We start from the raw sequence: 56,577 nt of genomic DNA, 5'->3' as shown, positions 1-56,577 counted from the left end.
CTATTGTACGAAACATCGCGCGGAATTAGATGACTCGTATTTATACGGCGAAGAATTTGAGAAATTTGAGCCAAATGACGAGAACCCGACTTATATTTTAATCGATGACGCAGAAAAAATCATTGGTGCAGCCTCACTCGTCATAGACGATTATTACCGCAGCGGAAAGAAAGCACGTTTCAGGATTTTTCATACAGAGACAGGAAACGAATCAGATTACAAAGAGCTGCTGCAGGCTGTCAGCAAACACGCAGAAGGAATGGACAGTGTGTTTGTGTTCATTCCCCTAACAAATAAAGCATTGCTGAATATGGTTGAAAGCCTGAATTTCAAACTCTGGCGATATTCCTTTCTACTGGTCAAAGAAAATATTTCAGAGTATCCGATTGAACTTCCGGAAGATTATTCGATCCGACCACTTATTCCAGGAAAGGATGAAGCGGTATGGTGCGACATTAGGAATGAATGCTTCGCCAAGCTTCCGGGCAGCGAGACACCGATGACTGAAGAAATCATCCGCGACAGAATGACTGGTTCTGATTATCTCGAAGACGGTGCACTTATCCTCTATCATCAGGCTCGTGCAATCGGCATTGTACAGGGACTGGATGATGAGTACGATGACGCAGCGATTATGTGTATCGGACCGCTCGCAATCATCCCCGAATATCAAGGACGCGGACTCGGCCGAACGCTGCTGCGCGCTTCAATTAATTACGCGAAACAGCACGGTTACACACGTACCATCCTATGTGTCGATGGAAAAAACGAACGGGCAAAGACGCTCTACCTCCATGAAGGATTTAAGGACGTTCATGCAGATGTCGCCTATACCTTCGATCTGAAATAAAGAAATAAATGATCCACATGAAGCATGGCCAGTCAGTATAGCCGTGCTTTTTTATTTGCTAAAAAACAGCGGGCAATAGAATAAGAAAGATTCAATAATGAGCGCGTGTGTATGAAATAAAGGCAATTTCGCAAGAGCATTATTCTTTTTATGTATCCCAGCAAAGCCGGGTAGGGCCATTCTGTTAATCTTTGGTATTCCCTGGTCGATCATTTAGTGCAAGCTCAAACAATCCGGTACTAGACAATCCGGCAAGTCCACCTGCCCATAACCGGAGCACAGGTGGCAGATCAGTAAATGGATAAGCCGCAAGACCAATAATCAGACCAACGCCAAATGCGATGGCCGGAACAGCATTCTTCGGAATTGATATACTACGTTTGATCAATTGTGTTATCGCAGTAATGATGGGCAACATAATCGTTGCAAGAGCGAGTACTTCTGTCATGATGATTCCTCCCGAATCTCAAAATTGCCGGCTTGTGTCGGCCCGTCTTATTCAAGATATTCACGTTTAAACAGGAGAGACCAGTTTTTTGAACAACTACACCATTAGTTTTTTGTCGAGAAGGTTCTATTACTTTCCCCTATATCAACGTTCATAATCTCCACATCAAAGGCTTTAAAGCAGACAGATGCCCACGACTTTCCCGTGATCGCTTTGTATACCGTATCATCACAAATTGCGATTATTTTTCGATACTTGCGGTTCGTCAGCTTTTCCAATAGTAGCATTTTTAATATATCCGCCAACATCTTCTTCTTTTGCGGCGGTTTCAGTGAACCGATATGTGCATAGATTTCTCCAATAATGCTGTGCTTATCAGAATAAAAATCCGGCCGGATCTTCGCTTCGCCGCATGGAACGATCGGGTTAGCTGCAAGTTTTATTCCCAGCTTATCGCTTATCATCTGAAAAATATCCTTTTCAATCTTCTGTTGTTCAAGTGATGAAGATGCATGCATCCGATTCGATTTCCCTTCAATTTTATAACGTGCACGATCACTCAGATATTCAGAATCTCCTTGATATCGTTCTCAGTTAACCGAGACAGCGACTGATCGCCGGATTGAACAACTGATTCAATTAAATCGCGTTTATTTTGCTGCAGATCGTGAATTTTCTCCTCAATCGTGCCCTGGGTGATCAGCCGTACGACCTGCACGACGTTTCGTTGGCCGATCCGATGCGCTCTGCCAACCGCCTGATCCTCGACCGCCGGATTCCACCACAGATCATACAAGATTACTGTATCGGCACCCGTGAGATTGAGTCCTGTATTTCCTGCCTTTAGCGAAATCAGAAATACATTTTTCTCACCTTGGTTGAACTGATCGACCATCTCTACCCGCTCTTTCGCCCGCGTTTGTCCGTCAAGGTAGAAAAAGCTAACGCCTTGCTGCGCTAATGCATCGCGAATAATCGCCAGCATACTGGTAAATTGAGAAAAAATAAGTAGTCTCCTGCCACTCTCGAGTGCATCGGAAATTAGTTCCAGCAGCTGCTGCAGCTTCCCGGATTCTCCCTTATAGTCTTCAACAAAAAGGGCTGGATGACAACAGATTTGCCGGAGACGGGTCAGGCCGGCAAGAATCTTGATCCGGCTCTTTTGGAAGCCTTCCTTTTCTAGAGAATCCTGCGTTTCCTTCTGGATTTTCTGAAGATAGGCCAGATAAAGTTCCTTCTGTTCCGTGGTCAGTTCAGAGGTATGCACCGTCTCAATCTTGTCCGGGAGTTCTGACAAAACATCTTTTTTGATGCGACGGAGCAGGAACGGACGGATCATTCTCGCAATTTTCTCCGGATCCATTTTCTTGAAATCGGAAAGTTTCGGGAAAAAGCCGGGCAAGATCGTCTGGAAGATGGACCAGAGCTCATCAATCGAATTCTCGATCGGCGTACCACTCAGCGCAAACCGATTCCGGGCCTTGATTTCACGGACAGATTTCGCTGTCTTCGTGTTAAAATTCTTGATCGTCTGCGCCTCATCAAGGATCAGCGTGCTGAATTCCTGACCCTTAAAGCTACTAATATCCTGTCTTAGCGTTTGGTAGGATGTGATCCATATGTCCGTTTTCGCCTCTTGCTTGTACAAGACCTCTCGCTCCTGCACCGTACCGGAAGCAACCACTGCATGCAGGACAGGCGCAAATTTTGCCAACTCATTTTTCCAGTTGTAGATGAGCGAAGCCGGGGACACAATCAGTGCTGGCAGAGTCGCCGAATCCTTCTCTTTTTCCGATAAAAGAAAAGCGATACTTTGAATGGTCTTCCCGAGCCCCATCTCATCAGCAAGAATGCCACCAAGTCCATATTGACCGAGCGTTTTCATCCATTGATAGCCATAAAACTGATAATCTCTTAGTTGTGCGTGTAGCGATTCCGGAACATCAAAGTCAATCAAGTCAGGATTCTTCAGGCGATTGAGGAAGCGCCGGAACACCTTGCCGAATCCGATCGCTGCATGCTGTTCCCCGAGTATGGATTCAAGCTGGCCACCGCGATAAAGTGGCAATTTCATTTGATTAGTCAACTCACTCTTCGAAATGTTCAGCTCGTCCAACAATTGTCCTACAGACGCAAACGCCTCATCTTCTAATGGGACAAAGGCACCGCTTGGCAGACGATAATATTTTTTCTTTTCGACAAGCGACTGAAGAACCTTCTGGATATTATCCTCCGCGATGCCGTCGATCTGAAAGTTAACTTCCAGCCAGTTTCCACCAGAATCCACATCAATGGACGCAAACGGCGTGTTCTGCGCCGGTAGCAAAAATTCTTTGACTGCATTCGTCATCAAAATTTCTGCTAGACCTTCCAGTTTGGGAAGCGTTTCAAATAAAAAGGTACAAATGGCGTCCTCCCCTTCGGCGCAAACCTGATTTCCGTTCACGGTTAATGGAGCCGATTCGAGCAGATCCATGATTCTCTGCTCTTTATCCACATCACGGATAAAGATCTGCTTGTCTGAATCGATGCTGTGCTCGTTCTCAAAGGGTTTCACCATTGCCTCGCCGTAATGATACTCGAGCTGAACAGTCAGTTGTTCTCCTGCACGATCGAGCAACACTTTCGCATGTAACGGGTACGAAGCAATCCGATCCGACACCTGATCAGTAATACTGAACTGACTGATTTTCTTCAGACCAGGCGCAACTTGAGACAGAAACGGCTCGATCTGATCTTTTCCAATCGGCAGTGCGCGCACTCCGTCATATCGGACAATCGAAACCAGATGGCTCGCAAACTCTCTCTGTGCGCTAGACAGCGGATATAGTTCGCCATCCTTGATCAGACAGCCATAATCGTCCAAGTACTGACAGCCCTCCAAATCAGAAAGATCAACCTCATAATCACCATCGGCACGTTCATCAAGCCGAAACGCAAACGGGAGTTCATGCTCATGAACAACTGCCTTTTTATGTCCCCTGTAGCTATCGTCAAGAAAAAGAGAACAGGATTGAAGTTTCGTCAAGAGTTCAGGAAATAGAGACGGGGGAATCGTGAATTGGCGGTCATCCGTGATTGAGTGTCTACCGGTATAGGCATACTGCAGATTCCTGTAATTTCTGTAGTTCATCTGCTTGCCAAGCAGATCAATCACAGCCAAATCTTCCGGTAAAAACCCATGCTCCGCTGGATTGAAGGAAAACTTTTTTGTAAATGTAAAAGGATTCTGATCAATCACGGAAAGGATAAAGTCGCGGATGTTCTTAACAACGTACAAGCGTTCAACGCCGCTTTTCATCTCCAAGACCAACCATGAACCGTCTTTCTTAAGCGTCCATTCCGTCTGCATCTTCCGCTTATGCCCACTGCGCTGCCGATCACTTTCCTTCTTCTGAATCCAAGAAAACCGATCAATCAACCGATTGGTGAGCGCTTCTTCCCGATGCAGGCGTTCACGTTCAGCACTGCGCGCGGCCATTGACGCTACCTTGCGCCCTGTTGATTGATGTTCCGTTTGCAAACTTTGCTGATACTCCATCAATTTAAGGAGAACAGCCGCCACATGCTTGCACGGATCTGAAGAACCTTGAGCCGCCGGACAATTACAGTGACTGTATAACGACAGTCCGTCAAGGCGAATACGGACACTGTATTGTTCCGTCCCCTGAACTGATGCCTGCCAGTAACCACTTTCCGGATCAAAATGAAAATTCCGGACACGTCCATTTGTATAGTACCTGTGCCCACGCTGATAAATCGTCGACGAAAATAAGCCTTTGAACATTTCTTCTGTGAGTTGAATTTCCATAAAAAAAACACACCTATTCAATCAATTTATCGGATCAAGTTCATGCTCATGAACTGCGAATTATAATACATGGACACTTCTATCGACCTTAACCTGTAACATCTATCGCCGTATCAGTATTTACTAAAAGACTTGCAACTAATCTCTCTAAATCATTCTGTAATCACTATAACATAAGATAGATTAAGGCTGTTATGACCAATAATTGATTTTCCAATTGGTGTGAAGTAGCGGTGAAAAAACAACTTGGTAAAACTTATTGATTTACCGTTTCAACCGATTTCAAGGTTTGTCCCTCTTGATTTTTCCATGCAGTTCTGCCATTCGCACTACTCCCCGTGACAACTGCTGCTGCCAATGAAGGGCTGGAAAAAATTCTGTCTTCTGTAAACGTATAATTATCATCGATACTACCTTCAGAAATCAAGTTTTGACGCAATTTTTTTAAAGACACAGGCATTGAGTTGGTTACATAGGTCGCGACCGCCGATCCTTTTGTTACAGCAAATCCATCGACTACTGGTTTGCCAGTTGCATCCGCACCGTGTGCAGTATCAATATAATAATAGTCATTTTTCTCTTGAATATTGTGATGGATAATTGCGGGTTCGAGAACTTTATGCCCTAAAACGCTCATTAGTGATTTAGCATTTTCAATGAACTCCTCCATTTCTGCACAATCCGATTCTAACAATGGAGATTTTGTTGGAGTATTTGCATTGAGTAACTGATAGATCCTATTCTCCAGATACTTTATGTGCGCTTTATTCAAATTGTTATCTTTACTAATAAATACGATACATTCAGTCTAGAATTCTTTTCTTGAAAGATGCTGATTCAATCGATCAAAAACATTCTCAGCCTCGGCAATGTAAACCTGGTTCGTACCGTCTTCATCCTTTTTCCCAAGCAGAAAGTAAATGCCTGTATTTGTATGCTCTTGCCGATCAGAACTGCTCTAACCAATATTCGGGGAACCTTATAAGCCTTGCCTGTCCAATTCGACAGTTCACACACCCATCGGCTATTCGGATCTCCCTCAATTAGAAAAACACGAATTGATTTGCCAAAGTTCACGCTTCAGTTTCCTATATCACTATTGATAAATGTTCAGTTTAGGTACTGGTGGTCACTTTGAGATAACGGTCAGAGTGTTGATATTATAAGGCTTTGCAGATGATTTGTGTATTTACTTAGGCAAAACAAACTTACTATTCTCCAAAGCTCATAAATATATCCAAACTGTTTTGGTAATTTCATTTTAACTATTTAATAATTTGAAGTTTATGTTAATTCGTCAAAATTTATTAGAAACTTTTTTGATTGGATCTTCTCCTTTCATTTTCTATATAAAAGTATTAATCGGTATCTCCCCTTATCCATTCAATAATTGATTCTTTTAGTTCATTGAATCCAACGATATTTTGAATGTTGTTTCCGTTTCCATGTGGATAATATTGTAAAAACACTCCACAATCCTCTTGTACCTGTAACTTTTCATTTTGATCTCCAGGGTATACACAAACTACATTGCGAACCGAACTTCTATTATATTTTTTCTTTCCATGCTCTAGGTTAACATAAGAAATGGACCAATATTCTCTCATTTGTTCCATGACTTTCGTGTTACCTGCGCGATGATGTATATTGTAAAACGGTCTATATTTTACCTCTATTATGAATGACGATAAATAACTTAAAGTTTCAGATCTAATATGATAAAGATCGATACGAATGTCTGGTTTCCTTCTTGAGCTATTACTGAAGAAGTTAGTATTCTTTTCTATCGCCATATTACCATTAGGTTCTACGAGTTCGTCATAAGTCAAGCACACTTTTAGATCATCTTTTAGTAACCAAACATTTGAGCCACCCTGTAAACCTTCTTTATAAAATGACCTTGTAAGCTGATTTCTTATTGATTCCTTATCACTAATATAATCGAGATCTTCAAAAATTCTGATGGCACCAAAAAAAACGTAATATTCGTACAAAACAGATGTTGGTTTGTAAATTGGCATTTCCATTTTTTCTTCTAAATTTAGTTGATCCATCTTGAATATTTTTTTCCAAATATAATAAATATCGTTACATCCCATTGTATTATCTAAACTAAAGCTTTTAGGACGTTGATTTCCAATTTTTCCCCAGAAAGGATCGTTCAGATAAGTGACGAGGTTAAGATGACATTGGTTAAATTGATCTACCGCAAGAGATATTCTTTCCAAATCGTTATTACGATTACGGCATTCCATTTTTTTTATAGAGATAGTATCACTTATTCTTTTTTTATCCTTATCAGTTATAAGTGTAGTTGATATCATCTCATAGTATTGATTGTTTAATCCGTTAATATCATCTTTGATAGCTTCAATAGTTAACAATTGTTCATTACGAATATCTATTAAAAAATCAATAGCCATTTTTAATTTTTGAAGAATCTGAAACAACATAAATTTAATTGTTCTATTTTCAACATTATCCCAATTGAATTGATAATGTCTATTATAATATTTACTTTGCTGATAAACTGAACCCTTAGAATATTGCCAACGAACACTAGTACTATCAATATGTCGTGGAGCATTTTCAATCGCATATTTTTTTATCATGTTTTGTTGCTTATTTTTTTCCATATTTCTTATAGCATTAAATAACCTGTTTTCAATTGAACGATACCAATTAAGAATTCGCCAATAATTATTGTCTTCCAACTCCGTAAGATTACCGTAAGTTTTTTTATAATTTAAATAGTCAGTTGCTAAGCCCTCTAACTCATGATTAATTAATTCAATTATTTGTACCACTTGTTGATCATCAACACTTTTCGGTGTGATTCGAAATCCTCCAAAATAAGACTTATCATTATATAAAAGTTCAAAGTGATAAAATCCACAACGCCATGGGTATGCATTCCCATCTCTTTCATTAGAATATATTACTATTTTATTATTTTCTCTTGATAGATTATAGTGACCTAACTCCTTACCATCATCTACTTTATGAATCTTATCCCAAATGATTTCAATTTTTGCATCGGATTTGGAGTCGAATTGAATACTGATATCTTTGAGTTCAGTAATTTTATATAAACAGGTGGTAATTTGATATGGAATAGTGGTCAATTGAGTAATCGGTATTTCCTCCAAATGAGCCCCTGAACCAATGATAAATTTCAAGGAAAATGGTAATCTCTGACCACCTATGGTATCTATTTCATTTAGCAAAGCCATACAGCATCAACTCTTTTGCTTTTCTTTTTAATGCACGAATGGATCGTTTGAAATAAGACACTTTATTTCCTACTTCGGATTGGAGAAGAGTCATTATTGTGCCATCAACGTACTCTCCATTTGTATAATTTCCAACAAGCGGTTTAGCATATGCTTCAAATCCTTTTATTTTTGTTAAGACTCGTTGCTCAATTTGTCGGTCAAATGCAATTTCTCGACTTATAATCAATTTTCCTTCTTGATCAACGGGTATGTTGTTTAAAAAACGTGATATTCCCAGTGCAGCTCTAAAAGATACTCCTTTTTGCGAATCACCGTCATTTAATAACAAGTGCAGTTTATCCAAAAATTCAACTTCAGTTTCCAACAAACCATTCAACACTTTCTTTTCCGGAACAACCCAATCCCTTCTAAAAAGTGTTTTATTTACGTTATAGGAAATAATGGTGTCGTCTTCTCTCTGATACTTCGATGCAATACTTAAAGATTCTTTAAATGTTAATTTTGTCGGTTGAATAACATTCGTTCGATCGAGTAAGCGATCAGAGAAATCTGTTGTGGTTTCGTCAAAATTAACTGTCCCGACAAATATTATATTATCTCCAATTTTCACTTTAGGCTTATAATTATTCACGCAATAACTATTTTCATTAAATAGAGTTAGATATCGTTTATCCTGATCCACTTCAAGGAGAGAAATAAATGGACTGAACCAATGTTCCACTTGAGACAAATTCATTTCATCAAAAATGACCATATACATTTTTTCAGGAGTATCTTCCGCATCTAATAAAAGGCGAACTAAACCTGTTTCGCTTTCATGGTATACTCCATTTGTTGGATTTAAATATCCTAATACATCACTTGGCTCTCGATATGAAGGAGATACAGGAATTAATAATAATTCCATACCAAAATTTAATCCCATCGTCTGACCGTATATTTGTGCCAACTGTGATTTTCCTGTACCAGACATTCCACCAATTATTGTCAAAAGATTAGTTTTTACGCTAATATGGAATGCATATAAGTCCTCATCATGAAAGAAAAGACCTTTTTTCCTTGTATTTTCTTCTAGATGCTTTAAAAACTCATTTTCTTCTTTATTACTTAAATAGCTCAATGATTCTTTTTGTTCATCGGAATTAAAACTGGTTGCATGATTTTCTTCTAAATTTTCCGCTTTTTTATTTTGTTCTTTTATCTGTTCACTTTCTATTCTTTCACTTAATCGATTTTGGCTATCATTCATTTTGTCGCGAATATCTAATATTTTGTCAGCTTGGACGAAGTACAAATTATCATCAATCATTGTATCAGTAATATCAGCCATATAGTCTTCAAAATTATCTAAGTAAAATACTTCGTTTGATTCTTGTTGAGTATATGTTGTTGGGTTAAGGCTAGGTTTCAACGTTACGTTATAGAGGGTCCCTTGTTGATATAAATATTCCGGCAAGAAAAAAAAGTTGGGATAATATTTTAAGATAATAGGCCGTCGAATACCTGTTAATTTTTCTTCAAAGTCACGCTTTGATTCCTGCAATCGAAGTTGGGGTCCTGGAATAATCATATATCCACTTTCTGAAGGTGTTATATTCTCAATTTTTACAAGCTCCACATTTACATATTCATTTGAGCATATCATTTGAAATATTATAAGCTTGTCCTTAAGAAAATTATAAACCTTGTCCTTGATCTCGAAATGGTGCAAGCGATCAAATTGCATCCACTCTACTAATTTATTGTAGTTAGTTGAAATAATAGTACTTCCCGTAAAAATTTTATTTGGGTAATAAAAGAGTTTAGATAATTCTTCTGGAATTGGTGATAAACATTTAATATGAAAATGAATATAATCTTGTGATTCCCCTTGGTAGCTTACTGGCTCATCCAGCATTGTAGGTGATAAATCATCTTCACTCGCTAATTTTCCAACAAAAAAGGCTTCTCCCAATTTTCTTTGTACCTCAGGATTAATACGTTTTGTCAATTTCATTTATTTTATCTCCTTCAAAAAAGTAAATTAATTTACGAATAACTCTATTAGGTCCTCCGCTAATAAATCTGTAATTTAAACTATTACCTATTAAATACTTCTCAATTTTAAATTGAAATTTACTATTTATTCCATCTGTGTTAATAAAAAGAATTTTTTCATCAACATTTTTCATCTCTTCTACCTTAGCAATAATATCTTCAGGGTTATTAAGTAAGACATACTGTGAGTCATTTAAACATTGATTGAATAATTTTTTATCGATAATACTTATCAATAAAAAATCTTCAGTAAACAGTTTCAAAGAACCCTTCACTCTATCTCTCTCGTTTTCAATATTTTCCATTTTTGCCATTGATATTTCCAAATCTTGTTCTAACATTTTTGTCTTTTTTGCAGACTCATTTAGCTCAGACAAGTATTTATTAACCGTTTTCTCCAGATCTTTATTCTCATTTTCTCTTTCTTCTATTTCACTACTTAATTCATTAATTTTCTTTTGTTTTTCCTCCAAATCGACTTGTGTGTCAGATAGTACTTTATTTTGTTTTTTTATTTTTCTCGTTAAACGCTCTATGTCCTTTTTTTGCACTTCCTTTTGTGTTATCAACTCATTACACGAGACTCTATAATAATCACTTAAAAATGTTGCATCTTGAAGTGCTAATTGAAACAAGGCTTCCCTTTCACTCACACTCCATTTGGAATATTCGTTTACACAATCACAAACTATTTTTAAGTAATAGCCTTCGTTTACTTTAGGAAATTCAGAATCCAATCGTTCTTTTAGCGAATTGGCTTGTTCAAAAAAACTTGTCCATTCATTTTTCATAGGATGATCATTCAATAAACTATTAAGTTGAGTTTGAAATTTTTTATTTGAAATTTGAGCCATCGATTGAATTATATCTACGAAAGATTCGTTAATAACTGATTTATAAAATGTATTGTGATTTGCGATATTCTGTTCGATCAGTTCTCTATTTTCAAAAAAGTCATGATTGTAATTTAAAACAAAAAAAGCAAATGCCTGACTATCCGAAATTTCTTGATCAAGTTGTATTTTATGTAAGAATACTTCTACATCTAGATCTTTATATTGTTTCAAAAGAACATTGATATGATCTTTTAATAGATTTATCTGACTTTTTTTCTTCTTTATCTGTTTAATGACATTATTTTTTAATAGTGGTAATGGAACTTTATAATAATTTTTAGCCATAAACCCAGGAATCTTTATATTATTTCTCATAGCTAAATTAATAAAATCTTGATGACTACAAAGTTCAAAAAAATCTGTGACTGTTTGATCATCAACAATGATATCTATAATATCCTCGCTTTTCATTTTTCTTTTTCATCTCCTCAAAAATTTATTACTTAGGTAATATTCTTTTTTCTTAGTTCTTTATACACCTCATCAAACATTTCATCTTTGACATAGTTGTAGACTGCTCGATTTTGTAGCATCTTATTGAAGAAGCTTTTGTCATTCATTCGATGTATGACAAAATCCATGAATGAATGATCGTAGGCAAATTTAAAGTTTTCTTTGGTGTTATTCCTTGCTTTCTGAGCTAATGCTTCATCATGAATCATGTCTTCTTTAATTTGATCTCTGGAAAGTTTATCTGCCTCTGTAAAATCTGTTCCAAAGCGTTCGTTCATTCTCTCGATTATTGACGAGAGTCTTTCTTTTTCTTCTTCAGGTTGTGTACCTTTTCCATATGCGGTGGGCTTTAATTTTGTCTCATCCTCAACTGACAAAGAGATACTGCCTTCAAACACTTTATTGTTCCGATAATATTCAAGAGCAATGTCATCAGCTAATGTCACGCCTTCAGATGCATTTTTCGGTAGCTTTCTCAGGAGATAGTTGAGATAGATATAAAGTTTGTGGAGACTAATATCTGTGAATGGACCGATCTGTAGCACAAAAGAATAGGTTCTTATATATTTACTGGTTGACCCTTTGAAATCATCTTGCTGTTCTTTTGAGAGTTCTGTATTATAGCGATTAACCCCTTTATCCAATAAGGCGTTTAATTTTTCTTGTGTTTTTGAAGTTATTTTTTTGCCGCTGAATTCCAGTTTACATACATCATTGATTTCTTCTTCTGTATACACTTGAAGGGCATCTAATTCTTGCTGCAGATCATAGAGGATATTGGGATCGGTTGTGCTCTCAAGTTCAGTCACCTCATAATACGGCTCAAACGCTTTCTGAATGTCTTCCGCATCGTTGACAAAGTCCAAAACGAACGTATCGTTTTTCCCCTTGCATGTTCGATTAAGCCTAGACAAAGTCTGCACCGCTTTTATTCCATCAAGGGGCTTGTCTACATACATCGTATGGAGCAAAGGTTCATCAAAGCCCGTCTGATATTTTTCAGCTACAAGCAGGACCTGATACTCATCCGTATGGAATTTATCGGGCAACTCTTTTTCACCGAATCCATTCATCAGCGGTTCAGTGTATGAAACACCTTTTTCTTCAACTGTTCCGGAAAAAGCGACAATGGCCTTCATTTCGTCATAGTGATTTGCCTTAATATATTTATCAAAGGCCTGTTTATAATTGACGGCATGGAGACGACTAGACGTAACCACCATCGCTTTTGCTCTGCCACCAATTTTATGACGTGTGACGCGACGGAAATGTTCGATCATGATCTCCGTTTTCTGAGCAATATTGTGTGCATGAAGGGAAACATACTTAGCAATTTGCTTGGTAGCTTTACTTCCTGCAACTTCCGGATCATCGTCAATCTGCTTTGCGACATTATAATACGTTTTATATGTGGTATAGTTTTTCAAAACATCGAGAATAAAGCCTTCCTCAATTGCTTGTCGCATGCTGTAGATATGAAAGGGATGGGGCAGACCATCCTCTCCTATTGTGCCAAAACGCTCGATCGTTTTCGCTTTAGGCGTGGCTGTAAAAGCGAAGAAAGAGAGATTATCTTGTTTCCCGCTCTTAACGATGGTCTCAAGCATTTTTTCTTCATAATCTTCCATATTGTCTTCCGCCAACTGATCGGCCTTATAAGCTTCTTCTAACGTTTTACTCGATAGGATTCCAGTCATCGCAGTAGCCGCTTTGCCGCCTTGACTGCTGTGAGCTTCGTCAATAACAATTGCATATTTCCCTCTCGTGAACTGTCCGACCTTCTCCATGATAAACGGAAACTTTTGCAGGGTTGTGATAATAATCCTTGTTTCATTGACAATCGCTTCTGCCAATTGATTTGAATCTTTCTCAATTTTGGCTACCATGCCTGCTTTGTGTTCGAGTTGATAAACCGCATCTTGAAGCTGCTTATCCAGCACACGGCGATCAGTAATCACAATCACACTATTGAAAACTGCCTCGTTACTCGAATCGTGCAGTTTTGCCAGCCGATAGGTTAGCCAGGATATACTGTTGGTTTTCCCACTTCCCGCACTGTGCTGAATCAAGTAATTATGACCAATCCCTCTTTTACGGACATCTGCCTCAACTTTCCGGACTGCATCGAGTTGATGGTATCTTGGAAAAATAACCGACTCTTTTTTATCAATTATTTCCCCCGTCGAGTCTTTGATTTCATCCTCTTTGATATAAATAAACTGGAAAAGGATATCAAGCAGGCTGTCCTTCTGCAAGATGTCATCCCAAAGATAAGCGGTTCGATAATTATTGTAGATGATGGGATTACCCTTTCCTCCACTGTTTCCTCTGTTAAAAGGAAGAAAGTATGTTTTGTCCTTGTCCAGTCGGGTCGTCATATAGACCTCATCCGTATCAACAGCAAAATAAACAACGGCTCTTTTCTTGAATTGAAAGAGCATTTCATGCGGATCGCGATCACGCCTAAACTGCCGCATTGAATTTTCCACATTCTGATGCGTTAATTGATTTTTTAACTCCATCACAACAAGAGGAAGCCCATTCAGAGAGAGCATCATGTCAATGCTGTTATTGTTTTTCAGACTGTAATGCACCTGACGCGTCACCGTGAAAATGTTCTCTTCATAAGCATCAATTAAGGTCTGATTCATCGTGCTAACCGGTTTGTTGTACGCCAGTCGGAGCGATACACCATAATCTTTAACGCCATGACGCAAGCAATCAATCATCCCCCGCTTGTTTAATTCTTTGCAAAGACGATCAACGATTTTTTGCTTGTAATTATCTTTATACACTTTATGCAGCTGTTCAAGTGCCTTGTGCTGCGTTTTCTCTAGAAACTGAATGAATATCTCTGTATCTAACGCATACTTTTTAAAAATATCAAGACTCTCACCGACTAACGGACGCTGCACATAACCAGATTCGATTAGCCTGTTTTCAATATTCGATTCAAACCCCTTCTCAGATGCATCAAGTGCCATGACACTCCCCCCTTTTTAAGATAGTGCTTCCTCTTTTTTATAATCTCTCACATCAATTTTTCCGGTTACCGCTTCATAAATTAGAGATTGACGGTATTCTTTTAGATTATCAATTGCGTTTTTTTCATTTTTTATTATCGAATCAAACTCCAGGGCTTTTTTTTGTAGAAAATTTGTTATCTTCTTTCTCTCAAGGTCATTAGGAATAGCAACTGGAAAGTTACGCAATTTACTAATTGTTAACTGATTAATCGTAGAAGTTAGATATGAACCAATTTGAGACTTAAATAATTGAGATTGAAAAATATAAAAAAGAAATTCGTTTATTTCACTTCTAAATACAGTCGTAAATGCACCAAAAGTTTGGTCCTGGCTATTTCTATCTATCAAAGCACATTTGCCAATCAACTCTCTACTTCCGTTTCTAGAGCATATTAAAATATCATGTTCTTTTGTAATTAATTTTGGTGGAACTGCACAATTCACATAAACAGTGTCATTATAATCTATTTTCCCATTTCTAATATTTGAAGACCTTAACACCAATTTCCCTTCATTTTTTGAAACCACATCAGAGGGAGAATATGTTAAACCTAAAATTGCGTCACCTAAATATTTTATCCTTAATAAATTCCAATGCTCCGGTATCTCCCCAATCCATTCCACACCGGAATCTTTCATTTTCACATTGGGATCAAGTCCTTTTGTGACGGCTTCAGTAATGATCGCCTGCCGCTGCTCTTCCAGCAAATCAATTAATTTTTTCTTGGCAGCAATTAACGAATCAATTTCGGAGGTTTTGTCATCTAAAAATCTAATGATACTCTCTTGTTCGTTAAAACTAGGTAATGACACAAGAAAGTTTGCTAACATTGGTCTTCTCAGTGAATCAACAGTTGATTTTGCATTTCCTTTCAACACTTCAAATGCAAGGTTTGATTTCAAATAGTAATAAATAAACTTTGCCTTACAATTATTAAATTTAGTGAATACGTAAACTCTCTGATGAGCTGCAAATTTACCTTTGTAGTAGTGAAATACTCTCCCAACACCAACGCCGTCACCTGCTGTCATTACAGCCTCTTCATCATGAGTAAATTCATCTATTTTTTCAACATTATCAGATCTAACAAAAAAAGGATATTTACCATTTATTACATTATCTACAGTATCTTTACTCCCTGTTCCAATACAACATAAAAATCTCAGTCTAATTAATTCCCAGGATGATGGAATATCGCCTAGCCAGTCAACAACTGAATTAGTTTTTCCTTGAGACATTTTATTGAATCTATTCACTCCATCACCTTCTTCAGTTGCTCAGCGATACTTACCTCAAGTTTCTTAATATCTTCCATGATATCCTGTGAACTTCTCAATTTCTTGTATTTATAAAAATGCCTTGTAAATGGTATTTCATATCCGATTTTTGTTTTTGATTCGTCGATCCAAGCGTCAGGCACATGGGGCAATACCTCCCGCTCAAAATATTCATGAATATCCTCTTTTAAAGGTACATTTTCGGTGTCTCTTAGATCGGGATCTGCTTCTGGATGTCCTTTTCTATCTTTGCATATTTCTGCAGTTTCATCCTTTTCCGATAGTGCGTTGATTATTGTCTTAAGCAGTGTTGAGGGAATAGATACATCACATTTTTTAAATTCATTTTTCAGCTTCTTTTCAAATTCTGTTCTATTTTTATATACGTTATCAGATTTCATATCCTGCAAAACATTGATAATTTGTGTTTGTTGCTTTTTACCTTCTTCTATTTCCTGTATACCCGCTGATCCCTTTTTTCGGGATTTTGCTAATCCATCAAAAACTTTCTCAGCCTTTAACCGTTCAATTCGTTCCGCATCAACTTTGAAATTAAGACGCAACGGTCGTTCCACCGTGATCTTCTGAAAACCGAAGTCTTCGTTATCAAAAATTTTAATATTTTCTCCCTCTTTAAAATCCCCGTATAATCTTACAATCTCATTGATATTTGTTTCTGATAACTCATTTCGTTTATTTCCCATACTCTTCTTCATTTTTTGATAAAAGTCAATAGCATTAACCAACTCTACTTTTCCTTTTCGAAACACGTTTTTATGATTGGTTAAGATCCAAATATAAGTTGAAATTCCTGTATTGTAGAACATGTCATTAGGCAAAGCCACAATTCCTTCTACTAAATCATGTTCAAATAAATAGCGGCGAATCTCACTCTCTCCACTCCCTGCATCACCAGTAAAGAGCGGTGAACCATTCATAATAATCGCCACACGAGATCCCTTTTTATTTTCATCAGTTACGGGCTTCATCTTAGCGACTAAATTCTGCAGGAATAGAAGCTGACCATCACTAATACGTGGCAGGCCTGAACCAAACCGACCATTGAATCCCTTTTCGTCAAATTCTGCTTGTACCGCATCTTTTTCTTTTTTCCAATCCACACCATATGGGGGATTGGTGATTAGATAGTCAAATTGCATCGCCGGAAATGCATCTTGCGAAAGTGTGTCACCGAATTGGATATTTTTAATATTCTCACCCTTAATGAGCATATCCGCCTGACAAATTGCATAAGACTCTTCATTGAATTCCTGAGCAAAAAACTCCAGATCAGCTTTTGGATTTAATTCTTTAAGGTAGTCCTGAGCAACAGAGCCCATGCCGCCAGTTCCTGCACAACTGTCGTAAAGTGTTTGGGTAATTCCTGGTTTGGTTAAAATGTCCTCGTCGTCCATAAAGAGTAAGGCAACCATCAACCGAATAACTTCTCTAGGCGTGTAGTGATCACCAGCTTCAGCATGTTCAGAGAACCGACGAATCAATTCTTCAAAGATGTAACCCATTTCACGATTTGAAACTTGATCCGGGTGTAAATCAATTTGGCTGAATCGCTGCACAACCAAATAGAGCATATTGTTCCGTTCCATCTTGTCAATCTGCTTTTCAAAATCAAAGTACTCAATAATATCTCGAGCTGACTTGGAAAAACCATTGATGTAATCACGAAGATTGTCGGCAATATTATCCGCGTCGCTTTGAAGTCTCTGGAAATCATATTGACTGATATTGTTAAACTGTTGCCCAGCAACACGATTTAATATTTCATCACGAATTTCTTCTGGGAGCTCTTTAACTTGTTCATATTGATTCAGAACATTTACCTTTGTGTTTTCAAGAACACAGTCAAATCGACGTAATACAGCCATAGGTAAAACGACATGACCGTAATCTTCAGGCTTGTAAGGCCCCCTCAGTAATTCAGCAATACTCCAAATAAAGCTTACTTTATCATTAAAATTTTCCATTGTGATTCCCCTTTAATTATTCAAAGATGTCCTTGTTTTAAATAACTCTTCGAAACTGTTAAATTTCATTTTTAATGTAGATGAACATTTCCCATCACTGTCAATGTATAGTTATGATAGTCAAAATTCATTGGCATATTGAAAATTGGGATGTTAGTAATTGAAACCTATGATTCACTGCTAAAGTCACATCTGAATATCCCTATTTTATCAGATTTCACAGTGTAGATTGCTTAATCGTGCAACAAAACTACTTTTTTCATTAACTTTCATATATAGCTCTACTAATCCCCATCTTATCAAAGCAATCCTCATATATTTTCTTTCGCTTTTCCGTTGCTTGTTTTAATGTTTTTCTGTATTCTTTCTCAGCTTTCTCAGCTGTATCACCTATTACTTCTTGTTGCTCCGCTGGCAAAACGGGTACTATTAAATAATTAAATTCTTTAAGAGTCAATACTTTGATTGCGGTTCCCTTTTGCATTGATTCAATATATGACTGTCCAACAGGACTCTCTAAATACGCTTTGATGAATTGAGCATTCATTCCTTCTCTTGGGCGAATCGCGTGGAAATTATGGCTGAGAATGATTTTCTTGTCAATTCTGGGTACGATGGCAATCTTGATTGCATTTCCGCGATTTGAGACAATGATATCTCCTTCTTGAACGAGGAAATTTTGAATTTTAGATGGCTCGTCAATTGGCATCATACTTAATTGGTCAAACTTAATTTCTCCATCTTGTACATCAACGAGTTGGATGACCGGATATCCGTCTTTTGTGTTTGTTATTTTTGTAAGTGAAGGAGTATTCATACCTCTGAATGTTTCTGCAATTTCAAATAGATATTTTTTAGGAGTAGCAGATTTTTCGAATTTCTCAAGATCTACTTTAACCTGACCAAATTTCCCTTGCACTTCATTCATAGTAAAATATCTAGATATGTTTAGATTTGCATCATTTTCTAAAATTTCTTTTGTCGAGGCAAAGCAACAGGCTTCTTCATTTTCTTCACCAGAGCGAAACATCTTAACAATTTTGTCAACGTGTTTTTTCTCGAGAGTGTTTCTTCCTTTACCTGGTGTATATTCATTGTTTGCATTAATGAATAGAATCTTATTTTTTCTTTCTTTAGATTTGTTTTTATTTAGAATAAGGACTACTACTGGTATCGAAGTACGGTATGTCAAGTTTGCCGGCAAACCGATAACGCCCTCAATTAAATCATCACGGATAATCTCTTCGCGAATTTTCCCATCTGCTCCCCCTCTAAAAAGCACACCATGTGGCAAAATTATAGCAGCCTTTCCTTTTTCCTTAAGGGAAGCTACAACATGAGAAATAAAAGCCATATCAGATTTTGATTTACTTGGCAAACCATAAGTAAATCGTCCCAAATTCTCTTCTTTAATTTGTTCAGGATCCCAGCGCATGGAATATGGCGGATCCATTAGTACAAAATCAAATTTTTGAAGAACGCCGTCATTTGTCAAAGGTGGATTTAATAATGTATCGCTAAGTGTCACAGTAGCATTCGTCAATCGACTCATGAATAAATAGATTTTTCCAAGTGCCCATGTTCTTGCATTGATTTCTTGTCCATAGAGATTTACATGTCCGCCATTCTCTTCAGCATTACGATTTGCTTCAACCAGAAATTGATTAATTCCTGCTACTCCATCGTTGACATCGCCACTTCTAATATCTAATAGTTGTGACAACAGTTTTGCAAGTGGTGCCGGTGTAAGATACTCACCCCCAGCCTTTCCTTCAGCTTCTCCAAACTTATACAGCAGTGTCTCAAATAGTTCAGCAAATTCATTTACGTTTAATGTGTTAAATGGTTGAAAAGTATTGATTAATTGGTAAAGGCCATTGTCATCAACTTGGTTGGGTATTTCGATGTTATTAAATACATCCTTTAAGAAGGAAAATTTTTTTTCCGCAGTAACTGATGCATTTTTAATTTTTTCTTTGAAACTTCCACCTCCACGTGTGATGTTTGACCACAATAATTTCTTTGGCATTTGATCAGCTAATTCACTATTTGCTTCAATGTACATATGCGTCAGAATAATCGATTCAGTATCTACGATTTGAGCAATCTCCATTGTTCCCCTCATGGCATCCGCACTTTTCCATAGTAAGTTCTGTTTTTCTTCAATTTTCATTTTAATTCCTCCAGTACTTTATAAAGTAATTTAATTACTTTCGTTGAATGATCTTTAAAAATTACCCAACTAATAGACGCTGGGGATTCTTATTGCTTAAAAAAATTATTGACTTAAATTATTTTTTCTTCTCCTCCTTTCCTCTACGTATTTATTATATGCCCTAACAAAAGTAATTTAAATACTTTTTTATTCTTTTTATATACTTTTTTATAACCCTAATTAATTACTCCTTTCTTTATTCAATTCTGTTACCAAATCACTGGACGAACAAATTGGGATAACTGACGCTCAGATATGGTTACAAACTTAAGTATTGTCCTGTTTTAAACATTATATTTGCTGTGATCAATCGAAATAACGCAATTGCTGATAATCAATAGGTACGTGTTTAAACAATTGGATCTCCGTTAAAGTTTCCCACCAATTGATTGAAGCGTTCAATCAATCCACTCTTTTTTGCTTTCGTAAATATTGATGCTAGTATGGTTTTACGAACACATTTTAGTTAAACTATTGACTAACGAAGGATGTGTCCGGCATGCCAACCCAAGCAACGGAAATCGATTTAATGATGATTTCAAGAAAATGATCGTTGATTTGTATCAATCAGGGACATTGGTGAAGGATTTCAGCAGAGAATATGGCGTATCAGAAACAACCATCTATAAGTGCGTGAAAGTTGCTTTTTTTTGCCATGTATTCTTCTCTCCTTGATTAATTTCTGCTATCAATAGCTACTTAAGATTTTTATCCTTGAATCTAATGTTATCGTTCAATGCCTGTTCCAATAACCACGCGTCAAATCTTTTAGACTCTTCTTTGGTTTTACCAAAAAATTTTCGAGCGTTAGAAAAACTACGATTTTGTAAAAATTTTGAAATTGTGTTATCCGAATAATCATTAAAAAGTGTCCAATCAACTTCAGGAAAAACACCTTTTATAGAATCTAGGTTTAACTTTTCTTTCACTTCTTCAAGTTTGAAGTAACCTTGCTGAATAAAAGAATACAAATCTGAAATTGCTGCCTTTTTAGGATCAGGATATCTTCTCATCCCTGGATTTTCATCTGCGTTTACTATGGCAATCTCAGAATTTAAGATGTATTCTTTTTTAGAAACAAACCCATAAACTTCATTTAGTGCCAACCCTTTAATGAAATATAAGTTGGGTTCTAAATCATCTAAAGTTTCATATTTGGCCAATATATCATCCACTAACTGTTTCAATTCATGATTAAAGTAACGATAAAAATTAATTAAGAAATCCCTATATTTTGTAATATCACTTAATATTTCAGGCTTATTGTATATTAGACATATCTTCTCTTCTAAAACTTCAATACTGATTTTTAATTCATTATGTTTTTCGTAAACTTTTTCCATCAAGAGTGAATACAAATGGAAATTACTACTATGTGTATCCATGATATTGCCAGCGACTATTTTACTTAGATGTTGATTGATAATTGTTACTAATTTTCCATAATTTTTCTCAAGAATAGAATTCATTCCATTAATTAGAATAATAAGTAATTTCTGTATATCTGCTGAGTTATTTGGAACCATTGGGTAGTTATCCAGTAGTGGAATAATTTCATTAATATCCTTATCCTTTATTTTTACAAATGAAAGAAAGTCAATGTATTTTGAAATTTGCTGTGCGCCATCAAGCGAATAGATTGATTGTAATTCGCTAGAAAGTGTAGAAGTTTTATCAAAAAGGAACTTAACAGCATCATCGGTGACTTTGATTTTAGATAGTCCATAACTTTCTAATAAAGCCGGCACATTCTTCTTTTCCAAGTAAGGGATAATAATTTGAATATCATCAAGCGTCAACTCATCAATAATTGATGATGTGCCTCCAAACATACCATCTTCATTTGCTTGATAGTTTGAATTATCGAAGGCAATCAATAAACATTCAAAATATCGATTAACCACAGATTTAAATTCCTTATACTGAAACACCGTAATACAGTTTGCTTCAACAAAAGTCAGCAACGAGCGGAATTCATATTGAGCAGTCCCTAAATTATTGTTGTATGATGAACCGCCATTTTTATAATTGTTTCGTTCATTTCTCAAGTTGTCTAGCAAATCATCAATTTTGAATAATTTTTTATAAACAAAACGAAAACTTTGGATTTCATCCCTAAAATAGTTACAAATATGTTTTGTTTGTTCATCTCCGTTAGAAATAAGCGACTCAATCACTTTATCTAAATCGTTGACCCCAGTTGATGGTTCAGGTAAATCTATATCATTTCCAAAATGTACTCCAATATGGCTCACATCGAACTCGGCCACCAGATAGTTCCAATAATCTTTTTTTACAAATGCAGCATTCGCGATTTCTCTAAATTTTAATTTAGCTTCTTCATATTTGTGCTCACTGTATAGCTTATACCCTTCAAGTAAAATCGGATTCTGTAAAAACTGATATTTTTCATCACTTTTATAATCCAAAAATGTGTTTAACCAAGTTTTATTATCTAAGAAGTCAACGATGTCGTTATTGTTGGCAATATTCAATGAATCGTTGTCTTTCTCTCTCCATTTAAATTCAATTTGAGGGAATAGCATCGCTTTCGACTTAAGATTTGAAAACACTGCAACATCTTGATTCTCGACAAAGTACAAATGATCAAGGAATTTAATGTTTTCCCATAACTGTTCAGATGTGGCAGGAATAGAAGGACTTTCTGAATCTATTTGTTTCAAGAATTCGATCGTACACTTGCCAATATCTCCATCTGACTTTTCTTTTTCACCAGTAATAACTCGGATACCTTTATTTTTATAATATTCTACTGCAGCAGCGTTTTGAGCTTCCGCTGTAAAGAAATATGCTTTCCTAGCATTGCCTCCGAATCCTTTTTGAATCAACCTAAAAATCGAATTAAAGGTTGAATCATTCAAGGAGTACCCAACGAACAACACCGTATTATTCATAATCAGAGCCTTGATTAAGGTTGATACCATATAGAAATTGTTTCCATAATCTAGGTAATCATCTTCTTTAAGAACAATGTTTTTCTGCACTAAGTCGCCATGCATCTTAATTAAATAGTGATCAGATTTTGAATATGGAATGTCGGAGTCTCGATTAATCACTTCATATTTCGCAATACTTGAATTCATCTTATCTTCAAGCAAAGAGTCGTAGTTTGTTGTAATAATATGCCTAGGCTTAATTCTAAATATTTGGTTATGAATTTCATTAGGTTGAGAGTTAATATGCGGTTGAAATACATCCATTACCTTCTGGAAATATTTATATTGACCTACAGTATCAAAGTAATACTGAGCAATTTTTAGATAATCATTTTCTTTGTCATCAACATTTATTTCGTCTTTGAACACATCGATAAGTTCACTCCACTTTGGAAGACCTGAATTTGCAGACACGCCAGCGCCAACAAAAACTATCAAAGAATCCTCCTTGATGGCATCGTTTATATGTTTAATTGCTAATTTTGTTATTTCGTCCATTAGTACCTCCAATTAGAATGTACCGTTTCTGATCAAGTTAATTTTGTTAATGTATCAGCATTCCAGGGTCTGATGTTTCCTAAACGGAACAAGGTCTCCGTCATCTTTTCAGTAAATTGATGAATTTTGATAAACGTAAAGTTTGGATCACAGTAAATATTATCTTTCGCTTTCTTTTATGATAAAAGTGGGTTTCATAAATATCAGACGCATCTGATTGATATGTTCGAGTTTACGTTTAAGATTACTAAAAGCATAAATTGTAAAATAGGCGGAGATAACTGACAGCCTTGAATCCCGATCCAGCACAGATTCCAATTAATGAGCAATTGTATCTTCGCCTTTATCAGAACAATCAATAGTATTCATATTCATTGTTCTCAATGAATAGATTTAAATCTTTTAGCTACTTTTGGAGTTGTATAAAAGCAACTTTTGTGCAACTTTATTTGATAAAAATGCATACAATTGAGTTTAAAAAATATTTTTTCAAAAATGCTGTACTTCACTTTTAATGCCGAATCTCTTGACCCTTCTATTCTGATTCGATAGTATTCTTCGTTTCTTTTCCGACTTACTATGAATGACATTTTTACCATGATAATAATCCAAAGAATTTACTATTTATTCAATATTGCAAGTTCACTATTTGCCAATTCTTTAGATCCACTACTAAGGCAAAAACCACATTCTTACCTTTTATCTATTCAAATTCTCACTATGACAAACAACTTTAAACAACATTAATTGGATTTCAGCTTAACTAACTTCACACCAATAGATTGAAGCGTTCGATCAATCCACTCTTTTTTACTGTCATAATTATGTGGATTGGGATGATAATAAAATGGATGAGTATTATGTTTCCAACCCTTGATATTGTTGATAAGCCTATGCTGAAATACTTTTTCTGCGATATTTTTGATACACGGTTCAGTGCCCCACCCAGCAATTAGTTCTACATCCAGGTTAGAATGTAACAATTTTTCCAACTCATCTTCACGTTCATTAGAAAAAATAGAATGATAGGTAAAAGAATAATTATTTGTATCCTTCAATTTGGTTTTATAATCTGCTAAATTGCCAGAACAGAGATCTGACAGATTAATAATAGATATCTGATTCCATTGCATGATTTTCATCAATCTCATTATTTGTTCCTGTGTTGGATCTGAATTGGCTTGAATAAATGGAACTTCTTCGCTTCTTGGATCCAGGGCAGGAACCATTTCCTTCATTCGAGGATCACATGAGCCTGGATTACAAAGGATAAATATGGCATCAAGTTTGTCTGAATAAAAGCCGATTCGATTTATCTTAGCTTGATTTCTGCACTCAAATACTCTGTCACCAATTTTCACATTATAAAAGCTCGCCTTCACTTCAAATTCCATTAATAAATCTTTTTTGCTAACTAGCTCCACGCTCACCCCTCCAAGACTGGTTAACTTTGAAGAAAAGGACATAATATATGTTATTCCAGTATGACAAATTCACTAGATTTGATTCTCTTCAATAAGTCTTTCACTCGAAAAGAAGCATCAGGAAAATTATTTCTTAATCTTTCAAAATCAGAGGCTACTTCCAGTGCCTCTATTACCTTGCCTGCTTTTCTAAATATTATTTGCTATCCCAAATAAACATGTTCATTATGCCATTCTAGATAGTGCTGATCTGGTAGCTGATCACCGCGTTCGGGTAATGCTGCCAATTTACTGCCGTGAAAGGCATAGTACTCTTTGCCATTGCCAAAGTCTTCTTTAATATGATGACTCACCTCTACGGTCAGTGTGTTATCAATGGTGATATAGCCTCGATCAAATAAAGTATGAAAGTCACTTCTAAGGAGTAACCCATTTTTTATCTCATGAGGTCCATTCATGCTGTACGGTTTGATATGTGCTGCTTCGAGTACGGGCAGCGTTTTTTCACCGGTTATTGCGCACCTTCTGTGATAAGCATCGGCAATTATCACTTTGAAGGCACCTTGACCGACTCGTGGTTTGATTAATCGTTCTTTGCCATAACGGTTAGCCCATGTATCTTCGTTAACTTGACCGGACCGCATGGCTTCGCTGTTTCTCAATCGATCCTGAACTTGTTGGTATAAGGATAAGCCAACCGGTTCAGAAGTCTTATAAGTTTTACCTTGCACAATATTACTGTTCCAATCTTTTGGTTGGGGAATCCAATCCTTTTCATCAAAATAAAAAGTCATGGACAAAATAATACAGCCAATCTGCGGATCAGGATCAGAAAAACGATCTGTCTTTTTGTATTTATAAACGCGATCATTAAGCTCCATCAAACTACTTGCACCATTTGCAATGCCAAACGCATCCCAAGCAAGTGAAGATGGAAGAATAGAAAACTTTAAAAAGAAGCCGCCACCAACGATGTAATTTCTCGGGCTGTGCGTCTTGAACAAAAACAGGTCTCCCTCATTCAAAGCTTTAAAGTTTGTACGCCCGCCAGGTTTCCAAAAGTTCACTTCATCGCAGTTTGCCTGTTTTAAAGTCTTAAACCACTCAAAGTCCGTAATCCCAACGTATAGTTTCATTGGAATCATCATCGCCTTTATAAGGAATTGAGATAAGCTGAATGATTCTGTAACTGTATCATCGTTGTTAACATGTAGTAAATGAATTTATCTGTTCTTCAAAATTACTAACTGACTGACAAATTTCATTCGTCCGAGATTATGGAGGCATATTCACTAATTTTTATTAATGATTTTCCAAATAGTGTTTGTACTCAATGTAATAGTTAATTGTTCTTTCATATTCACTGGTTTTATTAGCATAAATATCATTAATCTGCAGTATCATATCTTCAGTTAAGTGATCTTCTCCGTTGTAAATGCCCCTCTTTTTTAAATTATCGAGACGATTATTGTATTGATTTGCCGAGACTTCGCCTATCTTCCTACCTTCTTTTCGCATTGATTGTCTATTAATCAGGTATTGAATAAAATCCATGTAATAACCCCCTTATCTGATCTGTAACACTCTATTGGTGAAACAAATTTTATTGACTTAAAACTCAATTAAATCAGCAAAACAGTCAACTTTTTATTCATCGATACTTATCACTCTTTTTAAAAACAAAGTCGTTGATATCACCGCTAATCATTTGTATTAACCCCTTCTCCTTTAGGGCCAACAAGAGCGCTAGTAATTCTGTGTATAATTTTGGCCGTCCCGATGAAAAGTAACCATAACTTTTAATACACTTTCTCTCAATTTCAAATGATATGTCGACAGCACTTAGAGCACTGCCAAAAGATAGCTCATCGTATGTTGTCCGCATTTTCATTTGAAAATCCGTATCCTTGTCGATGAACTCTTTTGAGATGTTATAAGAAATAAGTTCCTTTTCTTCAGTCGTATGAGCCAGTTCAGTTCCTCTTGCAAAATTTTGAAAAGCTGTCCAAGAATCGTCGCCTTGTTGATCAAGAGCAGTTGCGACCGATTGCTCCTTTGCCTTTTGTTTTTTTAAGTATTCCTGACGTATCTCCTTTAATTCGTCTAACTGATCTTTCATTAAGGGTATGTCTTGCTTATCCATTAATTCAGTTTCTACCGGTATCTTTGCATGCACTGCACGGAGTGCTTCAATTAAACTTCTTTGAGCATTTAGTGCTCTCTTAACCGCTTCATCATCGTTGTATTTCGAAGTTAAGTTACGAATATGTCGAACAGATTTCTCCAGTTTATCTGACTTATCCTGGGACAGCCCCAAAATTTTGTGTCCAAAGCAGGTTTCACCGAAATAGATAAGATTGCCATTGTTCTCGATTTCTTTCTTCTGATCATTTGTGAGCATACTTGACAATTCCTCAAGTGAACCCTCATATTTTAATGTATAGCGATATTTCAATGTCCTTCCGCACTGGCATCGGAATTTGCGACTCTCCTGCCAATCTTCACCTGCATCTTCAAAAGAAATAAACGACCATTTGTTAGAGAAGGCATCCTTGAACGTTTCAGTACGATTAATATAGCTTTGAACAATGGAACTTGTTTGCAATGGAATCACCTCTTTTTATTTTGTGAATTGACCAGACTATCAATCATTTATTTTCCTCATGTGGATAAATCCACCCAAGACCGTACACTGCCCTTTGTTGATCAAGATTCGACAATAAATGGTAATCTCCTCCATCAAATATAAGTATTCATGGAAAGTTAACTATTCAATTTCATTTGCTTAAATAACGCGTAATCTACTAATAAATTTTGTATTTACGCAATAAACGACAGAAAACAACTCTATTTTTATTTTTGATAGATTATAATAATCACGAAATAATCATTTTTCTAATTGGTTAATATTTTTTTCTGGGGGGGATCATTTTGGTGTTTATTATTCTGTTGTCCGTATTAATCAATATCGCAATCGGGCTTGTGATTTTAATTAAAGTAAAGAAGTCACCGGATGGATCTTCATCAAAAGATATTGATTTATTCAAGGAAACTATTATCAAACAAATTACAGACACGAGTAATTGTACGCAAAAGATAATTAATGATGAATTTAAAAGCAGCCGAACGGAAAATTATGAAATTGCTGGGAAAAATCGAGAAGAATTAAGCAAAAACCTCAACAGCTTCGCTGAATCCGTTCTATCCAGGATTGCAGAGAATGCACAACTTCAGCAAACCATAAATAAAGATACCAATGAAACTGTTAGAAAAATGATTAGTAGCAATGAAAGCCAGATGGAAGGTATTCGTAATACTTTGGAAGAAAAAATTTCAAATTTACAGGAAAGTAATATAAAAAAATTGGTAGAAACAAAAGAAAAGACAAGCACAACACTTACAGAAGGGCTTCGTGATATTCGGAATACATTTGATAAAAAAATACAATTGTTTGAAGATAAGCTTGAAAAATTAACTACAATAAATGCAGAAAAAATGAAATCAATGACAGAGACTCTAGAGAGAAATCTAAGCTCGTTGCAGAAAGAAAATGGAATAAAGTTGGAAGAAAATAAAGAAAAAACCAGCAAAACGATAAGAGATGGGCTTCAAGACGTCCGAAATATATTTGATCAAAAAATACAATCTTTTGAAGGAAAACTAGAAAAATTAACATTATCGAATGAAGAAAAAATGAAGAAAATGACCGAAACTATTGAAACAAAATTGAATACACTCCGTCAGGAAAATTCAAAGAAATTGGAAGAAATGCGCCAGACAGTCGATGAAAAATTGAATAGCACTTTGGAACAAAGACTAGGAGAGAAATTTAAATTAGTCAGTGATCGTCTTGAACAGGTTCATAATGGATTAGGTGAAATGAAAGCTCTTGCAACTGGTGTTGGCGACTTAAAAAAAGTGCTCACCAATGTAAAAACAAAAGGGATATGGGGAGAAATTCAACTTGGAAATATATTGGCAGAAGTCTTAACAACAGACCAATATGTTGAAAACGTTGCAACCAAAAAAAATAGTAACGACAGGGTTGAATTTGCCATCAAGATCCCATCGAAACAAGACTCGGAGAAGTTCATTTATCTGCCAGTTGACTCTAAATTTCCAAATGAAATTTATGAGCATTTAATGACTGCACAAGAAAGTGAAAATGTGGAAGCTGTGAAAGAAAGTATTAAGCAGCTGGAAACCCGAATTAAGTTAGAAGCGAAAACTATTCATGATAAGTATATTAGTCCGCCTGATACGACTGACTTTGCGGTATTGTTTGTCCCAACGGAAAGTCTATATGCAGAGGTTTTAAAAATTCAAGGTCTGGTAGAATTTATACAAAATACTTACAGAGTAACAGTTACCGGACCAACGACAATGGCTGCCTTTTTAAACAGCCTTCAAATGGGATTCCGTACACTAGCTATTCAAAAACGTTCAAGTGAGGTTTGGGAAACATTAGGTAAAGTTAAGACTGAATTTGGCAAATTTGGTGATATTATTGAAAAAACACAAAAGAAACTGCAAGAAGCTAGTAATAACATGGATAAAGTGGCAGTTCGAACAAGAGCCATTCAGCGTAACTTAAACAAAGTTGAAGAATTGCCAAGTGAGGAAAAAGAATTTTCGGGGCTCTTAGATTAAATCTATACAGATAATCTTTTTAATTCACTATTATGACCTGATGATAATAAAAAGATGATAAAATGCCTGTCAATATTAATTGCTAGCTAATGGGCTATTGGACATTAGCTAGCAATTATTTTTTCAGAAATAAAGGAAGGCATATTTCAACTTCTACAATTTTATGTTGAATTTCTGCAACCATGAACAAGCCCTTTTGCATGCTCATTTTTTGAATATCCCTCTCAATATCTTGATTTCAATTAAAACTGATTTACATTCCAATCAGTTTGGCAGCACTTTTGATCATACATTAGTACTAAAATTCTCGCTTCGTATTTAATAATTCGTTCAATTTTTCTTTACTTAACCAAGGTCTTCTTCTATGTAACATCCTGTGACAGTTAGAACATACGAGGGCAATATCTTCTATCTTTGTTACTTGTCCTTGTTTTAATTGTGATACCGGTAGTGTATGGTGGCCTTCGATAAAATCCTCACCTAGTTCACCATAGGTTTTATAAAAATCAAAGCCACAAATTTCACAATAGAGACGACCGTTATGTTCTTGTTTGAATTTTTCCTTTGCTCGTTGAATGACCTTTGGATTTCGTTCCCTACAAATATGCTGTCTTAACTTTATTTTTCCTTCAACAAATCCTAAATCATCCTCAGTGAGTTCTACATTATTGTCGCTAGGTTCAAATCCTCGCAAACCCCAATAGCCCTTTCTTTTCCCCTTAGTAGCATAAAATAAATCCGAGCGGTCTCCTGGATCTCCTTTGAAAACTTCAGTATCGCTTGAATACAAATAGATATGTTTTCTTATCTGTGCTTTCCAATCCGTATATCTGTTAATATCAATCCGTCCACTTTCCTCAATCTTTATATAAATATCTGATAATGAGGCTCGCCCTCCAAAAAATTTCATCGCTTCTACAATCTCATTCAACCAAGGAATTTGTTCGATCATTCCATACGCACCTCGTATTATAAGTTTTGAACTTGATAGATTATTCCTTCAGCAAAAGACCAATGAACGCATAAAAATACCCATCTACTATAATAGATGGATGTTTTCTATATGTCGGTCTCCAAATGAATAGCTCTGCAATTGGATCCGTCAAATTCAAAGATATGATTATAATAGCGCATCTAATTTTGAGACATCAACATCCTCGCCAAACCATTTTTTCAGCGCTTCTTTTGCTTTGTTTTTTGAGTAATCATCTATTGAATACGCAACTTTACCAATGATGAAAATCAAAACGGCCAAATCGTCCGAATATCCTGCAACCGGAATAAAGTCAGGAACTACATCAATTGGAAAAATAAAATAGGCAAGACCGGCGATAATCATCGCCTTGTCTTTAGCAGGGACATTGGGACTTTTGGCCATGAAAAATAAGACCAGTGCAAGGTATACAACATGAAGTCCTGCTTTTTTAGCATGTCTACCTAGCTTTTGCCAAAATTTTTCGTCTGAATAATTTTTTTCCGTTTTTTCTTCATCCATAATTGCTAAATAATTTCTTGCACCGTTGTCATCCATATTCTTTTCCTCCAATTAAATCACTCATTAAATTATTTTCAAGCCGCACAAACTTCTTGCGCTTTTGTGTTGAAATTCCATTAAGACAGCACCCAACACTTTATATGTCTTCATTATTTATTTTCGACAAATTAGCCTAATATCCTGCATTTTGCGAGTAATTGATAATCAAGACTAAAAAAATAGTTTTAAGCAGTTGGGGAAGGCATCGTTCATGAATTTTTAACGGATCCGAAGCTTTTTCAAAGTGTGAAAATCGACAACAAAGCGCATACGATTTCCTTCGAGAACTAGGCCGACTTTGATCCGGACGTTCTATATAAGGAAAGTGTTGCGCTTTAAGTTGATTCGTTCCTCCAACAAAGTCCGTTTACTTGTCTCGTAGAACGCTTCCGCATATGATGATAGGGACAAGAGCCTTGGAGGAGATCGAATGAAGATTGTGATCGCCGGTGGAACCGGATTTATCGGAAAAAAATTGGCACAGTTCCTACTGCAGGAAGGACATCAGATTGTTCTGCTCACTAGGGGCGTCTATTCGAACCACGAAAACATCACCTATGTTCGCTGGATGACGCATGACGCTGCGCCGGAAAAAGCGATCACGTCGGCGGACTATGTCATTAACCTTTCCGGCACTTCGCTAAGTAAGGGCCGTTGGACCAAAAAGCAGCGCGATCGGATTTACAGCAGCCGTATGAACGCGACACGCGAATTGCTTCGTTTGATCCGTACATTGGCGCAAAAGCCGGCCGCACTGATCAATGCCAGCGCGATTGGCATCTATCCGCCTTCGGCAACAGCCACATACTCAGAAGAATCAACCGAACATGCCGATAACTTTCTCGGAAGGGTCGCTTCCGACTGGGAGCATGCGGCAAAAGAAGCGGAACGACTCGGGATACGCACAATTTGTCTGCGATTCGGCGTCGTTCTCGGTCAAAATGGAGGCGCGTTGCCACTGATGGCATTGCCGGTCAAACTGTTTGGCGGCGGACGGTTAGGATCCGGGACGCAGTGGGTATCCTGGATCCACATGAACGATGTTGTTCGGGCGATCCGATTCGTCATGGATCATGATCAAATCCGCGGCGCAGTCAATGTGACCGCCCCGCAACCTGTACATATGGATGAACTGGGCCGAATGATCGCCACTGTGCTTCACCGCCCTTATTGGCTCCCTGTTCCTTCCGCTCTACTAAAGCTCGTGCTTGGCCGAAAAAGCGCGATGATTCTTAACGGACAGCTTGTCCTCCCCCAGGTGCTTACCAAAGAAGGATTCACCTTCGACTTTCCAACCTTAAAGCCTGCACTAGAAAATCTATTAATCAATAAGTGATCAACAAGCCTAAGACTGCCTATTAAATGATCCATTAAATCGCGCCAACTCTGTATTATTATTAGATTAAGGCAAAATAAATCCGCCAGTGTTGCGAGCACTGACGGCATGGCAATATCCGCGTAGAGCGGAGCGATGCCATTAATAAACTTCACATTTAACAAATGATCCGTCCATCAAGCTATCGTGAGTAGCATATGAGGCGGATTATTTCTTTCTATCTGACAGCATCAAGAGCAGCACGCCAAAACTAATCATTAGTGTCATCGCTTGAAATACTGTGATTGGCCGCACCCCCTTTCACAAGGGTGTCACCGCATCCGCTCATATGCGTCATCTATTGCCTGTCTGTAATTTTTTCATTGAATGTACCTTTGGCACTTCAAGGGATTAATGATTGTGCCCATCTTTGATGCTAGTGATATACATCGTTGAACTTTTTATCAGTCATTTCTCAGATTTTATCGATCACTTCTGGAATTTTATCGATCATTTTCAAAAATATATCGATCACTTTCGCAGATTTATCGATCGTTTTCAAAATTATATCGATCATTTAACCTCCAAATGCGTTGAAAATAATCATTCCAAACTCTGCATATTCAATTTTTCTCAGAATATAATCGTATCCGATGAGGTTAATGAAAAGAGGTGTAGTTATGGGGTACATGGATAATTACGAAAGGGATGCATACGGGATCGTCGCTTTTTGGTTGCGCAATAATTTAGAGCATGGTCAATTCTTTGACAGGGAAATCAGTCACCATGAATTGGAATTGGCCCGTGTCAATCATAGTATGGTGCAGAATTTGGCGGGGATATGGCAGCAGGCGGAACAGAAACAGGGCGATCTTACGCTTCTGGTTAATGAATCGGAACAGGCGATCAGTGAATTTCAAAATTTCCTTACACTGGGCATGGGTAAGGCTTTGCGCTGTGAAGTGATCGTGTCGACACCGGTAGCGCTTATGGATCATATGATCCGAGAAGCCGAAGAGTCCCAGAACGTCTTTAATTTAATGAAAAGTGGCGGTCAAGTATTTGTCGCGGATTCGGTTCTACATGAAAGTGTGTTTTGGTTGCGGCAAATGGCGGATCATCTTGCCTTTGTACAGCACTATTTAGATCCAACAAATTATGAACTCCAAAATAAGGTACGGAACATGACCCATAAGTTCGAACGCCTGTTTCTCCAGGCAAACGCACTTAATACAATCATAAGAAAACCACGCAATGAGATGTTACCCGTTCTCAACGCTTTTCGGCAAATGGTAATCTCTGAAACTAAGGATCTTGAAAAATTCAAATTAGAATTAGATGCACTGATCAAGCAGTGTGCCGCGATTACAACTGCACCACCCGACTTATTAGAACATCTTGCCAGAGAAGCCCACCACCTCTGGCGAAACTTAGAGGAAGGAATTGTAACCTGACTCCCGTCACAGATGATCCGTCACCTAAGCCTACCAAAGAGCATATCCCCCATTGCTTCCAATGGATTAAGTACCGTTTGAACAAATCCTCCTTCTGAAGTTAGACTTGCATAAGTTAACTATAGAGATAGCATGGTGAACGACTCGGTACTCTCGTATCGAGTCGTTCACCTATTTTTTACATACAGTTTGCTGAGTTTCTATGATTACTCAACGTTCGGAGAGTAAAAATTGAGATGAATCTCTGTGCTTCTAAGCTGTCCGCAACAAATAGCCCACACCTTGTTAAAGATGTGGGCTACGTTTTCGATTATTTGACGATTTTTTTAGCTGTCTGAACTACTGGCCAACCATGAAAGCCATTCTTCGATCTTTTCATTTGTTGCCCAAGATCCCGCCTTATCTTTCACATTCCTAGAAGTTGTTCGCAAACGTCCGCAACGCGAATACTACTTCTTCTGGTGGTAATAATCATTGATTCCCAGGATATAGGAACCGGATCCGAAGCCGCCCATTGGAACGGAGCCTGCATAATCCTGCGTGTTGTAGTCCAGCAACTCTGGGATCAGATTATAATTATGTGATGCCTGGCTCGTCATCCAGTCAAGGAGTGTCTTTGCTTCGTTCGTTCTGCCCATTTTCGATAGGGCGCCTGCAATTCTCAAATCAATAAATCCCCACTCTCTGGAATCATAGAGGTCGCCATCTTGATCGCGCATATACCCAGGGGTGCTTCCTGTCAGAATACGCAAGTTTTGGTTGTAGGCTTTAATCATGCCTGATGCCAGATTAGATTTCGGGTTGACCATGTCAAAGTTAATTGCTTCAACTGTTGATCCGTCATTTTGATAGGTCGGATCGCCCTTTCTCTCAAGTGACGATGCAATGGTTCGGTACCCGTTCTGACGGACCACAAGCTTGTTCATGATTGCATCTTTGATCGAAGAAGCGGCATCACTGTATTTCTTTTCAAGCTGATCCTTGCCCATGACTTTTGCCAGGTTGGCGGCGGACTTCAACCCTTGGTACGCTGTAATATTCGTATAGGCGAATTGTTGGCGTGACGGTGCTGTTTTTAATACGTTGAATGGGGTCCAGTGTTCTTCCCAGATTGAGGAATCCGGCTGAATCAGACCATTTTCCGGTTGAATTAATTCAATCAGCAAGTCCGCGTCCTGCTTCGTCAGTTTGTTCCAATACGAGAGATTATTATTTTTCAGGAATTGTGTATCCCCCGTTGCCCGGACATATTGATCGACACTCCATAAGAACAATCCCCAGCCGTCAAATTCAATATTTGGCCCGTTATTGTTCCAGTCTGATTCTTCCGTGCCGTTACCAAAATAGCGGCATACAGAAATCAGATAATTATCACTCAGTTTGACACCAAGTCCATAATTAGGAGCGCCCTTATCTGTATTTTCTATGAAATTCTTTTGATAATAATTATCTCCCGAGGCATCCTTTTGCATCTGCGCATCAAAGAAGAACTGAAGTGCTGCACGGGCCTCCTGATAATGTCCGGATGCGATAAGAGCCTGTATCGAGTAATTCCCGTCGCGTGCCCAAGCAATACTCCATTCACCAGGGATCAGGCTGGCTAATACTTGTCCATAAGCTGCTCCTGACTCGCGGCTTTGCGACATCTTCAATACGGCCGTGGACTGCCGGTATATCTGTTGTTCCTGTGCTGAAAGACCCGCCGGCATCTTCTCGGTGCTGTGCCACTTGGTCCACCAGTCTTCTTCCTGCTTCAGCAAAGCTTCAGGAGTACTGCTTAGCGCTGTCTGTGCATTGGCAAGAACATCGCTGCTTAACCGGCTTTCATTACCATCTTCATTCAACCCGATAATCACACCGTACCATTTCGACTTTCCGGCGTTCAGCTGATTCGCCCGGTTTTCGAATCCTGCCGTGATATCATTTCCCTGACCGACAATCTGATCAGTTAATTTACCATTATTTGTGGCATCGGCCCAGGGATTGCTCTCCGTTCCGCTTCCGGACAAACCGGTTTCGTAATGTTCCCCCGCCGGATTCAGATTTTTATAGATCGCAAGACTACCATTCTTGCTGTTATATTCTTTAATGTAATCGCCATTTGGATTGTATGTCGTTTGTTCGTTTGCCGTTCCATAGTCGGTCCCGAGATGCATATTTTGGTTAGAGAAGACTGAGACATTTTTATCCGTGTTCGAGTTATTGGTCACGCGTACCAACATGACGAGTAGAGAAGACTCATATTGATTTTCTCCGGAAAAAGGAGTGAAGTAATAACTGTCAAATTGCAAGCCGTCATTATGCTGCGTTGATTTGATGATATTGGTACCGTTTACATATTCAGCCGCATCAACAGGTACACTGTTCAACCAAGTAGCCTTTCCTCCATTAACCCCGTAACCGAAATAAGAATCGTACATGAAATTCGGTGTCGTACTGTTGCCATCTACATGGCTGTAGATATGCCGCTGAAAACGCGTCATTTTTCCCTGACTAACCGAGTAAATCGCAGCTGCCAGACCATTGGATGTGGTTAACTGGTTCCAAGAATTATGCCCTTTGTAGTTAGGCACGCTCTGCACATCATTTGCATGCGCTATTGGTACTTGAACGGCCCCAAGAGACACCGAAAGAATCACGGTCAAAAAAAGAGCAACAATACGTTTTACCAATCGTTTTTTAGACTGCAATCGAATTCCCCTTTTCTCATCAATTATAAAAAAAAGCAGAAGATCATTATCGTCTTGTATTGGTATCGTTTTCATAAAAAGTCTGCACTTGCAAGATTATCTTTGATAGTTCTCTTCGGGGTTGTTGCATCGCTCCCACCCGATCAACGAAATACACGCGATTAATTGCTTCCTTTTCGACTCAACTTGGCGATTAGGCCTTTTAGTCCGCGCTTGACCACTTGAAAGAATGTCAGCGATCGAACCATGCGTTCCGGTTTCACATATTTTCGTACGGCACGCAAAACTTCCTTTGGATGCTTCGAAGAAAAAGTGTACGTTCCATTGTTTTTCGTACGTAGGGCATAGCGAGGAATCCACTTCCCCTTGAACATCACTGAAGCAATGACATAATCGACATCATCCCAAGGGATTTGAATGTTTTTGCGAGCATCTCGGTCATTATAAAACTCAAAACCTTTATCGCCAATCATGATTTTGCCATAATCAGCCAGCCCCATAAAAGAAGTGGCATTCCCTACATAATCGACTTTTGTATTCATTGATTGAACCATTTTCTTTGCCCCATTCCGTTTCTCTCTACACTTTTATTATACTTTTTTTCCATAGTATAGATAAAGCCTGAAATCCTTGACTTAAGAGGAATCAGGCTCATTTGGTATACAACTCCTGAAAGGCAGGATTTATACTCAATTTAATAAAAATCAATGGATAAATCGTAGACCTAGGCAAAACTACTAGCGGTTACATTACATTTAGTAAGTGCAAGACGATACCAACAACGAATAGTCCAAGAATCATAATGATTGGAGAAACTTTCTTCTTAAGCAACCACATGCACAGGAGTGTTAATGCTAATGCAGCAAGACCGGGAATTAAGCTATCCAAGTTATTTTGTAACGTCGTTACTTTATGTGCCTCAAGCGAAAGTCCTGCGGCCTGCTGTTCCAACGCAGCTTTAATCCCTTGCGCTCCGGAAGGTAAGTGACTCCAGTCAATGAAAGCACCCTTGTCAAGTTTAACCGAGGAGACAATCGGCGTGAATTTTATCGATACCCAACGGTTAACTAATGCACCCAGGATGAACATACCAAGGATTGATGCACCTTTCGTAATATCCTGAAGCAATCCACCCGATAGGTCGTCGGTAATTTTAGAACCCGCTTTGTAGCCAAATTCCTGTGTCGACCACATGAATGCCATACGAATAATATTCCATCCGAAGAAATAAAGAAGTGGTCCGAGAATGTTACCGGTCATCGCAAGCGAAGCGGCTAACGCACCAAGGATTGGTTTTACCGTGAACCAGAACGCCGGATCACCGATACCTGCTAACGGTCCCATCATCCCGATTTTAACACCTTGGATAGCTACATCGTCAACCGGTGCACCATTGGCACGTTCTTCTTCAAGTGCTAGAGTAACACCAATGATTGGTGAAGCCACATAGGGGTGCGTATTAAAGAACTCGAGGTGACGTTTTAGTGCAGCCGAACGGTCTTCTTTCGTTTTGTAGAGTTTTTTGATTGCCGGAATCATGGTATAGGCCCAACCACCATTTTGCATACGTTCATAGTTCCATGAACCTTGAAGGAAAGTTGAGCGCCACCAAACAGAAATACGATCCTTTTTTGATAATCTCACTTCTTGTGCCATTTTTATTTCTCCCTCCTTCTTAGTAATTATCAATAATGTCGCCTAGTGGATCACCGGTGTTTGAATTTCCGCCATTACCTGATCCGCCTTGTTTGGAAAGCGCCAGATAGATAAGGGCAAGAGCGACACCGATCGCACCAAGACCGATCAATGTGATTTGTGAAACTGTCGCGAGTACGAAACCAATGGCAAAGAATGGCCATACTTCTTTTGTCGCCATCATGTTAATAACCATTGCATAACCAACGGCAACGACCATGCCACCACCAATTGCTAGACCACTGGTCAACCAAGTTGGCATTGCTGCAAGTAACCCTCTCACCGGACCCGCACCAACTGCCAAGATCAATGCTGCTGGGATTGCGATACGCACACCTTGCATGCAGATTGCGCTGATGTGCCAGAGTTCAACTTTTTTGAAGTTTCCTTCATTCGCTGCAGCATCCATAAAGTGTACAAAAGCGGTTGCAATCGTACGGCAGATGATCGTTAATAACAAACCTGCAACGGCGAGTGGGATGGCGATGGCGATGGCTGAAGCTACACCAGCATTCCCTTGCCCACTAAGAACCAAAATAATTGCAGAGGCTACAGATGCCAACGCAGCATCAGGTGCTACAGCGGCACCGATATTTGCCCAACCTAGCGCAATCATTTGAAGCGTACCGCCTAGAATCAGACATGGGATGAGTTGCCCTGTCACTAAGCCGATTAACGTACACGCAATGACTGGTTGGTGAAAGTGAAATTCATCCAGGATTCCTTCCATACCCGCTAAAAATGCAACGATAACAACTAATATAATTTGAATAATGTTCAAATCCATGATTGTTAATCCTCCCTTTCTCCTGATAATGATGATTATCTTAATTTATTTAATTCTTCTTGAGCTTTCTTGAGAATTTCGTTCATGTCACCTTTTGAATCATTCGGCACTTTACGTACATCGAAGGTCAGTCCGGCTTCTTTTAACTGAGCGAAAGCATCAAGATCATCTTGGTTAAAGGCGAGTACTTTGTTCGGTTGCACTTTACCCGGTGAGTGTGCCATAGACCCAACATTGATGGTCTTCAATGCCACTCCGCCCTTAACCGCCCTCACTACATCCTGTGGATTTTCGAAAAGAAGCAACGCGCGTTCACCGCCGAAATGCTGATCATCCTTCGCCAGTTTGATCATTTGAGCGACAGGAACAACGTGTGCTTTGACTCCTGGCGGCGCCGCTTGTTGGATCAATTTTTTACGAAGATCATCCTTAGCGACTGCGTCGGAAACGACGATGATCCGCGTCGGTTGGGTCGTTTTGGCCCATGCCGTTGCGACCTGACCGTGAAGCAATCGGGAGTCGACACGTGCCAACACGTATTTAAATGTACCAGGAATGCCTTTCTTTACCTGCTGAGCGGGTGCTGAAGAGGTTGCCTTGGCCGGTTCTAATGCTTCAGGTCTTATTTTGACCCCTTCTCTCGCTGTGCCCAAAATATGTGCTGCAATTTCACGCGCCGTGTTCATGGATAAGCGCGAAGCATATGCTTCGATCAGCATCGGTAAGTTCATACCTGCAACGATTGCCCATTTGTCTTTGTGCTCTTCAAACAAGCCGTTGATTTGATTGAACGGTGTACCGCCCCAAAGATCGACTAAGAACAGCACTTCTTCTTGATCGTCGAAAGATGCAATTGCGTCTTTCATTTTTGCCTTAAAGTCGTTAGGACCTTCGTTCGGCATTAAGGTCACCGTTTTGACATTCTCCTGCTCGCCAAAAATCATTGAGCTGGATTGGAAAATGCCTTCGGCAAAATTGCCGTGGCTTGCTAGGATAATACCTACCATTGTTTCATACCTCCTATTTACAATATTTTTATTACTTTAGGACATGACTCATGCATCCAGCTCTGTTATCGCTTTCATTAGTTTGAAACAGGTACCCGATCGATGCGCAGTGCTGAGATGCTTCTCACCCCCCTTCATGGTTAGGGAAGTCCACAATAAAGTAAAAGAGCGATTGTAAAAATTATTTGATCTACACCAAACCTTTTTCGGAAAGCGACTTCCAAAGATTTTTTGAACTATCACTGGAAACCTTGCGGACATCAAGCTTAATCCCATGCGCGTGAAACCACTTGAACGCCTCCACATCAGCCGCATTAACCGCGATCGCATCAGTAACCATGACACGTGTGGTGTCAAAACTAATCGCACCAATATTGATCGAGTCCACCTTTATACCGCCTTGGACAATACATCTTGCGTCAACTGCGTTCTCAACCAGAATCATCGGTTTTAAAACATTAAAACGCGGATCATGATAGATTCTGATCATTTTCTCCAACGTGACGACATGCGTCCTTATCCCAGGAGGCGCAGCTTGCACGATCAATGTCTTGCGTGTCCGATCATGCGCCACACGATCGGATACAACTAAGATGCGATTCACATGGATGGCTTTCGCCCAATTCGTCGTCACTTGACCATGTAGTAAACGACTATCAATACGTAATAAGCGAACATCCATCGTCATGACCTTCCACCTTCTTTTCCAGTGAGACCAAACAACCCATATACCCTCCATTTTTTGTTGAGTGAGCGTCACCCCTGAGCAGCAAGCATTCGGAATTTCCAAGTTCGCGGTAACGTTTTCATAATATAGATTTCAAACCACGAATAGAAACACCTCAAAGAATACCTACACCACACTACAAGCAACTTTCATGCCAACTTTTGTGTATCACAAAAAAGATCTGAAATAACAAGATTTTTTCACAATTAAAAAAAAGAAATGACACACTTAGCTGTGTATCATTTCTTTTGTGTATCACTTTTTTCTATTTCTGTATTAAATAGTTCGACGATGTAATACACTTCGGCATCTGAAAGCTCGATATTAATCCGGTCATGCAAAACTTTATTTGCCTGTTTCACAATCGGATACAGTTTTTCCGATTTTACTTTAGCTAGTCGATCATCCGCTACAGTCATTTCTGAGCGTGTCAGATAACGCTCAACAGCTCCTGCCATATGCATAATCAAACTCACTTTGAAGGCATTAGACATAGTGAAATGACTGTGCTGCTGGATGTAATCGCAATAATTCCACAATATTCTTGTGATTTTTGCGGGATTAATGAAGGTAAAGTACTGCCCCAAATAGTTCTGACTCATTTCTTCCGTTAATAACTCCGAATGTTCCAGAGCCTCTGCTTCACGTACTGTATGATTGTTTAATTCTTCGATCAGACTGACAAAGCTCTCGCCTCCACCTTGCAATAAGTTTTCCAATGAAACGAAGGGAACAGCAAGTTGGGGGTTCACAACACCGGTCGTGGCTACGATTTGATAGTTTTGTTGGATCTGAGTAATTTGTTCTTTCATTCTTACAACAGAAACGGTGATCACTGTAATATCATCTATTAGATTGTCTATCAATATTTTATCTAAAAGCTCTTTAATTCTCTGAGCGGTTCCTTCACCCGTCGAACAAATCGCTATAATGGCCTTTTCTCTTTGATCTGATCTTTTCTGCACATTATTCTTTTTCATCTGGGCCTTATTAATCGTTCGTGAATAGCCATTAAATTCTCGCAATTCTCGATACACGGTTTCCAGATCACTATCAATCAGTGCTGTTTTACGTGCTGCTTCAAGCACCATTGCGGTCGTCACCATATCGATCGTTTTGACATGAATATTCGTTTTCTCGGTCAATTTGCTACTGAATGTGCTCAGTGACCCCATATCAACCAAGAGTAAAACCCCGTTGCCCTGATCGATCGTTTTTGCTTGTAATGCAATGCCGTCCAACGCAACTTTAGGACTCATTTCAAGCGGCATATCATAGGCGGCGATATTATCCACAGACAGTAGTTGCGAAACCACTTGTACCATCGAGGATGCGGTACTGTTTCCATGGGCCGCCACAACGATGCCTACTTTGCCGGTTTTAGGTTCTGATTTTAACGAGACTAAAAGAATCGCCATATAATACACTTCAGATTCAGGAACTGGAAAATGATAATGCTCCTCGATCAATACTTTAACGTGCTCCGCAATCTTGAGCTCCTCCGGATAATCATGGACCATTGAAATCAAATCAGAGGAAATCGTGCGCAGCGGTTTTCCGGACTGGACCCGCTTAATAAAAGAACTGATGTGTAAACTCATTGCGTAAATGAAGCTATCTCTAACCGGATAATTCTCTCTTTCCAGAAGCATGAGCTGAATCTGCTTGGTTAGGTCAATAATCTCTTGATCCACAATTTCATTCAAACTGTTGAACGTCTTTTCCAGATTCCCTTGCCGATAAAAAGATTTTAAATGCAGATTAATATCCGTCATTATGAAGTTATTGATCGCTGTTTGATCCAATCCTTCGTCTTTCAGTAGCGTCGCCTTATCGCCAATAATTTCATACAAATTATAAGGCAGTTCATAACTATCCATGTCGGGGAGGCCGCGCTTCGCATTGGGCTTGATCACCATCGTCGGTTCCAACAAACGACTCAAGTTCCCCAGTTCTTTCCGATCACCAGCCAAATTGGAAAGTCCATCTTTGATATTTGGCGGCAACTGGCCAAACAGTAGGGTGATTTCATTTTTATCTTGCATGCTATTCAAAAAACCTTGGGCACACACTAATTGAATATTTGATTTCAACTGGCCAACATTACCGTATGTGACACTGCCCAGCAAAGCTTGAACGACATCTTCATTCAAACGAATATTTTTATGTATCCGATTCGCTTCAAGCGTTAATAATTGTTCGAGTAATTGCAATTTTTCACGTGCGCTTCTTTGCTTAAAGTCCGGCAGCTGAATGATGACAGGGATACGGCGGACAAAAGTCTGAAGCAATGCACTTTCCGGATCTTCAGTGGTTGCGTACACAAGTCTGACATCCGCATGATGCACTTTAGTCGTTTCGCCTAATCGGCTGTATGTACCATGGTCCATAAAATAGAAAATCATTTCTTGCCCCTCAGGCGGTAGGCGATGGACTTCATCCAGAAAAAGCATACCGCCGTCAGCTTCCTGAATCAGACCATCTTTATCACTATTGGCACCAGTAAAAGCGCCCTTAACGTAGCCAAACAAATGCGACATTAATAACTGCGGATTGTGCGCATAATCCGCACAATTGAATGTGGTAAATCCCTTTTTGGAGATGATCTCTTTATCCAATGCGAAATGATACATTTTATTCGCAAAGTACGTCTTACCGGATCCTGTTGGCCCAATGATCAGTGTATTCAAACCATGTGGCGGATAAAGCAACGCTGCTTTGGCCTGCTCGACTTGACTCTTTAGGCTATCACGACTGCCGATCATATTCTCAAAAGCATCCACTTCGTTCTTCTGTGTTGTATCTTTCTCACTGATCCTTTGATCACGGATACGCGCAGATCCTGCAAAGCCGATGTTAGGCTTCTGCTGCATCTTCACTTCACGTTTTCCGACTGTATGATTTACGAAATAAAGAATGGGGCGACCTTTTGTCTTCTTAATTCTTCCCTCTCTGACAAGCTGATTTAACTCCTTGCTCACATTCGGGCGAAGCACACCAATCGCATCGGAGATTTCGCTCGTTGTCACACCTTGAGCCATACTAAGTGCGTGTTTTTCCAGATATTCAATTACTTTTTCACGCCGTGTCATAATATGCTCTCCTTTTACTCTATTACGTATCGCTAGTGTATCACAAGTCTGAAATGTAAGCGAGTTCATTATCTTAATAAAAGAGATATTTAGCGCACCGTTCCGCCTGTGTCACCGATTAGTCATAAAGTTCTGTCTTTTAACTTACAAGTTTCCCGTAATGAGTACGGGAAACTTTTCTAGAACATGTAAAACTATTAAGCAGCTATTCGCAATGTGAACATATGTGTGCGCGCACTGGTAGGAAGCGTCATGATCCAATAGCGTATCGAAAATCCTTACGTATCAAGAAGATTATTTTTTTTCGGAGACACTCGGGTCCGATTACTGTAAATGGTAAGTAGAGATCCTGCCAATAGAATTAGGATACCAGCGATTAGATTAACGGTTATTTTTTCCGACAGAATCAAGAATGCTAATAACGGAGCCAGACCCGGTTTTATAAAAAAAGGAATAGATGCCATGGACACGTTCGACGACTCTATAATCATGAAATAAAGTGCAAACGCAGCGGCACTGTTTCCAACACCAGCAAGAAGCAGGAGTGGTACGTTTCCCCAAGAAATTCCTGCTAATATTGGAATATCACTAAATTCTCTTAATGCGGGAACGCCCGAGAAGGCGTTAACGATTGGCTGAAGATACGTGAGTAACATCAGTGCAAGTAACTCTAGACTGCCGATCAGGAGCGAAAAGCCGGTGATCGCCAATCCATCCAGACCGGTACGAATGCTCACCCAGCGAGAAATCATGCTGTAGATGGAGAAGGCAACTGCACTCAGTAAAGAAAATGTAATACCAAGCGGTTCTGTCAAATTGGCAGGATTTACGATCACAAGTAATCCAATAATAGAGAGAATGATTGAAATCAAGGTCAGCTTGGACAATTTTTCTTTTAACAGCAAAAATGAAAACACTAAGGTAAACACAGGATTGCAGCTGAACAATACGGCAACGGTAGAGGCCTTCGCATGATCAACCGCCAGTTGGAACAAAATCATTCCAATGACAACCACTACAAATCCATTAACCGACAGGAGAACCCAGTCTTTTGATCGTAGGATAATGTTTTTCTTGTGCATGGAAATCAGAGCAGCGGGCAGTAACACCAATCCGCCGATGATGAAACGGAGAAACGTGATCTGCACTGGATCGAACGTATCTCCTGCTATTTTCAAGATGTTCCAGCGAGCTGATCAAAAAACTGGCTAAGAACATATAAATAATAATTTCGGAGTAATTCATTATATCTTAATATTCAGTTACTTCATTTTAAAAAGTTTCCCGCATCAAGTGCGGGAAGCTTTTCTCTAAGCATGTAAACGTAGTGATTAGCCATTTGCGAACTGTTTGGGAATATGATGCAACGTAAACAAATGCTTGAATCGTTCCCAAAGGACAATGGCAAGAATGGGGAGTACTAAACCTACAAGAACTTTGATCACCCAATGATCAGGTAAGTTCATCAACCCAGGAAGATCAAACAGCGCACGATGACAGAACATGATGATCATCGTGTGGCGTCCCAAGAGAAGAAGCCAATGAAGATATTTGACCCCACTTAGCCATTGTGAAAATAATATGATGCCTAAACATAGCAATAAAGGCGCAATTAAAGCCAACCCTGTATGATTTAAATTATCGGATTTCAAGTAGAGTGTGAAATTAATTTCTCCATTAAATTGATCACGGAAAAGAATGAGATAAAAGATACCAATCGCCAGAAGTGTCATATAGTTATGCTGACTGGCTTTGAGCAAACGGAATCCATAATACCCCGCGAGCATATACGTTGTCGTAATCAATACAACCTGGGCATCCCAAGGAAAATAGGGATGGCCTAAGAACGATGGCTGCTGGTGAACGGTGCCAATTGCAAACATCGATAGACTGATCACCCATTGTACGAATACTGAAGGTACCCAAGTAATCAAAATCATGACGACAATCAACGTCAGAAGATACACATTAATAAACCAAAAAATACTTAAATAATTATTCAGAGCGCGCCCACCATAGAGTAGCCGAACAAAATAAAAACCCGTATAGGACCACGACTGATGGCGAACAAAATGACTGGCAAGGATTAGAATGCTGCCGATCAAAAAGTATGAAACAAGCAATGGTCTACACCGACGTACCAAGAAATGACGTACTGCTTCCCAATTATGGGCAAGTGGCTTTAAGAAAAACCCGCCGATGATAAAGAAAAGCGGCATGTGCCACCAATAAATCGCATCGTAGGTAACATCAAATAAATGCACATTTCTTTCTGAATCAATCGCATGTCCAAAGACAACAGCAATGATTCCGAGCGCCTTCACCATGTCAACCCAAGTAATCCGTTGTTTGGTAGAAGTTCCCAATGAAAACTCACCTTCCTAAATCAATCCACCAGTAATTTTCTCTAGATGCGCCTCATTCATTAAAATCAAGAGGCAAGAAAAAAGAGTTGAAGCCAAAAAAAGCCAGCACGTGATCAGTCCGTGCTTCGCTCCGCGCGTATTTTTCTGATTTCACTTTTTGCCGTTATACCTCGTTTAAAATCGCCTCCAAAAAGGCATGCCGTTATGAAAAGCCCAAACTACTGCCCCATAGTTCACACATAAATTATAAGTCCAAAGCTCATTTTACTGCTGCTGGAAATGTTATACTATTACATTTTCATTACTTATTTGTTAATGCTATGTATCAATAATGAACCATTTGATCTGAGCCTATTTTGCATCGATTATGCTTCGATCGCTCGCGATGATCAGTCTCTAATATTATCGACTCCGGTCGTTGTTACAGACGAATTGGTCGTGCTCTTTTCCCTACTAAAAGTAGCTCCCCCCTTTTTATTCAGACGCGCAAAAAAAGGACGCGCTCATCTAATTATCGATGAGCGTGTCCTTTTATAAGACCATTGCTGAGCCACTCGCTTTTCGAATCATTCGAGGGTGAACCCGAATTCGGGCAGCCCCTTCATTGACTTTTTATTTGTAAAGCAGGACCTTGCCGACCGTGCCGTCAGCACTCTGCCCAACAACACGCGCCTTCAGACCAAGCTTTGGAATGTTTCGTCCGGCATCAGGAAGCGATGCGCCACTGTAATCCGCGCGGTCATCAAAGAGCGGATTGCGCTGAGTAAAGTTATCTTTTAAGGATGATCTGTCAATCGCTGAATAGTCAAGGAACATTTTATTCGACTTATCCAAACTAAATGCCGCATCATTCAACTGATAGCGTGATGACCCAAGAGCGCCAGTGCTCCATTTGTTGACATGCTGATCGGCATCAACCACGCCGAGATAGCCGTCGCCAGGGTGGACGCCGGTCCAGTTTTCACTGTACGCATCATCCACATACCAAACCACGAGGCCCGGATCGTAGCTCATGAGACTCGCGCCACGACGAATGTGTGCCAATCCTTCATCAACACCGTTATGTGAGCGCCATTCAAGCAGATAATAGTTTTTCGATTTGAACTTTCCTTGATCCTTTTTAAAACCATTCAGTGTAAAGGAAGGTGTGCCTTCCGCATCATCGGTCACGATCGCATTGCCATCCGCAGTCACTTTGATGTCATCGACATAGAACCCTGGTTGTGCGACCGCAACGTCTGTCCAATAGTTGAAGGACAAGTCGATTTTCTGACCCGTATAAGCGGACAGATCAAAGGTTGCATCAACCCAACCGTTGGAATCTCCGGTTATCCCATTCCCCGGATTCTGCTCGTTCGGATCGTTTGTGGTCGTGATGCTTCCCGGAATTGATTTCCCGTTCACTTGTACCGATGCGTAATCCCAGTCTTGCTCAATGCTGTACCAGGTTTTAAAAGTCAGTTTTGCATCCGTTACATTGGTCAGATCAATTGTTTTCGTCATTGATTGATCGAGGTCATCACCGCTGCCGCTGAAGTATTCATAGCTTCCGCTTGTCGGTGTGTTCACAACCGTTTCTTTGTCCGGGAGATCAATACGTACCGCATCATTGTTCGTTCCCTTGGTTGCTGCTTCATCGAGAAGAACTTCCGTACCCTTTGAGGTAATATCCGAAGCGTTAATCGTTGTTCCGCTCAACCAATTCCCGCCATGGGCATTCTGCAAATATTGCTTCGCATAAGGGCTGAATCCGGAAGGTTCCGTCCCCGGAATTTTTCCTGCCCAGCTACCGGCGGACATAATCGACCAGTATTCAATCGGCTCACCGGCACCGGAATAGATCGTATCGTATTCATCAGGAAGTCCAAGATCGTGACCAAACTCATGAGAGAATACACCGGCTGCGCCATCTTCTGGTTCAATAGTGTAGTCGTAAGCGCCAAGCAGACCGCCGAAACGGTCGCTGTTTGATGTTCCACCCGGTACCGCTACTAAGCCACCAAGGTTCCAGCGATGCGACCAGATCGCATCAGCACCTAATTTACCACCGCCGGCTTCTTCACCCACACCTGAGTGGATCACCATGAGATGATCAATGATGCCATCGGGTTCGTTATACACACCGTCGCCATCATAATCATCACGATCCCAAACATCATAATCACTGAGGTTGATGTTCGGATCTTGTCCGGCCTTTTTCAGCGCTTCATAAATTAATTGACGCGGGCGCTGGTCACTGTCGGTTGCCGGATCATTGCCGCCATAATAGGCAGCCGGATGATCCGCTGTGTACCAGCCAGCGACCGTCCCATCAACCGTATAACTTCCGCCCGACTGCTGTTCATAGAACTGCTTCATCGAGACAAGATTCTCACCATTCGGTCCCTTATAACCGTTTTTACCGAAAATCATATCTTGAAAATGCTGGTGGCTGTAGTCCGGATAATACATATCGGTTTCAGACGGATCAATCGTACTCTTCGGATCGTCCGGGAAGTCAATGGCGAGCACAAGAACCTTATCCTTTCGAACAGCACCATCATAGCTTTCTTTATTAATCGGATCCACTTGATTCTTCTTCGCTTGCCCAAGCTTGTTTCCCTTACCACTTTTCAGACTATCATTCACCGCATTCTCCGATGACTTAAAACCGGCAATGCTTTTCGGAAGCTTATCCTTCGTTCCCTTTTTCGCTCCCTCAGCTTTTGCTTTTAAATACGTTTGCAAAGCTTTTTCAGCATCGGATTGGCTCGCATTTTTCGCAATTTTTCCTTCATGCTTCAACATCGCAATCAGTTTTTCATCATTGGCAATCCCAGGATCGAACAACGCTCCGGCTTTCCTTGTTTCTTTAACCGGGTCCGATGCATAGTCAGACTCTTCAGGTGTGGTGAATCCTGACAAACCTAAAGAGCTTAGGCCGATAATTGCTGCGACTGCTGCAGCGGTAAACTTTCTTCGTTTCAAAAACAATTCCCCCTAGATCTATTATTTTCTTACTTGTTCAATAATTTAGTTTAATTTCTCATTTATGCATGAAAATTCCTCTATTTTATCAATAAATTGGTATAATGTCCCAGATGATTTTTTTACAATATGTCTGAAGTATGATTCATCCGACAAAATCAGCGCCACAGCGACAAACAACTCTATGTCAAAATGACTAGATGAGCATCACGCGCTTGAGTTCGATTAAAGTCAAAAAAACTGCCATGCGATCTTACTTCGCAGAGCAGCTTATCGAGCAATCTTATTCTATTAATGAAAAAGGCTGTTCCCGATAACCTATTGAACGGCAAAGATGAATGTTCATGGACAATGAGCGAAGGGTATTACATACCTTGACGAACTCTGAAAGATACCTAAGCGTGACACATCAACGACGTCCACTCTATGGGTGTCTTTGCTAAAATGAGATGATGGGTTTCGGTGAAATCCCCAACTAGGCGAAGCAAAAAAACATACGAGGCGATCCCTATGTCTAATTTCGGTTTGTTAGGCTTTATCTTTGGCTGCTTTGCATTTGCATACGCCGTAAGCAATAGTACACATATTGAAAAAAAGTATAGGGATCTTGAGCAACGTGTTAAAGAACTGGAAGAGAAAGAAAATAGCTTTAGTTAGCTAAGTCATCATCAAGAGATGATGACTCTGGCTTGAAAAAATATATCAGTCATTTCTCCGATTTTATCGATCACTTCTGAATTTTTATCGATCATTTTAAAAAATATATCGGTCGTTTTCAAAAAAATATCGATCACTTTCGAAAATATATCAGTCATTTCACCTTTGTCAGTCACGCGTGTAGAAATACGCTTGAACGGGGCACCAATTTTTTGATCACTTGATTACTTTTCTCACCTATCCATTTCCTTCACGATCAAACTTTGCAATCGCATGATTATATAGAAAACTGTTCTTGGGTGCGAATCACCAAGAACAGTCATTTTTTAGTCGATCAATTTTTAATTTTACCACCCGGACTTATTCCCTGATCACGAATAGAACACCACAAAGAACTAAAGCGGTCCCGATCCAGAATGTTCCTCCAATACGTTCACCTAATAGTAGCCACCCAAGGAATGTGCCCATTATGGGTTGGAAAAAGAAAAACAGCCCGCCACTTGAAGCGTTTAACAACTGCAATCCACGATTCCACAGTAAGAATCCGCAAGCTGTTGAAACAATTCCTAAGTATAAAACACCACCCCATATTGTCGGATGCATCAATTGAGAGAGTCTCAATTCATCTAAATGCCCCAATACAAAAGGAGTGAGTATAATTACGGCAACTAGAATGGAATAGTTCGTTACTTCAATTGAAGAATAGTCTTTCGGAACGCGCTTTATCAGAACAGACATAAGTGCCCATGTCAAAGCTGCAATCAGGAGAAAAACTCCGCCGATCTGATTGGACAAGTTTACATGACCGTTGCCAACAATAAGCAGTACGCCTATGGTGGCCAAGCAAACAGATACCACTTTTTTCACATTGAGACGTTCTTTAAGGAGCAGACGGGAAAAAACAACCATAAATGCCGGTGTTGCGGACGTGATAATTGCCCCCATTTGTGCCGAAGAATACATGGTGCCAAATTCTTGAGTAACAATTGAAAGGGTATTACCAATGATCCCAATGAGAGTGACTAAGAAAAAATCCCGTTTCCGCATCCTCCATGATTGTTTCGTGATTAAACTAATGATCAGTAACGAAATAAAAGCCACACAATATCTCATCCAAACGAGTTCAATGGGTGGGATTACCGCGACAACAACTTTAACAACGACATACATGCCGCCCCAGATACTAGCGGCCAGAGCTAAATAGAGTGAACCGAGCCATGTATTTTTCAACTTTAATACCCTCCGTTTTTAAAATCAGGTCTAAACGCCTTAACGGAGAAAAGCAGCTACCCACTCCATTAAGGGCGGAGCAGTGCTACTGGTACATCCTTTTCAAAAAGCGGAGTGCGTACCATGTGTTTCACCTCGATCTCAGGTCATTTTCTCCAAGTATAACAGATAAGTATTCTATGATTTTATTCGTTTGGCAGATTTGTTTCCTGCACATTAGGGGCACCTGCGCAACAAGAACTAGAAAATGAACTGGCTTCTTTACGGCTTAATGTATGCGTAACCGCTGCTTTGCTTTTTCACTAATTCCGCAATTCCTGCTGGAACAACAGATACAAATTCAGGAAGATCCTCTTTCAGGATATGCTGCGCGTTTAAGGCATTCTGGCAGGCAACGAACTGAACGCCTTGATTATTTAGATTTCGCATCTGATCGTTGAATGCTCCATGCTGATAGTTTTTGACAGCGGCTGCATTCGCCAGCACTTCAATTTCAGTGTCCATACGTTCTGCTCGGAGATTTTTTACATTGCCAAGCAGGAGCGGCCACTTTTCTTCTTCGTCGATATGGAAAATGACAGGATACATCGTTCCGATCTCCTTCTCGCTTATCTTTTTCATACGATTCTTTATCTATCGTTGGCGAAATGTCAGACCTAACGGATCACTCGTACATTTGCTTTTGTATCTTTTCTATGATCACTCTCTGATAAACCGGGTCCGTTAGAAAATGTTTGACATCCCGTCTTTTACTTAATTCCTTATCGATACATGTAAATTTGTTGTTCGTTAAGTTCCATCGTATGGTAAAGTCTTCTGAATGATCTTCTGTAAACTCGGTTCTAAATTTTAATTTCACGTATTCCTTTTTTGAATCTACCCACTCCCAGGCTTGGAACTGGGTGTAGTAAAAATACTCATCCATAAAATTCACCCCGATTTAATCTGATTAAATTGCTGCAAACTACGCATGAGTCCAAATTTTATAAAACTGACTTCATCAAATTCGATTCATATTCTGGATGAAAAACCATGGAACATGTTATAACACAAATGAGGTCTACTTTATTATTTTACCGAACTGGGTTAATTTCTACTATATATAGAGCAGGGTGCATCTTATGAATTTCAAAACTTTACCGAGAAACTCTCCGAAACAATTATGGTCAAAGAATCTTGTTGTCCTTTGGTTTGGTGTTTTTATGACAGGAATGGGTTTGAGTGAGATCATGCCGTTTCTCTCACTATTTATTGGTGAGTTAGGTTCCTATAACAAGCAGCAAACGACTTTCTATACAGGAATCGTATTTGCTGTATCCTTTTTGATGATGGCTTTAGTTTCACCGCTTTGGGGAAGATTGGCCGACAAAAAAGGTAGAAAATTAATGTTGCTTCGCGCATCATTCGGGATGGCCGTGGCATTTTTTCTCATGGGGTTTGTGACAAACGTGTGGGAGCTCATGCTCCTTAGAGCTGTTCAAGGCGCCTTTGGCGGCTATGTTTCGAATTCAAATGCATTAATCGCTTCTCAAACGCCAAAAAGGCATGCCGGGCGTGCACTGAGTATCTTAGTTACCGGTATTACTGCCGGAACATTATTAGGTCCTCTATTAGGAGGCATTCTCGCCGGGCTATTTTCCTATCGGCTGGCATTCCATATTACTGGAATCATCATGTTTTCAGTCTTTATCTTTACCTATTTTTTCGTTAAAGAAGGTTCAGGGGAACATAAATCAACCTTAACCGCTCATGCATCAGCAACGCCCATTGGCATACGTGCTATTCTCAAGAATCATTTTCTTTTCATTTTAATTTCAACAACCCTGTTTGTCCAAGTAGTGACTATGTCAATCAATCCCATTCTAAGTTTATTTGTAAAAGAACTCGTGAATCCGAACAGTACGAGCTCAATCACCTTTATCGCAGGCGTTGTTGCAGCGATGCCTGGGATTTCAACAGTCATCGCAGCACCAATGTTTGGCAGATTAGGCGATCGAATAGGGACTCAAAAATTACTTATCTTTGGATTTATCTTTGCTTCAATCATTTTTTTCCTAACATCATTTGTTACAAGTATTCTTCCACTCATTCTATTAAGATTTCTTACCGGAATATCAGATGCGGCGATGTTACCCTCTGTTCAGACTCTGTTGTCCAAAAATACATCAGCAGAACATACAAGCATTGTATTTTCCTACAATCAAAGTTTTCAATCGATTGGTAGTGTCTTAGGGCCAATTACCGGATCAGTGATCGCATCCATTTTTGCCTATCAAGGGATTTTTATCTTTAGTGGTGCATTGATGTTAGTGAACCTTATCTTCTTTTGGGCAGTAACGACAAAAAATAGGCGTTATCGTTGAGAGAACGATGAGTCTAGACGTGAGAAAGCAAGCTGGGATTTTACTTTATATATGTCAAGTTTTTCTCGGTTGGGGCTTTCGGTGCCCGATTGCCGGGGCGATCCGTAGGCCTCTTCATACATGCAAGTTATCTGCGGGGTTTCATTTTGCTCGCAATCATCAGGACCGATCCCGCAGGCGTCTCGCACCACGCCATTCTCAACCGATACTATTTTTCAGCACATGATCCCTTCGAGAAACTTTTTACACATACAACAGAAAGATCTTCTGGAAGTTTTTGCAGGAAAAAAGAAGGTTAACGAGAAAATAGCTGAATATATGCAAGGTCGCCTAAGTTCTCGTGCTTGGGATTATTTTAAGGATTGTAACACGTACATGGAGCTGATCACTACGGCTGATAAAAAGCACAAGAAACAGGTCTATGGGAATACATGCAAGAATCGGTTCTGCCCGGTCTGTATGTATCGGAAGGCACTCAAAGACGCTATGAAACTCAGTGTGATGATGGTTGCGATCGTGCAGGAAGAAAGCAAGGAATTTATTTTTCTGACGTTAACGATACCGAACGTAGCGGGGGCAGAGTTGCCTCATGCGCTTGATTTAATAAATGCTTCGTTTAAGCGAATGAAGGAGAAAAAACGGGTTAGTGCCGTAGTTAAAGGGTTTGTGAAGAAGATCGAGGTCACCCACAACGCAAAGACAGGCATGTTTCATCCTCATTTGCATGTATTGATTGCGGTGAATCGGAGCTATTTTACTAATCGGACTTACATAAGCCATGAAGAATGGCTTGATCTATGGCGGAAAGCCACACGAATGACAGGCGTGACGGAAGAAGGAACGGATGAGATCACGCAGGTCAATGTCCAAAAGGTGAAGAACAGCCGTGCACCACTAGAAATGTCAAAGTATGTCAGCAAGGATTTGGTTGACATTGATGTGGACGAGCATGTCTTTGACTATTATTATGGGGCGCTGAAGGGGCGACGTTTGATTGGCTATAATGGGGTGTTCCTCGAGTATTCCAAGAAGTTTGATGCGGATGAATTGGACAAGTACAAGGCTCAGGACACTAATGTCTATGTTCTGTTCTGTACGTCGAGTTGGATAAAGGGCAGCTACACAGAGAATTATTCCGAGATGTCGGTGGAGCAAATGAAGCAGTGGAATAGCGGTCATAAGATCGTCAGAGATTGAGGGCGCAAACGCTGCGCCTGCACTTGCGCAAACAGGGTGCAAACATGCGCATGCACAAGCGCAAACACCGCATAAATACTGAATTTTGACCATGAGAGGGGTTGGCAGCGTGGCAATGACGGAAGAAGAAGAAAAGAAGGAATTGCGGCGCGCACAAAGCGCCTTTCGAACAGCAAAAACTTACGTTAATCGGTACGGAGATCCTGAAGGATTGAGAGAGCTGAAATCGCTCATTGAAGAAAAACTTGGGGAAGCGCCGGCAGAAGAAAAAGAAGTTCCAAGAGAAGAACAGCTTGTGGAAAAGGAATTACATAGTGTGCGTCAAGAATTGGCGGCGTTGCGTGATGCGCAGCAAACTGCATCGGATCAGGTTTCAAATACTGCGGCGGAACTGGCGGCGATGCGTAAGACGCAGCTTAGCCAAGGTAAGAAGATTGAAGAAGCGGCAGACGCTCCGGCTATTGCTGGCGGTGCGATTGCAACGACGATAGTTATAGCGGTGATCTTTTTCATCAAGTCATTTTTTTGATGGAAAAGAAAAAGAGCCACCCTTTGAAAAGCATTGGGCAGGCTCTTTTTCTCCTATATCTAAAATATTTTAATAGAGCTTAACTAAGCATTTTTATTTGATTCGTTTATCCATACCAAAATAGGATTCTGTTTTAATAAGATGGGTTCTTGCTGAATTACTATACGTTTTGAGTACCATCTTGACATATACATTACTATAATCGTAATCGTAATAATGGTATGTCGTATAATACACTGTTTTAGGTGGTTTATGGAAAGTATTAAATGCAGCGGGTACCATAACTGATATAATTCCTTTGTAAAGAGCCGATACCGGCAGACGAAGAACGGGAACAGACGCAGCTAATATTTGTTTAGTGAACTCACCGATGGTATCAGTTGTTTTGGAATTACCGTTGTATTTATCAATCAATTTCCAATTATGACCGTAATCATTTCCTACAGGAACAGCAATTAATGTGTGAAATTTCCCCAAACTACTTGAATCAGAATCACTCGTGTCACCATCAACAACTATATATTTGTCCTTTGCTATTTCCTCTCTTGTGGGTTCCGAATTATAATGTTTAAAAACAACGTTACTATTTTCGGTTGAACTGTCAGCTGATGGACTTTTCGCATGTGCACTTGAAAGATTGTAAAAAGAAAATATAGGTACTATTAACAAAAACGCAAAGGTAATACTCACAAATCGTTTCAAACCAATCAACTCCCTATATTAATTTATAAATAAATGGAATAACCATATAAGATAAGCTATCCTGCTTAAATCCAAAGGAGAAATTATGAAAAAAAATCTAGAAAAAATCAATATTTTACTTATTTCATTAGTAGTTATACTAGCAATCGCAAATAGATCAGTCGGTAAAAATCAGATATTGACTATTGTAATAGGAGTACTATTATTCTTATCTATACTTACAGGAATAATAGTTTACAGGAGTAAAAAATCAGTTGTATTAGTATTTGTGGCCATATTTTTATTGATAATATTGGCTATATTGGGATTCTAATTTGAAATTACGCTCTTCAATTATAAGACAATCAACCACGCATGAATCCGTATTTTTCGTGCGGTATCGCGTATTGGAACGCGATATGTTTATGAATGTCACCAAAGAGCGGGTCATTGCACTTGATTGCTTGATTTCCTCGCATACTCGGGCAATGCCTGTGTGATAAAAAAAAAGAACCTTCCCTT

The 56,577-nt window shown here is 39.1% G+C and carries 39 protein-coding genes and 1 pseudogene; 9 read left to right on the top strand and 31 right to left on the bottom strand.

The annotated features are described in order from the left end of the window. A partial coding sequence (locus NIE32_RS12810; RefSeq protein WP_253077292.1) for a GNAT family N-acetyltransferase occupies positions 1-850 on the top strand: 850 nt, incomplete at its 5' end. 184 nt (positions 851-1,034) lie between these two features. Here the strand turns inward: NIE32_RS12810 and NIE32_RS12805 are convergent. The 11 genes from NIE32_RS12805 to NIE32_RS12755 all read right to left on the bottom strand — a co-directional run bounded on the left by NIE32_RS12805 (position 1,035) and on the right by NIE32_RS12755 (position 20,193). Continuing rightward, a complete protein-coding gene (locus NIE32_RS12805; RefSeq protein WP_253077291.1) occupies positions 1,035-1,298 on the bottom strand; it encodes a holin in 264 nt (87 codons plus the stop codon). A 104-nt stretch (positions 1,299-1,402) separates the two neighbouring features. Beyond that, positions 1,403-1,816, bottom strand: coding sequence for a hypothetical protein (locus tag NIE32_RS12800; RefSeq protein WP_253077290.1), 414 nt, complete (start codon positions 1,814-1,816; stop codon positions 1,403-1,405). Between the two features lie 41 nt (positions 1,817-1,857). Next, positions 1,858-5,109 (bottom strand): DEAD/DEAH box helicase, encoded by a 3,252-nt coding sequence (locus NIE32_RS12795; RefSeq protein WP_253077289.1) that lies wholly within the window; start codon positions 5,107-5,109, stop codon positions 1,858-1,860. 256 nt (positions 5,110-5,365) lie between these two features. Further along, positions 5,366-5,779 (bottom strand): DUF4357 domain-containing protein, encoded by a 414-nt coding sequence (locus NIE32_RS12790; RefSeq protein ID WP_253077288.1) that lies wholly within the window; start codon positions 5,777-5,779, stop codon positions 5,366-5,368. 688 nt (positions 5,780-6,467) lie between these two features. Further along, on the bottom strand, positions 6,468-8,342 hold the full coding sequence (locus NIE32_RS12785) for a hypothetical protein (RefSeq protein WP_253077287.1): 1,875 nt from the start codon (positions 8,340-8,342) through the stop codon (positions 6,468-6,470). Then, positions 8,326-10,341 carry a DUF8727 domain-containing protein gene (locus tag NIE32_RS12780; RefSeq protein WP_253077286.1) on the bottom strand — a complete coding sequence of 672 codons (2,016 nt, stop codon included), beginning with the start codon at positions 10,339-10,341 and terminating at the stop codon, positions 8,326-8,328. Before NIE32_RS12780 ends, NIE32_RS12785 begins: the two co-directional genes overlap by 17 nt. Next, the gene (locus tag NIE32_RS12775) at positions 10,319-11,689 is read right to left on the bottom strand and encodes a hypothetical protein (protein ID WP_253077285.1); all 1,371 of its coding nucleotides are present in this window, start codon (positions 11,687-11,689) and stop codon (positions 10,319-10,321) included. The genes NIE32_RS12780 and NIE32_RS12775 overlap by 23 nt, the downstream gene beginning before the upstream one ends. A gap of 32 nt (positions 11,690-11,721) precedes the next feature. Beyond that, the gene (locus NIE32_RS12770) at positions 11,722-14,715 is read right to left on the bottom strand and encodes a type I restriction endonuclease subunit R (RefSeq protein ID WP_253077284.1); all 2,994 of its coding nucleotides are present in this window, start codon (positions 14,713-14,715) and stop codon (positions 11,722-11,724) included. 15 nt (positions 14,716-14,730) lie between these two features. Next, positions 14,731-16,014 carry a restriction endonuclease subunit S gene (locus NIE32_RS12765; RefSeq protein ID WP_253077283.1) on the bottom strand — a complete coding sequence of 428 codons (1,284 nt, stop codon included), beginning with the start codon at positions 16,012-16,014 and terminating at the stop codon, positions 14,731-14,733. Next, positions 16,011-18,020, bottom strand: coding sequence for a type I restriction-modification system subunit M (locus tag NIE32_RS12760; RefSeq protein ID WP_253077282.1), 2,010 nt, complete (start codon positions 18,018-18,020; stop codon positions 16,011-16,013). Before NIE32_RS12760 ends, NIE32_RS12765 begins: the two co-directional genes overlap by 4 nt. Positions 18,021-18,282: 262 nt before the next feature. Continuing rightward, positions 18,283-20,193, bottom strand: coding sequence for an N-6 DNA methylase (locus NIE32_RS12755; protein WP_253077281.1), 1,911 nt, complete (start codon positions 20,191-20,193; stop codon positions 18,283-18,285). Between the two features lie 588 nt (positions 20,194-20,781). Here NIE32_RS12755 and NIE32_RS12750 point away from each other — a divergent pair. Further along, positions 20,782-20,874, top strand: a pseudogene (locus NIE32_RS12750) (helix-turn-helix domain-containing protein); the annotation flags it as partial. Between the two features lie 56 nt (positions 20,875-20,930). Here the strand turns inward: NIE32_RS12750 and NIE32_RS12745 are convergent. The 5 genes from NIE32_RS12745 to NIE32_RS12725 form a co-directional block, all read right to left on the bottom strand. Continuing rightward, positions 20,931-23,690, bottom strand: a complete 2,760-nt coding sequence (locus NIE32_RS12745) for an SIR2 family protein (protein WP_253077280.1) — start codon at positions 23,688-23,690, stop codon at positions 20,931-20,933. 743 nt (positions 23,691-24,433) lie between these two features. Further along, entirely contained in the window at positions 24,434-25,114 is a 681-nt protein-coding gene (locus tag NIE32_RS12740; protein WP_253077279.1) for a hypothetical protein, read from the bottom strand. A gap of 203 nt (positions 25,115-25,317) precedes the next feature. Next, positions 25,318-26,250 carry an HNH endonuclease gene (locus NIE32_RS12735; RefSeq protein ID WP_253077278.1) on the bottom strand — a complete coding sequence of 311 codons (933 nt, stop codon included), beginning with the start codon at positions 26,248-26,250 and terminating at the stop codon, positions 25,318-25,320. Between the two features lie 166 nt (positions 26,251-26,416). Further along, the gene (locus NIE32_RS12730) at positions 26,417-26,668 is read right to left on the bottom strand and encodes a hypothetical protein (protein WP_253077277.1); all 252 of its coding nucleotides are present in this window, start codon (positions 26,666-26,668) and stop codon (positions 26,417-26,419) included. Positions 26,669-26,765: 97 nt separating this feature from the next. Next, positions 26,766-27,719 (bottom strand): hypothetical protein, encoded by a 954-nt coding sequence (locus NIE32_RS12725; RefSeq protein ID WP_253077276.1) that lies wholly within the window; start codon positions 27,717-27,719, stop codon positions 26,766-26,768. A gap of 329 nt (positions 27,720-28,048) precedes the next feature. Here NIE32_RS12725 and NIE32_RS12720 point away from each other — a divergent pair, with 329 nt between their 5' ends. Beyond that, positions 28,049-29,764: a DNA recombination protein RmuC gene (locus tag NIE32_RS12720; RefSeq protein WP_253077275.1), complete on the top strand. Its 1,716-nt coding sequence runs from the start codon at positions 28,049-28,051 to the stop codon at positions 29,762-29,764. Between the two features lie 298 nt (positions 29,765-30,062). Here NIE32_RS12720 and NIE32_RS12715 read toward each other — a convergent pair whose 3' ends face one another. Next, positions 30,063-30,716, bottom strand: coding sequence for an HNH endonuclease (locus NIE32_RS12715; protein ID WP_253077274.1), 654 nt, complete (start codon positions 30,714-30,716; stop codon positions 30,063-30,065). Positions 30,717-30,884: 168 nt separating this feature from the next. Further along, entirely contained in the window at positions 30,885-31,295 is a 411-nt protein-coding gene (locus NIE32_RS12710; RefSeq protein WP_253077273.1) for a YkvA family protein, read from the bottom strand. Between the two features lie 433 nt (positions 31,296-31,728). Here NIE32_RS12710 and NIE32_RS12705 point away from each other — a divergent pair, with 433 nt between their 5' ends. Together NIE32_RS12705 and NIE32_RS12700 are read left to right on the top strand one after the other, a co-directional pair. Beyond that, positions 31,729-32,634 (top strand): TIGR01777 family oxidoreductase, encoded by a 906-nt coding sequence (locus tag NIE32_RS12705; RefSeq protein WP_253077272.1) that lies wholly within the window; start codon positions 31,729-31,731, stop codon positions 32,632-32,634. A gap of 659 nt (positions 32,635-33,293) precedes the next feature. Then, positions 33,294-34,067, top strand: a complete 774-nt coding sequence (locus NIE32_RS12700) for a DUF2935 domain-containing protein (RefSeq protein ID WP_253077271.1) — start codon at positions 33,294-33,296, stop codon at positions 34,065-34,067. Between the two features lie 449 nt (positions 34,068-34,516). Here NIE32_RS12700 and NIE32_RS12695 read toward each other — a convergent pair whose 3' ends face one another. From NIE32_RS12695 to NIE32_RS12650, 10 genes are all read right to left on the bottom strand, one after another. After that, complete coding sequence (locus tag NIE32_RS12695) at positions 34,517-36,757, bottom strand: glycoside hydrolase family 15 protein (protein ID WP_253077270.1); 2,241 nt, start codon at positions 36,755-36,757, stop codon at positions 34,517-34,519. Positions 36,758-36,918: 161 nt separating this feature from the next. Beyond that, on the bottom strand, positions 36,919-37,311 hold the full coding sequence (locus NIE32_RS12690) for a DUF956 family protein (protein ID WP_253077269.1): 393 nt from the start codon (positions 37,309-37,311) through the stop codon (positions 36,919-36,921). A gap of 190 nt (positions 37,312-37,501) precedes the next feature. Further along, positions 37,502-38,413, bottom strand: a complete 912-nt coding sequence (locus tag NIE32_RS12685; RefSeq protein WP_253077268.1) for a PTS system mannose/fructose/sorbose family transporter subunit IID — start codon at positions 38,411-38,413, stop codon at positions 37,502-37,504. A 19-nt stretch (positions 38,414-38,432) separates the two neighbouring features. Then, entirely contained in the window at positions 38,433-39,239 is an 807-nt protein-coding gene (locus tag NIE32_RS12680) for a PTS mannose/fructose/sorbose transporter subunit IIC (protein ID WP_253077267.1), read from the bottom strand. A gap of 35 nt (positions 39,240-39,274) precedes the next feature. Continuing rightward, on the bottom strand, positions 39,275-40,246 hold the full coding sequence (locus NIE32_RS12675) for a mannose/fructose/sorbose PTS transporter subunit IIA (protein ID WP_253077266.1): 972 nt from the start codon (positions 40,244-40,246) through the stop codon (positions 39,275-39,277). A 190-nt stretch (positions 40,247-40,436) separates the two neighbouring features. Continuing rightward, positions 40,437-40,934 carry a PTS sugar transporter subunit IIB gene (locus tag NIE32_RS12670; RefSeq protein WP_253077265.1) on the bottom strand — a complete coding sequence of 166 codons (498 nt, stop codon included), beginning with the start codon at positions 40,932-40,934 and terminating at the stop codon, positions 40,437-40,439. Between the two features lie 278 nt (positions 40,935-41,212). Further along, entirely contained in the window at positions 41,213-44,065 is a 2,853-nt protein-coding gene (locus NIE32_RS12665) for a sigma-54-dependent transcriptional regulator (protein ID WP_253077264.1), read from the bottom strand. A 278-nt stretch (positions 44,066-44,343) separates the two neighbouring features. After that, the gene (locus NIE32_RS12660; protein WP_290443617.1) at positions 44,344-45,243 is read right to left on the bottom strand and encodes a DMT family transporter; all 900 of its coding nucleotides are present in this window, start codon (positions 45,241-45,243) and stop codon (positions 44,344-44,346) included. A gap of 153 nt (positions 45,244-45,396) precedes the next feature. Then, on the bottom strand, positions 45,397-46,431 hold the full coding sequence (locus NIE32_RS12655) for an acyltransferase family protein (protein ID WP_253077262.1): 1,035 nt from the start codon (positions 46,429-46,431) through the stop codon (positions 45,397-45,399). 612 nt (positions 46,432-47,043) lie between these two features. Next, a complete protein-coding gene (locus NIE32_RS12650) occupies positions 47,044-49,398 on the bottom strand; it encodes an immune inhibitor A domain-containing protein (protein ID WP_253077261.1) in 2,355 nt (784 codons plus the stop codon). A 510-nt stretch (positions 49,399-49,908) separates the two neighbouring features. Between NIE32_RS12650 and NIE32_RS12645 the strand changes: the two genes are divergently transcribed. Next, entirely contained in the window at positions 49,909-50,055 is a 147-nt protein-coding gene (locus tag NIE32_RS12645; RefSeq protein ID WP_253077260.1) for a hypothetical protein, read from the top strand. A 360-nt stretch (positions 50,056-50,415) separates the two neighbouring features. On the opposite strand, the gene NIE32_RS12640 is transcribed toward NIE32_RS12645, so the two are convergent. Then, positions 50,416-51,285, bottom strand: a complete 870-nt coding sequence (locus NIE32_RS12640) for a DMT family transporter (protein ID WP_253077259.1) — start codon at positions 51,283-51,285, stop codon at positions 50,416-50,418. A 261-nt stretch (positions 51,286-51,546) separates the two neighbouring features. Continuing rightward, positions 51,547-51,873: a DsrE family protein gene (locus NIE32_RS12635; protein WP_253077258.1), complete on the bottom strand. Its 327-nt coding sequence runs from the start codon at positions 51,871-51,873 to the stop codon at positions 51,547-51,549. 533 nt (positions 51,874-52,406) lie between these two features. On the opposite strand from NIE32_RS12635, the gene NIE32_RS12630 reads away from it, so the two are divergent. The 3 genes from NIE32_RS12630 to NIE32_RS12620 all read left to right on the top strand — a co-directional run bounded on the left by NIE32_RS12630 (position 52,407) and on the right by NIE32_RS12620 (position 55,374). Then, positions 52,407-53,648: an MFS transporter gene (locus tag NIE32_RS12630; RefSeq protein WP_253077257.1), complete on the top strand. Its 1,242-nt coding sequence runs from the start codon at positions 52,407-52,409 to the stop codon at positions 53,646-53,648. Positions 53,649-54,023: 375 nt separating this feature from the next. After that, complete coding sequence (locus tag NIE32_RS12625; protein WP_253077256.1) at positions 54,024-54,845, top strand: protein rep; 822 nt, start codon at positions 54,024-54,026, stop codon at positions 54,843-54,845. A 109-nt stretch (positions 54,846-54,954) separates the two neighbouring features. After that, positions 54,955-55,374 carry a hypothetical protein gene (locus NIE32_RS12620; RefSeq protein WP_253077255.1) on the top strand — a complete coding sequence of 140 codons (420 nt, stop codon included), beginning with the start codon at positions 54,955-54,957 and terminating at the stop codon, positions 55,372-55,374. A 93-nt stretch (positions 55,375-55,467) separates the two neighbouring features. Here the strand turns inward: NIE32_RS12620 and NIE32_RS12615 are convergent, their stop codons facing one another. Beyond that, positions 55,468-56,076, bottom strand: coding sequence for a hypothetical protein (locus NIE32_RS12615; protein ID WP_253077254.1), 609 nt, complete (start codon positions 56,074-56,076; stop codon positions 55,468-55,470). Between the last annotated feature and the right edge of the window lie 501 nt (positions 56,077-56,577).

The sequence above is a fragment of the Sporolactobacillus kofuensis genome (assembly GCF_024125425.1).
Lineage (GTDB): Bacteria > Bacillota > Bacilli > Bacillales > Sporolactobacillaceae > Sporolactobacillus > Sporolactobacillus kofuensis.
The sequence above is the reverse complement of the archived record's forward strand: the minus strand, read 5'-3'. Positions and strand labels throughout refer to the sequence as shown.

What these genes read in the sequence shown, in the direction of transcription:
- NIE32_RS12670 (WP_253077265.1), bottom strand. Translation starts at nt 40,934, where the DNA reads ATGACGATGGATGTTCGCTTATTACGTATTGATAGTCGTTTACTACAT.
- NIE32_RS12760 (WP_253077282.1), bottom strand. Translation starts at nt 18,020, where the DNA reads ATGGAAAATTTTAATGATAAAGTAAGCTTTATTTGGAGTATTGCTGAA.
- NIE32_RS12770 (WP_253077284.1), bottom strand. Translation starts at nt 14,715, where the DNA reads ATGGCACTTGATGCATCTGAGAAGGGGTTTGAATCGAATATTGAAAAC.
- NIE32_RS12715 (WP_253077274.1), bottom strand. Translation starts at nt 30,716, where the DNA reads ATGATCGAACAAATTCCTTGGTTGAATGAGATTGTAGAAGCGATGAAA.
- NIE32_RS12705 (WP_253077272.1), top strand. Translation starts at nt 31,729, where the DNA reads ATGAAGATTGTGATCGCCGGTGGAACCGGATTTATCGGAAAAAAATTG.
- NIE32_RS12730 (WP_253077277.1), bottom strand. Translation starts at nt 26,668, where the DNA reads ATGGATTTTATTCAATACCTGATTAATAGACAATCAATGCGAAAAGAA.
- NIE32_RS12690 (WP_253077269.1), bottom strand. Translation starts at nt 37,311, where the DNA reads ATGGTTCAATCAATGAATACAAAAGTCGATTATGTAGGGAATGCCACT.
- NIE32_RS12800 (WP_253077290.1), bottom strand. Translation starts at nt 1,816, where the DNA reads ATGCATGCATCTTCATCACTTGAACAACAGAAGATTGAAAAGGATATT.
- NIE32_RS12665 (WP_253077264.1), bottom strand. Translation starts at nt 44,065, where the DNA reads ATGACACGGCGTGAAAAAGTAATTGAATATCTGGAAAAACACGCACTT.
- NIE32_RS12735 (WP_253077278.1), bottom strand. Translation starts at nt 26,250, where the DNA reads ATGAAACTATACGTTGGGATTACGGACTTTGAGTGGTTTAAGACTTTA.
- NIE32_RS12745 (WP_253077280.1), bottom strand. Translation starts at nt 23,690, where the DNA reads ATGGACGAAATAACAAAATTAGCAATTAAACATATAAACGATGCCATC.
- NIE32_RS12675 (WP_253077266.1), bottom strand. Translation starts at nt 40,246, where the DNA reads ATGGTAGGTATTATCCTAGCAAGCCACGGCAATTTTGCCGAAGGCATT.
- NIE32_RS12755 (WP_253077281.1), bottom strand. Translation starts at nt 20,193, where the DNA reads ATGAAAATTGAAGAAAAACAGAACTTACTATGGAAAAGTGCGGATGCC.
- NIE32_RS12635 (WP_253077258.1), bottom strand. Translation starts at nt 51,873, where the DNA reads ATGTATCCTGTCATTTTCCATATCGACGAAGAAGAAAAGTGGCCGCTC.
- NIE32_RS12710 (WP_253077273.1), bottom strand. Translation starts at nt 31,295, where the DNA reads ATGGATGACAACGGTGCAAGAAATTATTTAGCAATTATGGATGAAGAA.
- NIE32_RS12805 (WP_253077291.1), bottom strand. Translation starts at nt 1,298, where the DNA reads ATGACAGAAGTACTCGCTCTTGCAACGATTATGTTGCCCATCATTACT.
- NIE32_RS12625 (WP_253077256.1), top strand. Translation starts at nt 54,024, where the DNA reads ATGGAGCTGATCACTACGGCTGATAAAAAGCACAAGAAACAGGTCTAT.
- NIE32_RS12795 (WP_253077289.1), bottom strand. Translation starts at nt 5,109, where the DNA reads ATGGAAATTCAACTCACAGAAGAAATGTTCAAAGGCTTATTTTCGTCG.
- NIE32_RS12785 (WP_253077287.1), bottom strand. Translation starts at nt 8,342, where the DNA reads ATGGCTTTGCTAAATGAAATAGATACCATAGGTGGTCAGAGATTACCA.
- NIE32_RS12645 (WP_253077260.1), top strand. Translation starts at nt 49,909, where the DNA reads ATGTCTAATTTCGGTTTGTTAGGCTTTATCTTTGGCTGCTTTGCATTT.
- NIE32_RS12685 (WP_253077268.1), bottom strand. Translation starts at nt 38,413, where the DNA reads ATGGCACAAGAAGTGAGATTATCAAAAAAGGATCGTATTTCTGTTTGG.
- NIE32_RS12630 (WP_253077257.1), top strand. Translation starts at nt 52,407, where the DNA reads ATGAATTTCAAAACTTTACCGAGAAACTCTCCGAAACAATTATGGTCA.
- NIE32_RS12700 (WP_253077271.1), top strand. Translation starts at nt 33,294, where the DNA reads ATGGGGTACATGGATAATTACGAAAGGGATGCATACGGGATCGTCGCT.
- NIE32_RS12790 (WP_253077288.1), bottom strand. Translation starts at nt 5,779, where the DNA reads ATGGAGGAGTTCATTGAAAATGCTAAATCACTAATGAGCGTTTTAGGG.
- NIE32_RS12680 (WP_253077267.1), bottom strand. Translation starts at nt 39,239, where the DNA reads ATGGATTTGAACATTATTCAAATTATATTAGTTGTTATCGTTGCATTT.
- NIE32_RS12775 (WP_253077285.1), bottom strand. Translation starts at nt 11,689, where the DNA reads ATGAAAAGCGAGGATATTATAGATATCATTGTTGATGATCAAACAGTC.
- NIE32_RS12780 (WP_253077286.1), bottom strand. Translation starts at nt 10,341, where the DNA reads ATGAAATTGACAAAACGTATTAATCCTGAGGTACAAAGAAAATTGGGA.